A 54,653-nucleotide genomic window follows, 5' to 3' on the forward strand; every position below is an offset into this window, starting at 1 on the left:
GGTGCGGATGGTGACGCCGTTATCGCCGAAGGCTTTTTTCAGGTTGACCAGGTGGTTGGAGCCGAGCACGCCGGCGATGGTTTTGCCGCGCAGGTCGTCCAGCGTGTTGATATCGGCATTGTTTTTATTGGTAACGATCTGGCTGCCGTAATAGCTGTAAGGGGTGGAGAAGTTATATTTCGCCTGGCGCGCCGGGGTGATCGCCACCACGTTGGCCACCGTATCAAGCTTGCCGCCCTCCAGCTGGCCCATCAGGCCGCTGAAGTCTGAGGTGACCCACTCGATTTTGTAGTTCAGATCTTTGGCGATCGCTTCGGTGACTTCAACGTCGAATCCTGTCAGCTTGCCATCTTTTTTGAACGCGCCGGGAAAGCTCAGACCGGTCGCGCCGACGCGGATAGTGGATGCGTCCGAGCCGCCCTGAGCCGATTTGTCGCTGTTGTCGCAGGCGCTAAGCAGTGAGGCCGCCATTACGACGGACAGTGCGATTAACCCTTTTTTCATGGTGATCTCCCTGGTTTCTTATCTGCAGCCGCGCTTAGCGGACGTGCTGTGAATGAAGGTTTTTTTGCATGTAAACGGTGATGTGGCCTTTGCCGAGGTCTTTTTTGCTGACCTTCTCAAACCCCATCGCCTCGTAAAGCTGAATCAGCCACGGATGGCTCTCGGCGGTGCCGAGGGAATAGGCCGGCGCCCGCAGCTGATCGCGCAGCACCGCCTGCTCCAGCCAGTCGAGCATCTTCACGCCCAGCCGCTGACCGCGACAGTGCGGCGCGGTGGCGAACCAGCCGATATGCGGCAGCCCGAACGGGCCAGGCAGCGGCCCCCAGGGATAGCGCAGCGTGACCGACGCCACCAGCTCGCTGTCGCGGAACATGCCGTAGACGCCGTGAGCGGCGATATGGCGCTGCATCTGCGCCGCATCGGCCGTGGCGGCGTCGAATTTAATGCCCAGATCGCGCGCGGACGCGTAGGCGGCATGCACCAGCGCGTAATAGGCCGCGGTATCGGCCTCGGTCAGCTGGCGGAAGCTGCCGCTCATGCTCGCGTCTCCAGCAGACCCGACGCCTGCGCGGCGGCGATCACCTCATCCACCTTGCGCGGCGCCGAACCGAGATAGTTCACCGGATCGAGCCAGCGGTTCAGTTCGTCGTCGCTGATGCTGTTGTCCATCTGCGGATGGGCGCGCAGCGTCTCTTTAAAGTCGCGCTGCTGTTCGTAGGCCTGCATGGCGCACTCGTACACCACGTGGTGCGCAGTCTGCTTGCCCATCTTTTTGCCCAGTTCGAACATCACTTTTTCCGACAGCAGCAAACCGCCCTGCATATCGAGATTGCGGCGCATGCGCGCTTCATTCACCGTCATGCCGCGCAGAATGGCGATGGCGTTTTGCAGCTGCGCCGAGAGGTAAATGCAAATTTCCGGCAGCGCGATCCACTCGGCGCGCCAGCTCATGGCGTCGCGCTCGTGCTCGACATGCATCGATTCATAAATCAGCGCGGCGCTTTTCAGCACCGGCGCGGTCAGGCTGGCCAGCCCTTCCAGCGCGGCGGGATTGCGCTTGTGCGGCATGGTGGTCGAGCCGATCTTGCCGGCGGAGAACGGCTCCTCAATCTCGTTGATCTCGGTGCGCATCAGGTTGTAAAGCTCGTTGCCGATTTTGCCCAGCGTGCCGCTGATCAGCACCGCCACGGAGGCGAACTCCGAGAAGCGGTCGCGCGCCGACTGCCAGCCGATATTCGGCGTCGCCAGCCCGAGGATATCGAGCGTGCGCTTTTCTACTTCCGGGCCTGACGGGCCGAAGGAGGCGTAGGTGGAGATGGCGCCGTTGATATTGCCAGTGAGCGTGCGCGGTTTGATCTCGTTCAGGCGGGTCAGATGGCGCAGGAACTCATCCAGCCAGACGGCCACTTTGAAACCGAAGGTGGTCGGCAGCGCCTGCATGCCATGGGTGCGGCCCACCATCGGCGTATGCTGATAGCGCCTGGCGACGACGGCGAGCTCGTTCGCCAGCTGGGTCGCGTCGCGCTGGATAATGGCGAAGGCGTCGCGCAGCTGCAGCACGGTTGCGGTGTCGACAATATCCTGGGTGGTGGCGCCGTAGTGGATAAACTCGCCCGCCTCGCCGCACTGTTTTTGCAGCGCAATCAGCGTCGGCATCAGGGAGTGTTTCATCTGCGCGCCCTGCTGCGCGATTTCGTCAATATTGAGCTTCGAGGGGTCGGCGCGTTCCATAATGGTTTTTGCCGCCTGCGCCGGAATGACGTCGAGTTCGCCTTCCGCCTGCGCCAGCGCAACTTCAACCTGCACCTGCTGCCGCAGTCGGTTTTGCTCCGACCAGACGTCGCGCATTTCTGGTGTACCAAAATTGTTGCCAATTAAAAGAAAATCAATAATATGTGACGCCATAGCTTTGTCACTTATGTTGTTTTACAGAGTTTTAAAATAACACCTCTAAACGGGCCTGGCCGATAATGGAAAGGCATATGTTATAGCGGTAAGTTATAACTCTGTGGCAAAAGCCTCTCTTCTCGCAGCGCTGCGCAATAGTGGGCAAAATAGCCTTAGCCCTTGCCAGACAAGGAAAGCACGCAGTGTTAACCGCCAGAATGTAAACAATGATCGATTTTCTTATTTCGTTTTTGTTATAAGTAGAGAGCTTTACTGCGCTTTTTTCAGAAAAGTTGCATCGCTGCAAACGTCCGCAGCCGCTTATCGGTAGCAGGCGTTTTGTTTCAACCGCACGTTGCTACCAGCAACAGCGTGACTGTTCAATACAGGTTCCGTTTTATATGATTCACAAACCTGAATCTTTGCTGAACAGATGCCCTTATGGAACAGATTACGATTGAACGCCTGACGGGCCTGATTGCATTTACGCGTGCGGCATCGCTCGGCAGTTTCTCTGCCGCCTCTAAAGCGCTGGGTATTTCTCCCTCAGCCGTCAGTAAAAGCATTGCGCGGCTTGAGAAGCAGATGAGCCTGACGCTTTTTACCCGCACAACGCGCTCTTTACATCTGACGCAGGAAGGCCGGGTACTGTATGAAAAGGCGCTCCAGCTGCTACAGGAAGCTGAAAATATTCAGCAGGCTGTCATCTCTACCCGAAGCCGTCCCTCTGGCCTGCTGCGAGTCACGGCGCCCTGGCCCATTGCCGTGCATATACTGGCGCCAGCGCTACCCGCCTTTCATGAACGCTACCCTGATATTTTTGTCGATATTCGTAGCAGCGATCAGGTCAGCGATATGGCGGCGGAAGGCATCGATATCGCCCTCCGGGTAGGGAGTATTCCAGATTCGCGTCTGATTGCTCGTCGGCTAGGTCATCATCGCGTCTGCGCTTTTGCTTCGCCCTCCTATCTCAACCGCAAAGGTATGCCCTCGCATCCTGACGAATTAAAGGATCACGACTGCGTTAATTTCCGCTTCCAAAGTACCGGGCAGGTATTTCGCTGGGCATTCAGTATCGATGATGAAATTGAGGAGTACCCGGTCAACGCCTGGATGATGGCGGACGCGAGCGAAATCGTCTCTGGCGTGATCGCGGCAGGCGGCGGCATTGGATTTTTACCCACCTATATGAGCGCCCATCATGTCAGAAATGGCGTTCTGGTGCCTGTGCTGCCGGCATACGCCTTCAATCGGGCCTGGATCACGGCGCTATGGCCTGAGAGCCGCCGCAACAGCCTTAACGTACGGGCATTTATTGATATGTTAAGCGAGGTGTTTACGTCGCCAACCGGCTGGGAACAGGAACTGATGGCTGTGAAAGAACCAATCTGAATCTTTGCCTGGGTGCGAGCCTGAATCTATAACCTGATTTGTTCCATAATGGCACTTACAAGGTGAGTATTAACGCCATTAAATCAGCAAATCAAATCGCCTAGTATGTCCGGGAAGAGTTAATAACCCACAACTGAATTCCCGGAGAAAAACATGAGCATCACCCAAGATCTTCCAGTTACAGACCAGGCGCAGGGCATCGCTGGCAGCCATATCGTGATTTTTGGCGGCAGTTCGGGCATCGGCCTGTCGGCTGCGCGCCAGGCGAAGGAAGCCGGCGCCCGCGTCACTATTATCGGGTCGGATGCGGCTCGCACAGCCAGTGTCGCTCTGCAGCACGGGTTCGACTGGCGCAGTGCGGATGTTACCGATACCGAAGCCGTTAACGTTGCCTTGTCTGACATCGGCGTCGTGGATCACCTGGTTCTGCTGGCAGGGTCCTTTGTGGCAGGGAAAATTATGGATGCGAACCCCGGCTATCTGCGCCGCGCGTTCGATGAGCGTATCTGGGCTTCAGTCGATATTCTTCGCGCGCTTGGCGAGCGGCTGAGCGAAACCGCATCCGTTACCTTTATCTCAGGCATTCTGGCCGATCGCCCCAACGCCATCGGAACGGCTGTTCTGGCTGCCGCCTCCTCAGCGATGGAAGGTTTTGCCCGAGGCCTTGCGCTGGAGTTAGCGCCGCGCCGTTTTAATACGCTGTCGCCCGGCACCACCAATACGGCCCTGCTGGGACGTACGCTGGGCGACGCGCGCGATGGCTACGTTGCATCCTTAAGCGCGCAGCTTCCCTTAAAGCAGATTGTTTCCGCTGATGCGGCGGGCGCCGCCGTGCTGTTTCTTATGCAGAACCCGTTTATGAATGGCGAGGTGCTGCACATCGATGGCGGACAACGCCTCGTTTGAGACGTCCGGCTTTTGACCTGGAGAAAAAAATAATGCGTAAACTTTTTGAACCCCTTCAGCTGGGCGCTATCGCCATGCCTAATCGTTTTATTATGGCGCCTATGACGCGCGCCCGCGGCACGCAGGATAATGTGCCAACGGCGATAATGGCGGAGTACTACGCTCAGCGAGCGTCTGCAGGCTTAATCATTAGCGAAGCTATCGGCATTTCCAGACAGGGCCTGGGCTGGCCCTATGCTACCGGCATATGGAGTGCAGAGCAGATAGCGGGCTGGCAGCGCGTTACCTCGGCGGTGCATGCGGCAGGCGGCAGGATAATTGCGCAGCTGTGGCATATGGGCCGCGTGGTTCATTCCAGCATGGGCGGCGCGCAGCCTGTATCGGCATCAGCAACCACCGCGCCGGGCCATGCTCATACCTACGCGGGAAAAACAGCTTATGAACAGGCGCGTCCGCTCGACCTCAGCGAGATCCCCGAGATTATCGAGCAGTATCGGCAAGCCGCCAGAAATGCCATCAATGCCGGTTTTGACGGCATACAGCTTCATGCCTCTAACGGTTATCTTATCGATCAGTTTCTACGCGACAGCGACAACCACAGAACCGATAACTATGGCGGCTCAAGGCACAATCGCATTCGTCTGCTGGCGGAAATTACCCAGGCGGTGTCAGATGAGATTGGCGCAAATCGGGTCGGCGTGCGCCTTTCTCCTAATGGTGAAACCCAGGGCATACGTGACTCCGATCCTGTGCCGCTTTTCCGCCTGGCGCTGGAGACGTTGTCAGATATAGGGATTGCTCACCTGGAGTTAAGAGAGCCACCCATTGATGGCACGTTTGGCGTGGGTGAACAGCCTCCGCTGGCGCAGGCGCTGAGAGGCTCTTTTCGCGGTCCCTTAATCCTGAACTCAGACTTCAGCGTAGCCCGTGCTGAGCAGGCGCTGCTGGAGGGAACCGGCGATGCGGTCAGTTTTGGCCGACCTTTTATAAGCAATCCGGACTTTCCCTATCGTGTCGCTCAAGGGCGGCCGCTCACGCCTGACGATCGCCACACCTGGTTTAGCCAGGGAAGAGAGGGTTATACCGATTACGCCTGAGGCGGCACTGATTAAATGGGCCTTGCTGAGCCGATATATACCTGGCCGTGGAGTCATCCTGAGATTATCAGACCAGGGTATTTCAATAATTTAGATCGCATCAACACGCAGTAAGGCTTATTGCGTGAGGGTGAGCCAGAAGCGGCCATAATCGTTGCAAATTGATGCTCACATGATGACGTGTGTGCTTAAAGGCAGAGGCCTGCTATTCGATGCCGGTTTTTATCAAACTTATACAATCAATTATTCCAGCCTAATTTAGGTAATGGCATAATCAGGCTGGCAAAAGTGAGGGTAAAGATGGATAAAACATCAAAAAATCAGATAATAGATAGCGACATTGCACGTTTATTGCTTAAACACCGAAAGGCTCGCAACTTGACTGTAACTGAGCTTGCTCAACGTTCGGGCGTCAGTCAGGCTATGATTAGCAAGGTTGAACGAGGTACTTCTAGCCCCAGTGCTACCATACTTAGTCGTTTAGCTAACGCGATGAATATTACCTTATCAAAGCTTTTCGCAGAGCTTGAACTACAACAGAACTCACTGGTTCTCTTTGCTCATCAGCAACAGCACTGGACGGATCAGCAGTCAGGTATTACTCGCTGGTCTCTTTCCCCGGCAGGGGCCTGCCCGGAACTGATAAGAGTTGAAATTCCTGCCATGGGTGAGCTGACGATACCCGCTTCGGCGAATGAACATCTTTCCGGGCAAACACTTTGGGTGCTGAGTGGCAGTCTTGATTTTCTGGTCAATAAACAGACTCATCATTTACGAGCCGGTGACTGTCTCGCCCTTACCTTTGCAAGCGAGTACCAAATGACTAACCCTGACAGTGAGCAGAGCTGTTCCTACATCGTCGCTTTTAGCCAAAAAGAATAATGAAATTTTCTCTGTCGCAAGGGTTACATCTTATTAGCTGCTCTTAGATGCAACAGGGGGTATGGCCTCCCCTGATTGTCCCGCTCGGAACGCCCTGATACCTGAAAACCCATATGCTGATAAACCCCTACAGCCTGCTGGTTTTGTTCATTTACATCGACGCTTAGCTGCGGATGCAGCGCCAGCGCATGTGAAATCAACCCTTTGCCAACGCCTAGTCCGCGAGCAGAAGCATCGACAAAAAGTGCCTCCAGATGACCATCATGCAAAAACATAAATCCCAGGGGTTGATCATCCCGATTTGTTGCAACCCATACAGGGGTTTCTGAAAAAAAGCGGACCACTTCTTTTTCGATTTCTTGTCGGTCATGAGCTGTCAGAAAATTGTGCGTAGCATCTACGGAATTCTTCCAGATTTGTATAATTTCTGACGCTTCAGAGGGTCGCGATATTCTGATTGCTAACATTTTTCAACCTTAAGGTGATTTTACCTGGTGCTTTAACGTACAAGATGAGCCTGGTTAAATTTACTATAGTGAAATTAAATTCACAATAGTAAATTTAAAGCGCATATCGTTTGTCTCTTATGAGTAGTGCAAACACTCTGCCTGGCCTGACTCTTTTTATCATCTGCGACAAAGATTCTGCTTTTGAACAAACGTCCATTGCTCGCTCATCGCGGCCCTCTAAGCCCTACGCATGAGCAGCTAAGTGCCACGTTTTTTGAATAAGCGAATGAAGGTTATAACCCGTAAAATCTTAGCCAGCCGAGGCCGCTTTCGCGGCCCTGAGTCATGCATTAAAACCCTGGCTTATTTGTTCAACTCAGCAGAGTTGTAGGCACCATTATTGAAACGTGCAGCTGTGATTTTGTATGAGGTTCCTGCCTGATGTGCCTGCACCTGGACGACGCTCCCCCGCTGGCTGCCGTCGTTTTTGGCAATGACAAGGTCCAGTCGGATGACGCCGAGCAGCTTATTACTGGCTGGATCGGTAACGGAGACCGTATTCGAAAACTGTTCTGCGGCATACACAGGGTCATGGTGGCTGAGCGGGATCTCGGAGGCTGCAGCACCAAAGGGAAGGAATTAATTGATATAACTTCATACGCATGCGTGCCTTTATTACAAAAAAGGAAAATGCGGCGTGAGGGTAAGAACAATTAAATAGCGTGGCCACCTCATGGTTAAATGAGGTGGCTAATATAGATGAACTACAACTTAATAAATTCCAGCAAATCCTGATTAAGTCGATCCTGATGCGTTGCCGCCAGACCGTGAGACGCACCTGGATAAATTTTCAGCTCGGCATGAGGAATAATGTCAGCAGAGAGCAGGCCAGCATGGCTGATGGGGACGATCTGATCATCATCGCCATGAATGACCAGCGCCGGCACGGTGATTTTTCGCAGATCTTCGGTGTAATCCACTTCTGAGAACGCCTGGATACAGGCGTACTGACCGACAATCGAGCCTGACATGCCCTGATTCCAGAAGCTCAGGCGCAGGCCTTCGTTGATCGCTACTCCCTCGCGATTCATCCCGTAGAAAGGGATAGCGAGGTTGAGATAAAAGTCTGACCGGTTATCAAAGACACCTTTGCGAATGTTGTCGAACACGGCCATATCGGCGCCGTCAGGCCACTCAGCCGATGAAATCATGATGGGCGGAACCGCGCCAACCAGCACCACTTTTGCGACGCGAGCTTCGCCATGTCGCCCGATGTAATGCGCGACTTCACCACCCCCGGTCGAGTGTCCAACCAGTACCGCATTTTTTACATCCAGCTCATTCAGCAGCACGGCGAGATCGTCGGCGTAGGTGTCCATATCATTGCCGTAAGACGGCTGGTCGGAGCGACCATGGCCGCGACGGTCAAGCGCTATCACTCGATATCCTTGCTGCAGCAGGAAAAGCATCTGTCCATCCCAGGCATCTGAACTTAGCGGCCAGCCGTGCGAGAAAACAACCGGCTGTGCATTTTTGTCACCCCAGTCTTTATAAAAAAGACGGGTTGAATCAGGCGTGGTAATAAAGCTCATTTCTTTTACTCCATTGATGATGTGCAGGTTATTGCTGGCCTGACGTCATACCCGAGTGAATAAACATCGTCTTTTACCACGACGTTTATTCATCGCTCTGATATGCATGGCGCAAGGCTAACTACCGGCAAAATGAATAATCATGCCGTCATTGTTATTAATAATTGATGAGGTCTGTCTGGTAGTGAATTAAATCTGCGCTAAGCCGCCGTCTACATATATTTCCGCAGCATTAATAAAGCTCGCATCATCAGACGCCAGGAATGCCACGGTTTTACCGATCTCTTCCGGTTCACCCAGGCGACCTAAAGGTACGCCAGCAGCGAGCGCATCAAATAACCCCTGGCGATGCTCTTCCGGTACAAGACCTCCCAGACCTGGCGTACGGACAGGGCCCGGGCTAACGACATTGACGCGGATGCCACGTTCCTTCAGATCAAGCGCCCAGGATCGCGCCAGATTTCGCACGGCGGCCTTGCTGGCGCTGTAAACGCTGAAGCTGGCCGTCCCTTTCGCCGCAGCGGTCGAACCGGTTAGAATGACGGAGGCGCCGTTGGTCAACAGCGGAAGCGCCTTCTGTACGGTGAACAGCACGCCACGCACGTTGGTGCCAAAAATACGGTCAAAATGCTCTTCAGTGATGGCGCCGAGCGGCATCATGTCACCGCCACCAGCATTCGCGAACAGCACATCAAGTTTCCCTGATTCGCCTGCAATGGTGGAAAACACCCTATCGAGATCGCCCAGCAGTGATGCATCCGCACGGATCCCTGTGGCTGATGGCCCGATTAGGGCTACTGCCGCATCAAGCTCTTCCTGGCGGCGGCCGGTGATGTAGACTTTCGCCCCCTGCTCCGCCAGCTCCTGCGCTGAGGCCAGACCGATACCTGAGCTGCCGCCCGTGACTAACGCGATTTTGCCTGACAGTTTTTTACTCATGGTGGAACTCCTTAATCAAAGTATGAATTAGCTCTTGAAGTCAGTAGGTTACAGTGAAGGCCAGACTACTGAGTTCGGTTAGCACTGTAACGTCATTGATGAGTGCGAAAAAATGCATGAATCCAGGAAACACTTTCCACGTGACTGGATAATCAAAAAATTACTAAAGAGCAGCGTTATTTATTAAGAAAGACCCGGGCGCTCGATAACTTACCCGCGCTGACCGTAAAGACATCTTCTCCCCGAACCAGATACGGATTCTCTTTTGGACCATAGCCCCAGGTCACACGGGCAATGCCGTGATTCCACTCGACAGCTGCCGGGGTGAAGATAAAGCCCGGATGCTGTGACTGAACTTTACTGATGGCGGCATTCACGCGCTCCACCCCTGCGTTCAGTCCGGCATAATCGGCAACGAAAAAGTCTGACGAGTAAACCGCAGTAAATGCTTTCTCTCGCTCAACAACATCGGTGTTATTCCAGATAGCAAAGTGGCGATCGATCAGCTTCTGTAAACCTGCGGGTGCGATCTGTGCCGTCGTGATATTCATGGTTGTGTTCTCCGCTAATACGTTATCTGACCCGACCAGCAGTGCCGCCAGCAGCAGGGACTGGATAAATACCTTTTTCATGTCTGTGACCTCTGTCAGCTTGCTGTTTTCGCTTTGCCAACCAGCTCAATCTGCGAGCCCCATGGCGTCAGAAAATAAAACCACTGAGTGCCGTCGGCGTTGGTCACCGGTTCATTCAGGGTTTTCAGTCCGGCTTTTTGAATCGCCTTAAAACTAACGGGTACATCATGCGTTTTCAGGGCGATATGCGTTGCCGCATCATCATCCTGATGAGGACGTGTATGGCCGATTTGCGCACCGCTGTACTGGAACAGCTCGACCCCAGTGCCATCAGGCAGACGCATCATGACAAAACGCTTGAGGTCACTGGACTGATGCCAGTTAAACGCGGCTTTCCATGCATCCGGGATAGCGCCGGGGGTGATGTCCGATTCAATCCTGGCGCCAAAAGTGGTCTGGAAAAACGCCATGGCTTCAGCCAGGTCAGGCACATTGATACCCGCGTGGTCAACGCCTGAAATAGTGACCAGCGGCGTGGGGTCCGCGCTAAAAGCCGGAGCAGAGAGACTGGCTGCGCCCAGCAGCAGAGAAGAGGCCAACAGTGTTGAAGCGATACGTTGAGATTTCATGTCTTATAGTCCTGTTATCGGTGAATCAGCTCATTGACGACAGCGGTTGTTGTCGCGATGGAATAAGCATATCGACGCACGACGCCTTTCAAAATAGAATGATTTGAAACTCATCATTGCAGATTTGAAATGAACAAATTTCCCGATTTCGAAGGACTCGCGATGTTTGCGAAAGTGGCAGAGGAAGGGTCTTTTGCGGCGGCAGCCAGAGTAATGGGGGTGTCCGTACCCACCGTGTCACGCGCAGTTGCTCGCCTGGAAGAGCGGCTGGGCGGCCGGCTGTTTAACCGGACGTCGCGCCAGCTGGCGTTAACGGAGTTCGGCCAAAGCATGGCGGCAAAGGCGTCAGAGATGTATCGCCAGGCAGAAGAAGTGGAAAGCGAAGCCCATGAACTGTCGGTTCAGCCGCGGGGACAGGTACGTTTGGCGGTGCCCATGTCGTTTGGCTTGCGCTGGGTAGCTCCCCTGATGCCAGAACTTATCCGCCAGTTCCCGGAGCTGAGTGTCGACCTGCATCTGTCCGATGCCTCGGTCGATCTGATTGCCGAAGGCTTCGATGCCGCGTTACGTATTGCCGCATTACCGGACTCGTCGCTGGTAGCACGCAGGCTGTGTACCGTGACGCAATATCTGGTGGCCTCACCGGCGTATCTCGCTGAGCAGGGTGTACCGCAGCATCCGCGTGAACTCACCTCTCGTCAGTGCTTCAGTTATGCCTATCGAGCCAAAAGCCAGGTATGGCGCTTTACGCATGATTCCGGCGCGCAGGAAGATATTGTCCCGAGCGGACCGCTGCGCGTCACCAACTCTGACGCACTGCTGCCGCCCCTGCTGGCGGGCCTGGGGATTGCAGAACTGCCGGAATTTATGGCCGCGGAGTATCTGAAAGATGGCCGCCTGATACATCTGCTGGATGAGTGGTCAATGACACAAGGCGGGCTCTATTTTGTTACGCCTACTTCGCGCAGCCGCCCGTTGAAGGTCAAGGTACTGTCGGATTTCTTCGCCAGACATCTCAGTGAACCTGAATGGCGCTGGCCTCAGTAATCCTGTTATCATTTCATTTATGAAATGATAAATTTCATTCTTTGTTATTTTGATTGCTCCTGAGTTTCATTATTGTGGCTTTACGCCGCCGACAGCCGTCCGGCATTGAAAACAGGAGCACTCTTCTCATGAAAACTGCCGTTCAATTACTTCAGAACTACCTGGACAGTATCCAGGATCCTAAAGCCGCCGCGGCGCTTTTTGCCGCAGACGGCGTGCTGGAACTCCCCTATCTGCAAACGCTTGGCCTGCCGCACAGAGTGCAGGGGCCAGCTGAAATCGAACGCTTCATCGCCGGACTGCTGGTGAAAATTCCAGATTTCCGCTTCCGCAATATCCAGTTCTTTATCGATACCCCAACACAGGCCTTTGGTGAATACAGCGTAAAAGCCGAACTGGCAGGCACCGGTCGGGTATACAGGCAGACCTATGCCGGAAGGTTGGTAGCAGAAGAGGGGAAAATCAAACTGCTGCGGGAATCGCTGGATACCCTCGCCGCGTGGCGTGCATTCAGTGGCGAGCAGTCCGCCTGATGCGGTTTTGGCATGCGATATAAAGATAACTGGGGATGAAAATCGACAAAAAACAGAAAATTTGAGGGTGATCCCGCTACTGTTGGGTCATAAAAAACGCGAAAGCCCCGTTCCTTACCCTGGCATTGAAGTCGATGATGCTCTGGAAATATCTGCGTCTGTTGAAATCTAAATTACGAGGGCTGCAACAGCAGCCCTGTACCAGAAGCGGACGCTGACGTTTCATACCCTTGAATCTTATTTCAGCGATTCCGTCAGCGTGACAATCCACAACTCACTGTCCGACTCTGGTTTCTTCAGCGGCTTCAGATCGATAGTCGTTGCAACCGGCTTATCATCTATCGTCAGCGTTCCCTGCTCGGTCAATCGGTAATCCTTGCGCTTCTTACCTTCAACCGGGTTTTTCATTACCGTTTTTACGCCAAAATCATTGTCATTAGTGACCGCCAGCGTTTTATCGTCGATCAGCGCCAGTCCTTCGGCCTTCTCCTGTTGCCAGCCGAGCTGCCGTAGATCGACCACCTGCGTTTTGGCGGCAAGCTTAATGCCGCGCTGGGCCATGGCTTTCTCGTCGTCAAACTCCGGATATTCGCCAGGCTTATCAAAGGGTGAAAGCTCGGTAGCCGGGCTGAGATCCACCTTATAAACAAGGTTGCGCATGGCGTCGTTTTTGTCGCTGCCCTGTTCTATCAGCAGGATATGCTGATTGTCGATCGCCACGATATCGCCAATTTTAGCGTCGCTGTTTTTACTGTAAGCCTCGCTGTCAATAGGGTAACCATACATCGCGGTTTTTCCGGTGGCTGGATCAAAGCTCACCAGGCGGGTAAAACGCGCCTGCTTTTTACTTTTACCGTCGATATCCAGGGTGCTCTGCACCGCAACCATGATGCGCCCATCCGGCATGCGGGTGATGCCCTCAAAGCCCCGATTGGGCTGACGCCATTTGAGTATGCTCGGCAGACCGCCCGCGATCGATCTCTCTCCCTCGGCAGCCTGCGGCCCGTGAATCGCCAGGATTTTGCCGCGTTCATCAACGTTAATCAGGAATGGGCCATACTCATCGCACAGCCAGTATCCGCCCTTCCCATCCGGCGTAATGCCTTCCGTATCCAGACCACGGTTGTCGCCCTGCAGCACTTTCAGCGTATCGCTTAACGCGACCTCATTGGTTGATCCGATGACGCCATCCTGCAACGGCAATCCGTTAACATTGCCCTTATCGTCATGCAGGGGTCTGGCATTCGTGGCCTCCGCTTTGCCGTTCTGCACCCGAATATTCATCAGCAATGGTGCAAAATCCGGCGTGACGAAAATTTTTGACTCTTTCTTTCCGGAATCAGGCGAATCAGCATTAGGCCCGCGATCGGTGACGGTCGCGAAGGTCAGCGCATCCCCCTGCTTGCCGGTAAACAGCAAACCAGAGCCGATCCCCACCGGCAGCCCCTGAGGAAATGCGCTGGCGAACGCACCCTTGTAGCTCACGCGCGTCCCGTCGGGGAAACTGACGATGTAACGTTCAGCCTTCGGCTGTGCCGCTAACGTTGATAAAGAGAGCGCACAACCAATAACCAGAGAAATAGTTTTTATTTTCATATTTTTATATCCATGAAGGAAAGCCACGAGCCTAAAGAATAAAAATGACAGAAAAATGAAATTATCGGGAAACACTGGCGGCTAACAGGTTGATTATTTCCTCATGAAGAAAATGAGATGAACCGGTCTGTTCAGATACAGCGATCAGATTCCGGAGGCAGTGAACGCAGGCGCTTCCGGTCAGCGATACTCATGATAAGGATGCGGCGGAGCGCGCAGAGTTCACCAAACGCCGTTGATTAACGCTGTTCTATCCCATAAAAGGTGTTTACATTTGTTCAGCAAAATTATCGGCCGCTCAGCAGAGCGTCGCTGACTGACACAGGGATTAATCGCAGGCAAGAACAGTGGTTAACGTCATTATCAAAATCACACCGCAACCAGTGGCAGGGAAAAAATGAGCCAGATTGCACCTGATAGCATAACCGGGATGCCGTCACGGGCGGCAGCGTATCTTTGCCGTCAGATCGCTGGCCTGGTTAAAGCAGGAAGCCTGAACCCGGAGAGCTGCCAGCGCATCTTTGCCTGCTGTGGTATCAGACCTTCAGATACTCAGTGGCGTCAGTTTCTTATCCCGGTTCTTTGCTTGCTGGGATTACTCTCTCTGGTTGCCGGAGCGCTGTTTTTTATTGCCTGGAACTGGGCCTGGCTACCGAAGATGGCGAAATTCGCCCTGGCAGAGTTGCTGATCGTCGCGCTGGCGGTGGTGGTCTGGTGGCGCTGGTACGGCAGGCTGGCACGCAGCGCATTGCTGGCGGCAGGGCTCAGTTTCGGCGCCCTGTTTGCGCTTTATGGGCAGATTTACCAGACCGGTGCGGACAGCTGGGAGCTATTCCGGGCCTGGTTATGCGTTCTTCTGCCGCTGGCGTTGATCGCCCGGCAAAACAGCCTGTGGTTTTGCAGCTGGCTGATCGCTAATCTGGCGTTCCAGCTCTACACCACCACGTTGCCGACCTCGCTGCTGAATGTCACCCTGTCTGACAGCGTCACCCGGCTTCCGACGACGATGCTTTACGGCTATCTGGCGCTGCTGGCAGCCTGCCTGATTATCAGGGAGGCCCTGGCCTGGCGGGCAATAACGCATCGCCCTAAGAGCTGGCTGGCAAGCCGCTGGTTCTCGCGGGTCATGGCCGGATTTTTACTGCTGATGCTGACCGCCATCGTGGCCGAAAACATCGCTGACTGGCATAGTGCTCATCACTTTACTTCGGTTACGGCCGGCTGGGCGATCGCCCTGCTGGCAGGCTACTACCTGTACCGTTATCGCTTTGTGGATCTCTGCATGCTGACGCTGGGCATCGCAAGTCTGACCGTTGTGGGCTGCGCGCTGATCGTGCAGTTATTTCTTTTAGCCTATGATACGGGTGCCCTGTTTTTGACCGGCATCCTGATGATTTTCTGGGTGGCGGCAAATGGTACGATCCTGCTGAAGTGGCAACGCAAGCTGGCTGAAAAGGGTCCTGTCGATCAGGCTCCGGCCGAGCTGACCTTACTGACTGATACCTTGTGTCAACAGGGCTTGCTGAGCGTCTCACAGGTTGAGGAGATTCAGCAACGCGGTCATGCTTCTGACCTGCCCTGGTATCTGCGGCTGGCGCTGAGCGTCGGAGGCTGGGTCGCCGCAATTATCATTCTGTTACTGATGGTACTGCTGCTCTATAGCACTGACCTGCTTGATGACCCGAACGCTGTTACTTTTATTCTTCCTTCACTGGTGCTCGCTGTTATCGCGCGCGGCCTGATGCGCAATGAGCGCGACGGTAAATATCACCTCGGGCTGGCATGGGCCATTGCGGCGACGTGCGGGCTGCTAGTCGGCGTTGCGCTGCAAATCCAGGGCAATGACGTGCACTTTATGATGCTGAGTTCACTCTGTGCGTTGCCGATCCTTGCCGCGATGGCGGTGGCGATGCCTGACCGCACCTACCGGCTTATGGCCATCACTGCCCTGACCTTTTTTCTGGTGCTGGCAGGCTATTTACTGGCCCAGCTTTACCTGTCGCCGACGGCGGGTCGCTTTGCTGTTTCCATACTGGTGGCGGCGGTCATGTTTTGGTGGCTCTGGCTTGTCACGCATCAGCTGAGGTTACAGGCAGGGCCCTGTGCTGACGCGGTACATCCCCTGCTGTATGGCATCCCGGCAGGTCTGATGTTGCTGAGTTTCCTCGGGATAAACGCGGCGTTTCTTACGGATTTCATCTGGTCTACTGCGCCTTTTTCTCTGCTTCAGACTGCGACAGGCACAGGGATAGCGGCAGGTTTAGTGCTGAGTGCGCTTAGTCAGAAAAAGAACAGTCAGCCGCTGTTTTCGATCATCACACTGCCCGCAGCCCTTATCTGCGGGGCTGTTGCCCTCTATGCACCGGGTATTGGGCTGGGCTTGTGGTTGATTCTGATGGCGCGATATCAGGGAAGTCTGGGACTACTGGTGGTCAGTGGCGGTTTCATGGTGCTGTATCTTATTGGCTGGTATTACTTCCTGGAGGTAATACTGCTGCACAAAGCGCTGCTACTGCTGGCTGGCGGTCTGTTTTTACTGGGGCTGGCATGGGGAGTCAGGCAAGTATTACCCGCACAGACTGGAGGTGCCAGTGAGAATGCGTAAACAGAGCCGATGGCTGGCCTGCGCGGTGATAGCGCTGGCGCTGGTGGCCGTCAATGTCAGCATCTGGCAAAAAGAACAATTGCTGAAACAGGGCGCGGTCATGATTTTACCTCTTGCGCCGGTTGACCCGCGCTCCCTGATGCAGGGTGATTACATGGCGCTCAATTATGCCCTCACCCGACCTCTGGAGCAGACATTTTATCAACAGGCTGTGGCCTGCCGCGCGCGCCTGTCAGCGCCATGCCTGCCCACCAGCGGGACCCTGATTGTTGATCTCAATGCGCAGCGTCATGCGACTCAGGCTCGGTTTGATCAGGGTGAGCCTCTGCAGGCGAATCAGCTAAGGGTGAAATATCATCACAATTCTGGCTCGCTGACCGTCGGAACCAATGCTTATTTCTTTCAGGAAGGTCATGGCGAGCGTTTCGCGCAGGCACGATACGGAGCATTTCGGGTGGGGAGTGATGGCACGGCACTGTTGACGAATTTGCTTGATGAACAGGGTAAGGTGATTCAGCCTTAGCTATATGATGCTCTCTGAGCTGGACAAAAACAGACTGACAGGCGGCCTTAATATCCTTAGTGAAAGGATTTTCGTAGCAGATCATCACGCTGGCTGCGCAGCTCTTCGTCTATCGTTCTGGCTTGTGTAGCTTAACTTGTTCTCGTCTCAGCGCTGCCATACGGGTAATCCCCTTTGAAAAACCATGCTGCTGACAAAGGGTAAACTGAAGGTCCGCGTTGTGCCAGATGCGGACCTGTAAAAGAACTTTAGGTACCCATACTGTGATGTTAAATATGAGAGCTGGGCATACCCCGGAGAAAGAGGCCGACTCATGCATCAGCGAGCAAATTACTCCAAAGGGGATACGGTTTGGACGTTATGCTGGAAAACGTAAGGATCGGATAGCAGCTGAAATTGCTCGTCATCCGCATAGGTAACTGCAATCTGGTATTGTTCGCCTGCGAATGCTTTCACTGCCTCAAGATCTTTCCAGTAAGTTGCCAGAAAGAAATGCTCCCATTCATCCTGCGTCTCTCTGCGTACATATGCCCCCAGATTTCCTGGTGTCCTCTCTGAATGTTCAACTCCAGTTTTTTGCAAATGGTTTGCAAAGTCTTCTGCATGCCTGACCGGTACGCATCCGTGCCATGTTCTGACTATCATGTTTCTACCCTCATGTTATGGAAGGGTTTTAAACATAACATAGTGTATGGGAAGGTGTGATTCATGAGCGAACTCTTATGTTAATTTCATCTCACCGGCAACCTGTAACGGAGAAAGCATCGTGCAATGGTTCAGCCCGGATAAATATGGATTCGCCTTGAATGGGGCCTGTCTGCCGTAGAGCATCTTGCCAGGGAAGTCGACTGTGCTGTCACTGTTGACGTTATGTCGTTCTCAACGTGCGTCAGCCTGGCTGTCGATAATGGTGCCCGCATTTATCCGTATCCATGGAAATACGAGTCTGCCAGGAAAATCGGAGCGAAGACAGCCAGTCTGGCGTGTCAGCTGTATGGTGATTTTTATGCATCGGTTAAACGCATACATGATGGCTGGTAAGAATGTTACTGGCGTAGCGGTGAATCATTAATGCGGGTGGATCGCTTACAGGAGGAATATTTTCTGTTCCAAACCAGACTGGATTGGCCGGGCAGACGGAGCCACAGATATAAGCTGGAACGCCCGCGAACGTACCGGCTATCGGTCTGTGAACATGTCCAGCACAAATAGCCAGCAGTCTGGCCGGAGTACGTTTAATTAATTCTTCTAACTTACCCAGGCCTCTGCACATCGATTCATCCAGCGTAGGTATGCCTGATTTAAATACGTGATGATGCATAAACAGCAGTGATGGCAAGCTCTCAGCTTCCCTGAGTTGTTTATCCAGCCATTCAAGCCGATCAGTCACGCTGCCATAATCGTCAGTATCAACCGTCGAATCCAGACCTATTAATCGCAGACTGCCAACATCATGGATAAAGTGCAGGGTTTCCGCAGGAGTATCAGTCGCCCATTTATTCTCTCCCCAAACCGAACGCATCAAATGGCGATCGTCTGAATTGCCAGGAAGGACGAGCGACGAAAAACTCTGCTGGCTCAGGCGAACAGCTATCTGTTTATAACCTTCACACCAATTTCCGTCAGTCAGATCGCCCGTAAGCACCAACACGTCAGGTCGCAGATGCGTAAGCCACATTAGCACCCGGTCAAAAAGTAGTAAGTGATCGTTTTCAGGTGAAGCATGAATATCTGAAATCTGTGCTATCAACATAAAGTCCTCGACGATGAAGGTGCGGAGATCAACTCATGAGTTAACTCAAACACAAGGGTATTAATCAACATCATGACGCTGAAAATGATTCAGTTGATACTTCAACAGTACAGCAGACGACGAGCAAATTTTAATCCCAGCGAGCTGGACGGCTAAGATGTTCAGCATTAAGACTGAATCTCTGCCTTCAATTGCAACTGAGCCAGCCCAGTGCTGCCGGGGAAGTTTTTAGGAGGATGTAAGTCCGCTTTTGCTCATAGCAAACTTTGCTTTGCGCGCATGGCTGCTTTGTGCCAGTAGCTAACGTTGCTCACAGCGTGATAGGTTCAGTGGTAGAGGGAGAGCATCCTGCTATCCCCTTAACGCAAAAGGGAACGTCAGATGGATTTAGAAACTGCGCGTTTGAGGCTTGAACCCTTTCATGACTCACACTACGAGGGTTTGAGGATGATGGATAACGATCCCAGCGTGATGCGTTATATCAACAAAGGAATTGTTAAAACACCCGAAGAGACCTGGGAAAGTATAAGGCGCGTTCAGTCGCGTTGGGAGAGTTACGGGTATTCGTGGTGGGCTATTAAACAAAAGGCTTCTGAGATTGTCGTTGGCGCAGCATGCCTTCAGCATCTGGCAAACGTTGAGGGTGCACCTTTAGAGATTGGCTGGCGGCTCGTGCCGGAACATAATGGCAAAGGCTATGCAACAGAAGCGGCTAAAGCGATTATTGAATTCGCAGCAGTGCAGACAGGCGCGACGTATTTAGTGGCTGTTGCCGATCCTGAAAATATTCCCTCTCAAAAAGTGATGCAGCGGCTGGGGATGACTTACAAAGCTATAGAGCGGCATTACGACACACCCTGCGTCGTGTATGAACTTAACATTCGGCACGCTGATCAATTGCAATGAGACGCGGACATACAGTCCGCTTTTTGCCAGAAGCGGAGATTGAATACTGTTTTAGGGCAACGGCAGGTCCTGAGTATATTAGGACTATTATTTCAAGCTCTGGCTCTATGGATAGACGGGCAAACCCAAATGTCAGCAAAACTGCAGTTTTTGCGCTGAAGACAAGAGCAACAGATATTAACGACGTCGGTATCTGATTTAAGTCTGCGCCGCTTAAAACATGCTTAACAGAACCCTGGTGCTACATGTGATTCTGTTTTGCCAGCCATTGAATGGCCGTTGTCGTTGAAATTCCCTGACGGTGATTGTAAGTATTACGCTTACTCCAGGCTACGCCGTCTGGCCGTGCGAAAGCAAGTCGGTAATTTGCACCAACATCTTGCGGATTGTGCTGCACATCATCCTGAAGCTTTTGCCTGTCCAGTAATTTTCTGTTTACTTCAGTGCCCCAGTGTTCACTCATTAAATCAGCAAGCTCACTATAAGTCAGCGTATCACCTGCAATATAAACAATCTCGTTTCTGAAAGTGGGTTGATGAAAGAAAATGTCCGCAGTCAGCTGGCCGATATCTTCAGGTGTGGTTAGGGTTACCGCGTACTGCCAGTCTCCCAGAGCACAAACAGTTTTACTGTGCGCGTCAATCACACCAAAACTGGGCTCAAACAGATAGCTGGTAAAAATACCTGTAGATACAACGACCCAATCTGTCGCGCTTTGCTGGCGTAAAAGTTGGCGAACATCAAGTTGTTCATCCCAGACTTGTTGCCCACTGCCTTTGCCCACTACGTCATAGTCGACGCCAAACTGCCATGGGTAGTAGCGGGCTACAGCCGCTTTCAATACCGCCTGGGTAATTTTTATCTGTGTTCCCGGCCCGCCGACAAAACCACTGCAGTTGATGACGGCGTCAAAAGCAGCAAAGAGTTCACTCAGTTCATCAATACTGTCTTGCTGCAAATCGCCCTCTACTACAGCGATTCTAAGCTTCGTCAGTTCATCCAGGCGTGCCTTGCGCGAGCCAGAAACGGCATGAGCGGCTTCGCTTCTGAGTAACACGCTAATTTTTACATCGGTATGTTCCTGCGTTTTATTGCTCATCGCTCTCAATACCTGAATACCAAGCTCGCCAGCACCCAGTATTAGAACACTATTTTTCGGTTTTATTTCGGTATTCATTGTTGCTTCCTGTTGTATAAAAACCTCATCCTGACAGCTGAAATGGCCTGTTTCAATTAGGCACACGCATGATACCGGAGGTGGTATGGAGTCTGAGCGGAAAGCACTGTTACAATTTTCCAGAGAGTTTTGTGAGGAATTAAGCGACGATGATGAGGGGCTAAAACGTGAGATCCTGGCCCATGCAGGTAATCGCTGGTCGCTGGGCGTGCTGCATATTCTTGGTACCCATGGGCCTCTTCGCTACGGAGAGTTACGCCGCGACCTTACGAATGTCACTCAAAGAATGCTGACGCGAACACTGCGCCACCTGGAGCGGGACGGGCTTATATCCCGCTATGATTATGAGGAAAAATTGCCCCGGGTGGTTTATGCGATTACAGAAATGGGAAAAGAAATGCTTCTGCGGATGCTACCTTTATGGTCCTGGATTATCACATCCGCCAGTTATTTCCGGGAAACAAGAGCACAGTATGACGGTGAATGAATCTTCCCGTGACGACATGGCATAAATAAGCTTCAGGTATCCAGGCGTAATGAAACTCTCATCAGGCAGGATACCTGAAGCAGATATTTAATTCACTTCAGCAGCGTGTATAACCATAGAAATGGGAAAGTAATAAAGCCGCCAGCGGACGGCTTATGCGCAGAAAGATAAATTCAGTTGTATTCAATAATATCAAAACCTTCATCAGCCTTTGGTTCTGAAAAATAACGCGTTATAGTTTCAAATTGTTGATCTGAGGCCGAAAACTCATGCGCACCTTCCGCATTACGGGCGCGTAATCGGGATTTACATACTTCATCTGATACTTTCAGATAATGCAGCCTGTTACAGGCACTTGACTCTTTAATGATACTCATCATCCATTCACGATGGGTTTGGGTGTTTGCCGGAAAATCCAGAACGACGGATAAACCAGCTTTAAGTAGCGACACCAGATGAGGCTTCATAGCATTTCTGAGTCGTGAAGAATAGTGCACATAATCAGATATAGATTGCATTTCATCAGCAAAGAGGGCTGCCAGCCAGGTATCCTCACTGACAATTACAGTACCGGGTAATAAACCCAGTCTTGCTGACAATGTAGATTTTCCTGATGCAATTTTTCCACATAACAGGTGCAAAGTAGGTTTCTCTAACGCTGTTACTGTAGCAGTGTCCATTATTTACCTCACTGGATTATTACCGGTAAGGCCCGCCTTACCGGCGGGAAAATGGCGAACGCTATCCCACCTGAGTCAGACAGGTGATAATAAAAATTGAATGGAACAAGACAGAGTGTGTTTTCATTGTCCTTTAAGTTAACAAGGCTTGAATGCAAAATCAGCATTTATTTTACTTGTATACTGAATGCCCGCTTCTCGCTCATAGCGAACTCTATAAGCGCATACCCAGCGCAGGTTAAACCTCCCCTTATCAATCGCAAGGCGCACAAAAATATTTGCCTGACAATCGTTAGGTAGATGTTGACGCGCATCAAAACGCCCGCTAAGGTTTACCTAACTTACGTTAGTTAGACAACCCAGCCACCAACCTTCAGGATTAACCATGACGACTAAACTTCAGCTTTTTACCTCGCCTTCGGCCTTTCCCAATCCACAGCGTCTGCGTCTGTTCATGCACGAAAAAGGCATCGCTGAGCACTTTGCCGAGACCATCTATGACATGTCCCCTGTAGGCGAACAGCGTGGCTGGCGTCATTTGAATATGAACCCGTGGGGCGAAACCCCGACCCTTGAACTGGCTGACGGTAGTTACATTTCCGAAACGGCTGCCATCGTTCGTTATCTGGACCAGACCTATCCCGGCCGCAAGATCATGGGAGAGACTGCACTGGAACAGGGTCTGGATAACATGTGGGATAACCGGGTGTGGGTGCACATCCTGTATCGCATTGTTACAGCGTTCCACGTGTTGCACACCGGCCTCGGCTTCAAGCTTGAACTGACCAAAAATGAGGCCTGGGGCGAACACTGCCGTAAAGAAGCGCTGGCTCACGCCGCGCTGGTCAATCGTCATCTGTCAGACGGCCGTGAATGGCTGCTTGGCGGCGACGCCCCGACCTTCTCGGACATTACGCTGGCAACCGCGATCGCCTTCTCGAAATTCCCGGTCAATGCCACGCCGCTTGACGAGCGTTTTGAGTTCTTAGATGCGTACTGGCAGCGCTGGACAAAACGTCCAGCTTTCCAGGCCGCCTACGCCGATCGCAGCAGCGGCATTCCTGAGCTGGATTCGCCCGCCCAGTAACCGCTTCTTAATGGATATGCCAATAAGCAGTGCCTTGACAGAATAGCGGGAGAAAGCAAAAGCGATCCCCGCCAGACAAGCGCTAAAACGTCATGCACGCCGTCAATACATCTGAGTAAATCCTCCGCATGCAGGGCCGCGCTTTGCCCTGCGCTATCGCTCCATTACACTGTGCCCATCGCGTATCACCTTTATGGATAAAAGAAATGATAATTGAAAAAGCGGATGAGCCGTTTCTGCACACTTTTTTCGGCGAGCCGGTAGAGACGATCGAGCCTGGCTCCGCACAGGCGGAATCAATACGCCAGGCGCTGCAAAGCGCGCGGGCGCAGCGAACAGTTGAAGTAGAGAGCGACTGGAAGCGCAACGCGCTGTTCCTGGCGCTGTTCGTCTTTCTCTATGCGGCGCTGGGCGCTTCGCTGACGCTGGATCTCTCACGCACCACCGGTCATAAGAGCCTCGACTATGCGCTGCAGGCGGTGCCGGTGCTGCTCGCCTTCTCCGGCTTTTTTGTCTCGCTGCTGTTTCTGTTCGTAACCCGTAGCAGCGCCCGTCGGCAGCAAAACTGGGAGCGTTCCATCGTGCTGCTGGAGAAGTATGCCGGCGGCAATCTCTATAAGCAGATAATGGATCTCGGCGCGCGCACCACGCACTACTCGTTTTCCGCGATTAACGTCGCGCTGGCGCTGTTTATCTGCGTGACCTGGGTGGTGATGTACAACTTCTTTACCTTCACCACCAGCGGCGTTATCGGCAGCGTGATATCGCTGTTTATTACCACCATGACCTATGTGATTCTGGATATTCAATTGCTGAAGCCGCACAGGCTGGATCATGAAGTGCCGCTTGGGCTGGAGAAAGAGGAAGAGCGGGACGATAAATAAGCGAAAGCAGCACGTCGACACTGCGACGTGCTGCTTTTAGTAACAGAGGGCTGGCGTTTAAACGCGATCAGCGGCTCGGATGATTCACCTCGATCGGACGCAGATCGAACAGCAGTACTTCGGCATTATTGCCCTCGCTAAAGGTCAGGCTTGCCTCGTTACGCACGCGCGCGCCGTCGCCTGCATTGAAACGCATACCGTTCACCGTCACGCTGCCGCGCGCCACGTGGATATAGGCGTAGCGCGTCTCGTCCAGCGGGAAGGTCTGCTGCTCATCGCCATCAAACAGACCGGCGTAAAGGCGCATATCCTGACGCACCGACAAAGCATTATCCTCACCTTCAGGCGAAACGATCAGGCGCAGCTGACCGCGCTTTTCGCTTTCCGGCACCGAAATCTGCTGATAACCGGGCGGCGTTCCTTTTTCAGCCGGCACAATCCAGATCTGCAAAAAGTGCACGCCTTCGCTTTTCGAATGGTTGAACTCGCTGTGGGTCACGCCGCTGCCCGCGCTCATCAGCTGCACGTCGCCGGGAACGATAACCGAACCGGTGCCCATGGAATCTTTATGCTCCAGCGCCCCTTCCAGCACGTAAGAGAGGATCTCCATATTAGAGTGGGGATGCGCGCCGAAACCGCGCGAAGCCGCCACCCGGTCGTCGTTAATCACCAGCAGGTCGGAAAAGCCGCTCTGTTTTGGATCCCAGTAGTTCGCAAACGAAAAGGTGTGGCGTGAGTTCAGCCAGCCGTGGTCGCCATGGCCGCGTTGCTCTGACAGTCGTTGCTCAATCATGGTCTGCTCCTGTGTTGTTAAGGGGGAAGCGCCTGTGCCCTTCCGATGGAACAGACAATACCGTAAACTAAAATCCTTAAAAACGGGCTTAAATGGCAATCACTGTCACAGATAAGTGGACAATATGCAGACTGAAGATCTTCGTATTTACGTTGCCGTGATCCATGCGGGCAATTTTACCGCCGCGGCGGAACAGCTCATGCTCTCCAAGCAGTACGTCAGCCGCCGCATGGCCGCGCTGGAGGCGTCGCTCGGTTCGCAGCTGCTGATCCGCAATACGCGCAAGCTTTCGGTGACCGAAGCGGGCATGCTGTTTCTGACCCATGCGCAGCGCATTCTCGACGATATCCACGAAGCGGAGCAGGCGATGTCGACCCGACGCCAGGCGCTGCACGGCACGTTTCGCATCAGCATGCCGATGTCGTTCGGCATGAGCCATCTTTCGCCGCTTATCGCCCAGTTTCTGGCGCAGCATCCCGCCCTGCAGTTTCACATCGAGCTGGCGGATCGCTACGTAGATATGATCGGCGAAGGATTCGACATGGCGATTCGCATCGGCGCGCTGGCGGATTCGACCCTGATTGCGCGCCGCCTCGGCGAGCAGCGGCGCCTGATCTGCGCCAGCCCCGCTTACCTCGCGCGCGCGGGCACGCCCGCTACGCCGGACGACCTCGCTCAGCACGCCTGCCTGCGCTACGGCCGAGAAGCCCTGAGCGGCTGGGAGCTTCAGCAGGCGGGCAAAAGCAAGAGCGTGACGGTGCAGGGCCCGATGCTGAGCAATAACGGCGAGGTGCTGCGCGATGCGGCGATCGCCGGGCTGGGGCTGGTGCTGCTGCCGGGATTTATCGTCGAGCCGGCGCTAAAGCGCGGCGAACTGGTGAGCGTGCTTGAGGCGTATCAGCCCGCGCCGCTCTGCCTGAATGCGGTCTATCCGCAGCATCGCCAGCGCAGCGAGGTGAACCGCGTGCTGCTGAACTTTTTGCAGGAGCAGCTGGGAAATAAGGCGGGCTGAACAGCCCGCCTGAGATTACAGCGATACGTAAAGATGCAGCACGCGCACCAGCTGGGTCACGAAGCCATATTCGTTATCGTACCAGGAGACGGTTTTCACCAGCTGCAGGTCGCCTGCTTCGCTGATCTCCGTCTGGGTCGCGTCAAAGATCGAGCCGTAAGGCACGCCGATCACGTCGGTAGAGACGATCTGATCTTCCGTATATTTAAAAGATTCATTGTTTTCGCAGGCGCGCTTCAGCGCCGCGTTGATCTCGTCGACCGTGACCTTTTTCTCCAGAATCGACACCAGCTCGGTGACCGAACCGGTTTTGGTCGGCACACGCTGCGCATGGCCTTTTAGCTTGCCGGTCAACGCTGGGATCACCAGTCCGATCGCCTTCGCCGCGCCGGTGCTGTGCGGGATAATATTTTCCGCTGCGGCGCGCGAGGAGCGGAAATCTTTGCCGCGCGGTCCATCCACCAGCGCCTGCGTGCCGGTGTAGGCGTGGATAGTGGTCATGGTGCCGACCTTAATGCCGAAATTGTCGTGCAGGGCTTTCGCCATCGGCGCCAGGCAGTTCGTGGTGCAGGAGGCGACGGAGATGATCTTATCTTCGGCGCTGATGGTGTCGTGGTTAACGTTATAGACGATGGTCTTCATCTCGCCGGCCGGCGCGGAGATCAGCACCTTGCCCGCGCCCGCATCCAGGTGCGCCTGCGCTTTTTCCGCCGAGGTGTAGAAGCCGGTGCATTCGATAACCACGTCAACGCCCAGCGATCCCCACGGAATGTTTTTCGCCTCTTTCTCGGCGAAGACGGTAATTTTCTTGCCGTTAACCAGCAGCGCGTTGCCGTCCACGCTGACCTCGCCGTGGAATGCGCCGTAGTTGGAGTCATACTTCAGCAGGTAGGCGAGCATCTCAGGGGAGGTGAGATCGTTGATCGCCACCACCTCGACCGCTTCCTGCTGTTCCAGAATACGTCTTAATACCAGACGGCCAATGCGTCCAAAACCGTTGATGCCAATCTTCTTCATGGTGATCTCCCAGTGCCGGTAACACGGCGTGTTGAGGGTAAATTACGGGTGAATCTGCGCATCAAATCATTACTGCATAACACCATTGCACTGCGGTGAAGCAGAAAAGTATAGCCTGAGCGGGAGAGCGGAATTTGTCAGCAAGAGGCGCGAAGAAGAGGACGACAGGCAGAAAAAAACCGCCGCTGGCGGTTTAATCCTTGAAGCGTTTACGTCTGAACATAGCGTTCTGTTTACTGCGGTTCACCTTTCGTTTGGCGTAGGCCATGATAGTGGTCCAGTCGGGATCGGCGGTGTTTTTCATATAGTAGCTCAAGGCATCCGCCAGCTCGCTCCAGGCTTGCACCTGCTGCTGCGCGTCGCTGGTCAGCGCGGTTTTAAGCGTATCGATAAGCCCGTCGACCTTCTTTTTTACATCCGGCAATTTTTCGCCTGTCTGGTACCCTGCTGCGATGCGTCTTAATTCAAGCGCATAATGATCGACATCGACCTCTGTTATATACAAACCTACCTCTGCTCTTTTTGGCCTGATCCACAAGCATAGCGGTTCCAGCGGTATAGGCTACGCAAAACGGCAGAAAACTTTCTGCCGTTGTCGCTGAGGCTCTGTTGCAGGGTCAGAGCGTACGGAATACCGCGACCATATGGCGCAGTTGCCCGGCGCGTTCAGCCAGATCGTCCGCCGAAACCGCTGACTGCTCTACCAGCACCGCATTCTGCTGGGTCACCTGATCCATCTGATTAACCGCGATATTGACCTGCGAAACGCCGCTGCTCTGCTCTGCCGACGAAGAGGAGATATCGCGGATCAGCTGCGAGGTCTGCTCAATAGCGCTCAGGCTCTGCTTCACTTTATCCCCCGCGCTTTGCGCCATGTTCATTCCTTCCTGCGCCTGGCCAACCGACTCCTCAATCAGGCTTTTAATCTCTTTCGCCGCGCTGGCCGAACGCTGCGCCAGCGCGCGCACCTCCGTGGCGACCACCGCGAAGCCCTTGCCCGACTCGCCGGCGCGGGCGGCTTCTACTGCGGCGTTAAGCGCCAGGATATTGGTCTGGAAGGCGATGCTGTCGATAACTGAGGTAATCTCCTCGATCTTGCCTGAGCTGCCGCGGATCTTGCGCATCGACTCCATCACCGAATCCATCGCCTCGCCGCTCATCAGGGCCGCCTGGGTGGCGGAAACCGCTTTATCCGACGCATAGCGGGTATTGTCGGCGTTCTGCTGAATGATTGAAGCCAGCTGCTCCATGCTGGCGGCCGTTTGCGCCAGCGAGGCGGCCTGCTCTTCGGTGCGGGAAGAGAGATCGCCGTTGCCCTGAGCGATCTCTTCGGAAGAGGTCGCGATAGTGGCGGCGTGGCTTTTGATATCGGAAACCAGGCGGGCAAGATGCTGCTGCATCTTCATCAGCGCGTGCAGCAGCTCAGCCATTTCATTGCTGCCGCCGACATGCAGCGTCGAGGTCAAATCGCCTGCCGCAACCTGGCTGGCGAGGCGAACGGCGTCCTGCAGCGGGCGCGTCACCGAACGGCTGATCATCAGCGCCATGAAAATCGCCACCAGCGCGACCGCCAGCAGACCGGCCAGCAGCATATATTGCGCATAACGACGCGTATCGATCTGCTTTTGCAGCATCTGCGTCAGGCGGTCGCTGTTCTGCTCGCCGAGCGCGCTAAACTGGTTGATGGCCTGGGTAAAGGTCTGGACATATTCGACCGGCGCGACGCTGGCGCTTCTGCGGGCAAAAATACGCTCGGCCAGCTGCAGCGCGCCGAGCGCCTGGCGCTCCGCTTCCTGCGCGGCGGCGCTGAAATCCGCAGCCAGCGCCGGTTCGATAGCGTACACCTTCTCCAGATTGCCGTTAAACTGATCCAGCGCCGTTTTTCCCGCCTCTACCTGATAAGACATGCGGCTGTAATCGCTATCTGAGATGGCGCCGGAAGCGATCAGCGAAGCGCCGCCAGCGCGGATCTTCCCCAGCGTCTCGGTGAGCAGCGGCAGCCGGTTAAATATGCTGGTAATCAGCTGGTAGGTATTCAAATCGCTATCGAGCGACATGCCGTAATAGTCCAGCACGTCAAGGTTGGCGCTCAGCATGATCTGGATAAGCTGCGCATGTGCGGTCAGGCTGCTGGCGAATGAGAGCGCGCCGCCGTTGATATCGCTTTGTAGCTGTATCCACGCCTGTTCCATCTTCTCAAGACGCTGCAACGGCTGCGCGCTGGCGTCCTGCTGTCGCAGCTCCGACTGAATAACCTCGGAGAGCCGGTTGATCTCGGCCACCAGCGTCATACGCGGCGGGTTGTCTGGCTTCTTCAGCGCGATAGCGATAGCCGTTTCCGCGCGATGACGCTGCAGCAGATTCAGCAGCTTCAGCATCTGTTTTTCCACCGGAACGCCGCTCAGTTCGCGCTGCTTAGCATCGATAAGCTGGTTTCCGCTCTGGATAAAGAGCGTTGTCGGTAAAACAAATAAAATCAGGCCGAATAAGCCAAGGATAAGAAATTTAACGGGCAGGTTAATTTTATCAAGCAGGTTCTTCATCATTTTCCATCCTGGTAAGCTGACTGGTGGCATTGGCAATAAGTGTAAAAAATAAGCCGGGCTAATTTTTCAATAAATAATCAGGGCTGCGTCGCTAATGCTCGGCGACACCTTTTTTTAAAAACACACGGCAAAAATACTCAACGGAAATGGAGTATAGGTTGCTAACGGTGATTTACCACTGAGTGTACAGACGATATTTACTGCATAATGCAACTAAACCAAACTGATAAAAACTCTTTAAATACATCAAGTTAAAAAATTCACGCTCTTTACCATTTTCGACTCGGTAAGCCAGGCTGGAGGATAATGTTTTATTAGTATTTAAAGTTAAAGTTTAACGCATCCATGCCGATACCCCGCCGCCAGCGTTTATTTTCAGCGGAGCCTGATAAAAAAATAAGCGTCAAGGAGGCGAGAGCCGCTGCGCTGAATTAATACAGATTCCGCTTCGCCATCCCTATTGATTAATTTTCCTGCGAGCTGGGGTTTATGTTTCAGAGAGGATGATCGGTAGAGTGAGGTTTTTACTTTCACAAGTAGCAACAGAAAAAAGACGCCGACGCTGTTGTCTGGAGAGATCCTTGTTAACAAGCCTGCGCCGCATCAGGACAAAGATCACGGGCTGAGTTTGCTGCGCGCGAGCCACGCCTTCCAGCGATTTTCCACCAGATGGTAGCGATAGCCTCTGAAGCTGTCTCGTCTGAGCCAGCGCTCCTCAAAAAACTCATCGCTGCGGATCCAGCGCTCAAACAGCTGGCGTTCAGTCTCTTCGTCCATTGTCACCTCATCTTGCTGGCTGCTTCTCGCTTCGGTTACATCAAGTATAGACGACTGAAATCTCCCGCTGCGCTGCTGGCGCGCCAGCCGCCGCAAAAGCGGGCGCGCGATGCCTTCTCTGCCCACTGACCGGCAGCCGTAGCAGAGAGTAGTGCTGACTTCAGCGCAACCCGCTGGAAAGAGTCGCGATGGCGCTGTGATTCCCTTCACGAATTAGCCTTTACGGGAAACTTGTACAGCTGAGCTATAACCGTACAAAAGTGAAATTTAATTGATTTACTATGAATAAATTAGATGGCCACTATTTTTCATAACGATTAATCCTCCCTGTGAATTAAATATTTTCAACGCAATGCATTATTGAAATATTGCGACTCAGATTTCATAGTTAATTCGTCTCTGAACATTTTCCCCTGAGCGAGGTGACGATATGTTTCAACGACGCGGAGGACCGGGTATCGTGGCGGTAAGCCCGGAAAGGGCGCACGGGGCGGGACTCAAAGGCGGTCAGCTAAGCGGCGAGAAGGGTACAAACTGTCGCGAACGTGCGGTTGAAGCGGGTAGAACGGGCGGCAAAGTTAGCCGTCGACCGCAATCAGAAAAGACCGCGCAATAACTAAATCGCGCTCCCTAATATAATGGATAGTCTTTCTGGCTTTAATTGATCTCTTTTATTAACCGCTGAACCTGATGCCGTTACAGGAAGTGTCATTGCTACAACTTAAAACCAGCGTTGTTTACCGCCAGGCGGCGAAGCGCGTCTCCGGCGGTTAATCCGCCCACGTCGCGCAGCCCGATACCGGCCTGCGCGCGCTGCTCTTTTACTCCTGCGGATCGTTGCTGAAACGCCCCACCAGCGAGGCGGCGCCCAGCGCGTGCCCTTTCAGCTGCTTCACCAGCTCTTCATGCGTCAGACCCGCTTCGAGCTGTTCAGGCGGTAAATCAGTAGCGATGACGACAAAGTTATAGTGATGCATGCCGCTGCCGACCGGCGGGCATGGCCCATACCAGGCGTTGGTGCCAGGGGAATTTTTGCCGCCGGTATAGCCCTTGCCTTTGGTGAGATCGCCCTGGGCGAAAGCGGAAGTGGCGGCGGGAATGTTGTAGGCCACCATATGGGTAACGCCGAGGCCTTTGGCACCGACAGGATCGGTAACCAGCAGCGCGAAGCTTTTCGTGCCCTGCGGCGCGTTCGACCAGCTCAGCGCAGGCGAGACGTTGTCGCCGGTACAGGCGGGGCTGTTTTTGTTATTTCCGGCAAAGGATTTCGATAACAGGGCGTTGTCGCTAAAATCCTGCGATTGCAGCGTAAAAAGCGGCGCGGCGGCGAAACTCGCCGCCGGCAGTGCCGCCAGCAAAAGGGCGCTTGCTAATCTCATGAATGCTGTCTCCGTTTGGGTGGCTGAAACCTAAGTATGGAAGGCGCAGCGGGAACAGGCATGAAAATGCGAACACAACATAAAGGAAAACCTGAGGCCTCTTTTCACCGCGCAGCGCTTAGCGCCAGGGTCTACGCTTAGGCATTCCCTGCTAACACGGTGATTTCAATCTTATATGTCCGCTAAGGCTGCTGCGCTTTCACGCTTTTCTCCCGCGACTCAAGGCTGGTTCCAGCTCTCCTTCGCCGCGCCCACGCCAGTGCAGTCAGCGGCCTGGGACGCCATCGCCAGCGGCAAACATGCGCTGGTGATCGCGCCGACCGGCTCGGGAAAAACCCTCGCGGCGTTTTTACACGCCATCGACGCGCTGTTTCGCGAGCGCGAAGCGCAGGAGACGCCAGAGAAAGCCACGCGCACGCGCATTCTCTATATTTCGCCGGTTAAAGCGCTGGCGGCGGACGTGCAGCGCAATCTGCAGCTGCCGCTGGAGGGCGTTTACCAGCAGCGCCAGGCGGGCGGCGAAAAGGCGATTACGTTGACGGTGGGCATGCGTTCAGGCGATACCCCAGCTAATGAACGGGCAAAGCTTCAGCGCACGCCGCCCGATATCCTGATCACCACGCCGGAATCGCTGTTTTTGATGCTGACGTCGCGCGCCCGTGAAGCGCTGCGCGGCGTTACGACGCTGATTCTGGATGAGGTGCACGCGGTGGCGGGCGGCAAACGCGGCGCGCAGCTGGCGCTGAGCCTGGAGCGGCTGGATGCGCTGCTGCCTCAGCCGGCGCAGCGCATCGGTCTCTCGGCCACGGTGCGGCCTGTCGAGCGCATCGCGCAGTTTCTCGGCGGCGCGCAGGAGCCCCTGATCGTCAACCCGCCCGCTTCGCGCGCGCTGGAGATGCGCATCGCCGTGCCGGTCGAAGATATGACCGATATACCAGCACGCCCGGATAGCAGCGGCGCGCCCGACGCCAGCAGCGCGTCGGGCTCCATCTGGCCGCACATCGAACAGCGCATCCTTGAGCTGGTGCTGGCGCGCCGCGCCACTATCGTCTTCGCCAACTCTCGCGGCCTGGCGGAGAAGCTGACGGCGCGGCTTAACGAACGCTACGCCGCCAGCCTCAGCGACGAAGAGGCGCTGGCGAAACCCGCCCACGCCTACGGATCATTTAGCGGCGGCACCGAGAAACGCAGCGACGGCGCGTCAGCCGCCATCGCCCGCTCGCATCACGGCTCGGTTTCCAAAGAGCAGCGACGTGAAATCGAAGACGCCCTCAAAGCTGGCGAGCTGCGCTGCGTGGTTGCCACCTCTAGCCTGGAACTGGGTATTGATATGGGAAGCGTCGATCTGGTGATTCAGGTTGGCGCGCCGCCGTCGGTCGCCAGCGCGCTGCAGCGCGTCGGCCGCGCCAGCCATCAGGTCGGCGGCGTCTCCAGCGGCATCGTTTTTCCGCGCACGCGGCGCGATCTGCTCGACGCCACCGTGATTGTGCAGTGCATGCTGAGCGGCGAACTGGAGCCGGTCGCGCCGCCGCAGAATCCGCTCGACGTGCTGGCGCAGCAGACGGTCGCCGCCGTGGCGATGGACACCCTTTCGGTGGATGCGTGGTTCGCCGTCGTGCGGCGCGCCGATCCTTTTCGCAACCTGCCGCGCAGCCTGTTTGACGCCACGCTGGATATGCTGGCGGGCAAATATCCCGCCGATGAGTTCGCCCAGTTTCGTCCGCGCCTGATATGGGACCGCGCAGCGAATCTGCTGACGCCGCGTCCCGGCGCGCAACACCTCGCCGTCACCAGCGGCGGCACCATTCCCGATCGCGGCGCTTTCAGCGTGATGCTGCCGGAAGGCGAAGAGCAGGCGGGATCGCGCCGGGTCGGCGAGCTGGATGAAGAGATGGTCTACGAATCGCGGGTAAACGACATTATCACGCTCGGCGCCACCTCCTGGCGTATTCAGCAGATCACCCACGATCAGGTGGTGGTGGTGCCCGCGCCCGGCCGCTCGGCGCGTCTTCCCTTCTGGCGCGGCGACGGACTGGGGCGATCGGCGCTGCTGGGCGAAAGCATCGGCCGCTTTTTACGCACGCTCGACAGAGAGCAACAGGGCGGCGAGGTCAGCCAGATAGCGGGCCTCGACGCCAGCGCGCAGCATAATCTTCAGGCGCTGATAGCGGAGCAGCGCGAGGCGACAGGTCTGCTGCCGACCGACACCACGCTGCTGATCGAGCGCTGCCGCGATGAGACCGGCGACTGGCGCGTTATTCTTCATTCGCCCTGGGGCCAGCGCGTGCATGCGCCCTGGGCGCTGGCGGTCGCAGCGCGCATACGCCGCAGGATGGGGCTCGATCCCTCTGTGGTGGCGAGCGACGACGGCATTGTCGCGCGCTTTCCCGATATGGAGGGACGCGTGCCGGGCGCCGAGCTGTTTCAGTTCGACGCCGATGCCCTGCCGCGCGAGGTCACCGAAGCCATCGGTCATTCCGCGCTGTTTGCCGCGCGTTTCCGCGAATGCGCGGCGCGCGCCCTGCTGCTGCCGCGCCGCAATCCAGGCAAGCGCTCGCCGCTCTGGCAGCAGCGTCTGCGCGCCGGCGAGCTGCTGGCGGTTGCGCGCGACTACGCCGACTTCCCCATTCTGATCGAGACGGCGCGCGAGTGTCTGCAGGATGTGTACGATCTGCCTGCGCTGCATGAGCTGATGGCGCGTATTCAGAACGGCAGCGTGCAGTTTGCCGAGGTGACGACCGAGGCGCCGTCCCCTTTCGCCGCGCCCTTGCTGTTCGGTTACGTGGCTGAATTTATCTACGCCACCGATGCGCCGCTGGCGGAACGGCGCGCCTCGCTGCTGGCGCTCGACAGCGGCCTGCTGAACGAGCTGCTTGGCCAGGCCGATATGCGCGAACTGCTGGACGCCGGGGTGACGGCCCAGGTGGCGAAAGAGTTACAGCGCCTCGCCGCGCGCTACAGGGCCAGCGACAAAGAGGGCGTTGCCGATCTGCTGCGCGAGCTGGGCCCGCTGAGCGCAGCGGCGCTGGCAGCCCGCTTCGACGGTGACGCGCCCGAGCGCGCCATCGCTGAGCTGGTGGAGGCGCATCGCGCCTTCGTCGTCACCCTTGCCGGCGAACAGCGCTGGGCGGCGATTGAAGACGCCGCGCGCCTGCGCGACGCGCTGGGCGTCACACTGCCGCCAGATATTCCCGCCGCCTTTTTACAGCCGGCAACCGATCCGCTGCGCGATCTGTTCGGCCGCTACGCGCGCACCCATACGCCCTTTACCACTGGCGAGCTGGCGCGTCATTTCGGGCTGGGCCCGGCGGTAGTCAGCGAAACGCTGGAGCGCATGCGCGGGCAGGGCAAACTGCTTAAGGGCGATTTTGGCCACCCCGAGGAAGAGGCGGCGACCGGCTGGCGCGATCGGTGGGTGGCCGAAGAGGTTTTCAGGCGCCTGCGCATTCGCTCCTTGCAGGCCGCGCGCGAGGCGACGCGTCCGGTGCCGCCGGAAGCCTGGGTATCGCTGCTGCTGGAGCGGCAGGGATTAACCGGCGAGGCGCCGCATTCACCGGTGGCGCAGGGAAGTTACGAAGGGATAAACGGCGTGGCGCGCGTGGTGGAGCAGCTTGCCGGGCTGGCGCTGCCTGCGTCGATCTGGCAGTCGCAAATCCTGCCGTCGCGCGTGCACGACTATCAGCCCGCCATGCTGGACGAGCTGCTGTCGGCGGGCGAGGTTATCTGGGCAGGCGAGCGCTCGCTGGGCCATAACGACGGTCTGGTTTCGCTGCACCTGCGCGAGTTCGCGGCGGAAACGCTGCTGCCGCTGCCGCAGAGCAATGACGCGCTGCGTCTGACGCCGCTGCACGACGCTATTCTGGCGCGGCTGGATGACGGCGGCGCATGGTTCGCGCACCAGATCGCCGCCGCGGTCGCCGCCGAGCAGCCCGTCGATGAGGGGCAGATCCAGAACGCGCTGTGGGAGCTGGCGTGGGCCGGCTATGTCACCTCCGATACCTGGGCGGCGCTGCGCCAGCTGACCGGCATGGCGAACAGCGCGCGAGCGAAACCGACCCGTTCGCTGCGCACGCGACGCGGCCGCATTAGCCTGCCGCTGGGACGTCCGGTCACGCCCGCCCTGCCCGGACGCTGGTCGCGCCTGTATCGCTCGGTCGCGCCGCCGGCCCAGCTGGCGCTGGCGATTGCCGAAAATATGCTGGACCGCTGGGGCGTGGTGACGCGCGGCGCGGCGATCGCGGAGCAGGTGCCGGGCGGATTCCCGGCGCTGCAGCCGGTGATGCGTGGGCTGGAGGATGCCGGACGCGTGCTGCGCGGCCGCTTCGTCGCCGGGCTGGGCGGCGCGCAGTTCGCGGAGAACGCCACTATCGAGCGCCTGCGCATTATCGCGGAACGCGCCGCGCGCGATCCGCTGGCGGTGGCGCTTTCCGCCGCCGATCCCGCCTCTCCCTTTGGCGTAACGCTGCGCTGGCCCGCGCATAGCGCCGCTTCGCGTCCGGTTCGCCGCAGCGGCGCGCTGGTGGTGATCTGTCACGGTCAGCTGGCGCTCTATCTGGCGCAGGGCGGTAAAGAGCTGCTGAGCTATGGCGAAGAGAGCTGGCACGCCGCCGCGGTCGCGGCGCTGGCCGTCGCGCTGCGGCGAGAGAGAGCCTCTGGCTTTACGCTGGAAACGATTGACGGCAAACCCGCAGGCGAGTCGCCGCTGATCGACGCGCTGCGCCGTGCCGGCTTTTCACGCGAGCCGAAAGGGTATGGCTGGTATGGGTAAGAGAAAACGGATGAGGCGAGCCAGGCGACTGGCCGTCTCTTTTTACGCACTTCGTGCTGGGAAATGATCCAAAATAGTGATTAACTCTATTAAGCTTTGCGCTAGCCTCTGATTTTGGACGCTACATTCAGTCTTATTTTCAGATGAATGTTAAATTCAGCAGCTCATATTTATTTATGCAGAAAAGAAGCGTTAGATGATGCTGTAGCAATAAATCAAAGCGTCTGTTCTGCCTGAGAGATTGCCGATCGATCAGAAGCATCAAAATAACGGTTTTTTGAGATTTATAGTATGTCAGCCAGCGAACCAAATTAATTCGACTGGCTGACGCTTTCCCTGTGCTGCATTTTTAGCCAACCGATTACATGGTCAGGTTTATCGTTGTTTCCAGACTCACTATAGGCGCTACTTTTTCATTTCAAAACTGTACCAGGGCCCCCTTCCTGGCTGTACTTTGGTACAGGGCTTTGCAAAATATGGACATGATAAGCAAGGAGAAAAGATGTTCTCTTTTTTAGCGAATAATCCTTCGGCGCTGCAGACTCTGCGGGATTATATAGACAGAAAAATGGTTTCGCCCGAAGTGCATCAATACGCTTATTTGGTAATCAGCAAAAGCAATCCTTTCGAAAGCCTGCTTATTTCTACCTATCCTGATGAATGGATAAAAATTTATCAGGATAATCACTTCCAGTTTATCGACCCCGTCGTCCTGAAAGCGTTTAAACAATCCTCGCCTTTTGCATGGGACGAAAACATCACTTTTCTTACCGACAGAATATTCTCTCTGTCGCGCCGCTATAATATCCTTAATGGGTTCACCTTTGTGCTGCACGATCACCATAACAATCTTGCGCTGCTTTCGATTATTCCAAAAAGCGGCGATCCTGATGCGGCCGAATCGCCTTTCTGGCGTGATAAACAGCTTATGCAGATGCGGCTCATTGAATTCAATGCGCAAATGTACAGGCTGATCGAGCTGGCGGCGGGGGAGAGGCAGGCTTTGCGCCCTGACGCAACCAAAGCGATATTTACCCAGCGCGAACATGAGGTGCTCTACTGGGCCAGCCTGGGAAAGACCTATCCGGAGATAGCCGCTATTCTGGCTATTTCCGTCAGTACGGTAAAGTTCCACATGGGCAATATCGTCAATAAGCTTCAGGTAGCTAACGCGCGCCAGGCCATCAGGCGCTGCGCTGCGCTGAATCTGATTAGCTCGCCAGCCTCGGCTGAAAGTTAGCTCGGAATGCTGGCGCGACCTGCCCTGTTTCTCCTTCACGCTAAGCTTAACCGCCGATCACGGTCTACACTCCCCTATTGTCTTGTTGTAAGAGCTAAGGGAGAAAAGCATGTCAAAGAAAGCACTTATCGCCGGGATCAGCGGCGTGATCGGCACCGCATCGGCGGAGCGCCTGCTGGCGGACGGCTGGGAAGTCTACGGGCTGTCGCGCGGACGCACGCCGGTGCCGCAGGGCTGCCATGCTCTGACCGCCGATCTGACCTCGCCGGATTCGGTAAAAGAAGCGCTGAAAGATCTCCAGCCTGACGCGCTTTTCTTCAGCGTCTGGGCGCGCCAGGAAACGGAAAAAGAGAACATTCGCGTTAACGGCGGAATGGTGCGTAACGTCATAGAGGCGCTGGGCGACCGTCTTAACGGCAGCCATGTCGCGCTGGTAACCGGTCTTAAGCACTATCTCGGCCCGTTTGACGCTTACGGCAAAGGCGCGGTGCCGATGACGCCGTTTCGTGAAGAGCAGGGACGCCAGCCGGTTGATAACTTCTATTACGCGCAGGAAGACGAGCTGTTTGCCGGCGCGGAGAAATTTGGCTATCGCTGGAGCGTGCATCGCCCGCACACGGTGATCGGTTTTGCGCTGGGCAACGCGATGAATATGGGACAGACGCTGGCGGTCTACGCCTCGCTGTGCAAATTCCATAACCTGCCGTTTATCTTCCCCGGCTCGGCGGCGCAGTGGCATGGCGTCACCGACATGAGCAGCGCGACGCTGGTGGCGGAGCAGCTGGAATGGGCGACCAGCGCGCCAGGCGCGCAAAACGAAGATTTCAACACCGTAAACGGCGACGTGTTCCGCTGGAAATGGATGTGGGGCGAGATTGCCAGTTACTTCGGCATTGAGGCGCAGCCGATGCCGGATGAACCCCAGCCGCTGGAACAGCGTATGACCGACGCCGAGGCGCAGTGGAAAGCCGTCGCGCAGCACTATCAGCTACGCGAGGCGGATATCAATCGTCTGGTTTCCTGGTGGCACACCGATGCCGATCTGGGCCGCCCGATGGAGGTCTTCACCGATATGAGCAAGAGCCGCAAAGCGGGCTTTACCGGCTATCACAGCACGCGCGACGATCTTTTCGCGCTGTTTGATCGCCTGAAGCAGGAAAAGCTGATCCCGGCATAAAAAAAGGTCCCGCCTGCGGGCGGGACCGCTGTTTTACTCTTCGTCCTGCGCGACGCGCACCACGGTTTTGCCGAAGTTTTTCCCCTCCAGCATGTCAAAAAACGCCGCAGGCGCATTTTGTAATCCGTCGATCATGTGCTCGCGATAGCGAATCTCGCCCTGCTCAACCCAGGGCTCCATCGCCTCAAGGAACTCGCCGTAGCGATGGCCATAGTCGTCGAAAATGATAAAGCCCTGCACCCGCAAACGTTTCTTGAGAATATCGCCCATCAGCAGCGACAGGCGATCCGGGCCGTCCGGCAACTCGGTTGCGCTGTAGCCGGAGACCAGCCCGCACACCGGAATACGCGCTTTGGTATTCAGCAGCGGCAGCACCGCGTCGAATACCTTGCCGCCCACGTTTTCATAATAGATGTCGATGCCGTCCGGGCAGGCCTGTTCCAGCTGCGCCGCCAAATCATCCTGATGGTGATCCAGACAGAGATCGAACCCCAGCACCTCGACCGCATGGCGGCACTTCTCTTCCCCGCCGGCGATGCCCACGACGCGACAGCCTTTCTTCTTGCCGATCTGCCCTACCGTTGCGCCCACCGGTCCGGTCGCCGCTGCCACCACCAGCGTTTCGCCAGGCTGCGGTTCGCCGATATCCAGCAGGCCCATATAGGCGGTAAAGCCCGGCATACCCAGCACGCCCAGCGCCCAGGAAGGATTAGCGAGGTCGTTGCCCAGCTTTTTCACCGCAGAGGCGGGAGCGACCGAATAGGCCTGCCAGCCGCCGCTCGACAACACCCAGTCGCCTGGCTGGAAATCGCCATAGCGCGATTCCACGACGCGGCTCACCGTGCCGCCGACCATAACGTCGCCCAGCTTCACCGGTTCGGCATAGGATTTTGCGTCGCTCATCCGGCCGCGCATATAGGGATCGAGCGACAGATAGAGGGTGCGCAGCAGCAGATCGCCCTCTTCCAGCGCGGGCAGCGGGATTTCGCCGAATTCGAAGTTCTCCTGAACCGGTTTACCGTGCGGGCGCGAGGCCAGTCTCCAGCCGTAATTTTGCGGTTTCGCCATCATTTCCTCCGTTGGTTAAAGCTTTAATGCTCCCATTGAGGCTAACAGAGGATGAGAAACTTGCCTGGCCGTAATGGCTATACCTGCCGCGGAAAAAAACAGACCAGCGGCAAGTAACCGCTAATTTATTGATTTTCATCAACTGTACCCCGCAAGGAATGTGACGAAGCCAGCAGAAACGCAGCGCAGTTAAGCGGGAAGGTAGTGGGAATTTTGTTAAGCAAGGATGTGAAAATGACACAGCGTATGATTTTGAATGAGACCGCTTTTTTTGGCGCAGGCGCCATCCGCAATCTGCCGGATGAGGTCCGGCGGCGCGGCCTGGCGAAGGCGCTCATCGTCACCGATAAGGCGCTGGTCGCCGCTGGCGCCGTGAAGCGCGTCACCGACCTGATGGATGCCCATCAGCTTCTCTGGGCGCTCTACGACGAGGTGGTGCCGAACCCCACCATCGCCGTGGTGCAGCGCGGCGTCGAGATTTTTAAGCAGGTTGAGGCGGACTATCTGATCGCCATCGGCGGCGGCTCGCCGCAGGATACCAGCAAAGCGATCGGCATTATTATCAACAACCCCGAGTTCGCGGACGTGCGCAGCCTGGAAGGCTTCGCGCCGACGCGTAATCCCTGCGTTACCCTGATCGCCATCCCCACCACCGCGGGCACCGCGGCGGAAGTCACCATCAACTATGTGATTACCGACGAAGAAAAACGCCGTAAATTCGTCTGCATCGATCCGCACGATATTCCAAAGGTGGCGATCATCGACGCAGAGATGATGGCCAGCATGCCGCCGGCGCTGAAAGCCGCAACCGGCATCGACGCGCTGACGCACGCCATTGAAGGCTATATTACGCGCGGCGCCTGGAAGCTGACCGATATGCTGCATCTCAACGCCATTGAAATCATTAGCCAGTCGCTGCGCGACTCGGTGAAAGGCGATATGCAGGCGGTAGAGCAGATGGCGCTGGGCCAGTATGTCGCCGGTATGGGCTTCTCCAACGTCGGGCTCGGCCTGGTGCACGGTATGGCGCACCCGCTGGGCGCTTTTTATAACGTGCCGCACGGCGTCGCCAATGCGATCCTGCTGCCGAGGGTGATGGCATGGAATGCGGACTACACCGGCGAGAAATATCGCGATATCGCGCGCGCGATGGGGGTAAAAAGCGTCGATACGCTGTCGCTGGCGCAGGCGCGTCAGGCGGCTGTCGAGGCGGTAAAACAGCTCTGCCGCGACGTGGGCATTCCGGCTTCGCTGCGCGATGTCGGCCTCAACCCCGATGACGTGCCGGCGCTGGCCCAGGCCGCGCTGGATGATGTCTGCACCGGCGGCAATCCGCGCGAAGCCACACTGGAAGATATCAAAGCGCTCTATCTGCAAAGTTAAGCCTCTGTGCCGCCTTTCGGGGCGGCACTGTCCTCTCTTTTTCTTGCTTCCGGCACACCTCACAGTATTGAGTGATGGAACAGGCTTCAATTGCTTATTTAATAACCTGTTTGGCCGGCGTTTATCCAGAGACTACAAGCGGAGCCGCGCGACTGCTATTCTAGCCGCCTTGGCATGATGATTGACGAGGGGAAACCATGAAACGTATCGCCATTGAGATGGATGAAGTCATTATCGACTTGAACCACAAATTTAGCCCTGACGCCGCCTCTCACGAGGTTCAGACAGGTTCACTGGACTCAGCAAAACCACAACAGTCGCGCCCGGCGCTGTTTCAGGAGATTGAAGAACTGATCGGCGAAGAGAGTTTTTACGCCGGACTGCCAGCATTGCCAGACGCGCAGCGCGTGATTGAACGCCTGGCGCAGGAGTATGAAATTTTTATTACCACAGCAGCAGTGGAATTTCCGCGCTCGCTTACGGCGAAACTTGAATGGCTGAAAGCGAATTTTCCGTTTATCAGCCCGATGAATATCATTTGCTGCAGCAGCAAGGGCATTCTCAATGCGGACTATTTGATTGACGCTAATCCGCAGAATTTCGCTCAGTTCACCGGCGAAGGCGTGTTGTTCAGCACGGCGCAAAACCAGCAGGAAACCGGTTACGATCGCGTCGATAGCTGGCGTGACATTGAACAGCGCTTTCTCTGATTACCACCGGCTTCGCCACGCGCTTCTGCGCGTGCAGCCCCCGCGCCAGAAGGATTCGGCGCGTTTTCCCTGCCCAATTTCAGCCTGAAATCGCTGGCAGCCGTCGCTTCCTCGGCTCCAAATCAATTTCTTTAATTTCCGCTGTAGCTTTTTACTTGATCTGGATCACGATTTTCCGCATAGTGCGCAGCAAAACCACTATAACGATGCGGAGTTTTGATGAGCCTCTATCAACATATGCTGGTGTTCTATGCGGTTATGGCTTCGATCGCCACGCTAATCACCTTTTTTATCGCAAAGGATAAGCTGACGATTCGCGCGCTAAGCGCCTTTCTGGTCGGCGCCACCTGGCCGATGAGCTTTCCCGTCGCCCTGATGTTTGCTCTGTTCTGATCCTGAATGCCCTGCAAGCCGCCTTGCGGCTTCATCCTGATTTTTCGAACTTTTTCCTGCCGCCAGCTACACTTAGCAGTACGCCTCTGGTCACGCTGCTGACCAACGATGTTTGTTTGCTTACTTCATCTCATCACAAGGAGCGGATATGCGTTTTGTTGCCTTTGCCCTGTTTATTACTCTGCTGAGCGCCTGTCGGTCAGGCCCTATGGCGCCGGAAAAGCCCGTGCCTTCCGCTGAAACGCGACAGCAAACCTGCCAGCCAGGCACTACCGCCAGTCAGAACGACTGCGGCCATTTTCCTGAACCGGAATTTCATTAAGCGGACGTTGCGGTGAGCCTGTGCAGGCGCATCATTCAGAAAGGGGAATATCGCGTCAGTCAGCGCTGTGACTGACGCGTGAGGGACTCAGGAACGAGGTTTATCAGATTTGATCTGATTCGCTTCGCCCAGCGTCGAACCAAGCTCTGCACCCGTGGTCGGGTTCAGGCTGGGATCGGACGCGGTGCGGCTGGCCATATTGGCGAGATCGGTCGCCTGATCGGACGGCAGGGAGACCGACGCGCTACCGTCGCCGCCGTCAACGGCAGGCGCCGGATCGGCTACGAACTCAAAGTTCTCATCAGAGTTCCAGCTACCACGCATATCGCCCTCGCCCGCCGACATGTTGTAGTAGACGTTGGCGTACTGCTCAATCGGCGGTAATTTACCCGGTGGGAAATTGTTGCGAATCGAGTAGAGCGCTTTTTCAAACGAGATCTGGTGCGCAACTTCACGCGTCATCAAAAAGCCCAGCGCATCTTTTACGCCAACATCGTCGGTCATGTTGATCAGACGCTCATACAGGATTTTTGCCCGCGCTTCGGCAGCGATGTTTGAACGCAGGTCGGCGGTCACTTCGCCGATGGTATCAACATAGGCCGCAGTCCATGGCACGCCAGCCGAGTTAGTCAGCGGCGGCCCACCGCCATAAAGCAGCGAGGTCAAATGGCTGTCGTTACCGGCACCGGTGATATTGCGATAAATCTCGCCCTCTTCTTCTGTGCCTTCAGCCAGCTGACCTTTCGCGCCTTTGTTCAGCATACCCACCAGCGAGCCGATGATTTCCAGGTGGCTTAACTCTTCCGTCGCGATATCCATCAGCATATCTTTACGTCCTGGATCGTCATCGCCCAGCCCCTGGGTGAAGTAGCGACATGCCGCAGCGAGTTCGCCCTGAGGACCGCCAAACTGCTCAAGCAGCAGGTTAGCCAGTCCTGGATTGGGCTTTTCAACACGGACGGTATACTGCAGTTTCTTAACGTGTCTGAACATTGCTCATTCCTTTCCAGTTAGATTGTCGGCCCTGTGAAAAAAGGGCCTGGCTGTAGCGTTGTTATTTTTTCGCTTCAACGCCTTCAGCCGCATCACGCGTCATGAACTGCTGAGTCACATCCGGCAGGTGCGTCAGGCACCATTCCGCCATGGCGATCTCCTGCTCACGAATTTGTTCGAAAATACGCACGCCTTCATGGTCGCCCACCAGCTCCGCCGCAGCGATTAGCGAGGTGTAGTTAGCGATTTCGAACTGCTCAAAGACGTAACCGCTGATCGCCCCTTTCACCACTTCGTCGTCGGCCAGCATGCCGCCCATTGCCTGGCCCATCGCGGAGAGTTTGCCCAGCGCGTCTTTAAAGGCGGAATGCGAAGTGTCGTTACGGTCGATCACCGACTGTAATAAAGTCTGCTGCTGGCGCGTTTCTTCAATATGCTGCTGAATGCGCGCTTTTAAATCGGGATAGTGTTCGAGTCGAGACGCCATTTTTTCCAGCATGCTTTCCGCCTGCTTTTCCATAGCGTGCGCGTCTTTCAACCAGGCCAAATAATTCTCTTCATGTGACATAATTCACCTCTTTAAAATGTGAGTTCTGCAAATACAAATTTCATCACGTCAGATAATTAGCTGGTTTTCTCGGCAATCACATTGAGCTTTTCATCTGTGGCTTTTTCTTCCTGCAGCGTTTCCGCCAGTAATTTTGCCGCTTCGTCAAAACCCAAACGTTTCGCCATCGCAGTCAGCGTGCCGTAGGTGGCAATTTCATAATGTTCGACTTTCTGGGCGGCGCCAATTAAGCCAGCGTCCCGCACCGGGCCCGCCTCAACGGAGTCGATAATCTCCTGGGCCTCTTCCACTAAGCCTTCCAGCGCATGGCATTTCATACGGCGGATACGCAGTTCTTCTGTCTTTTCAACTATTTGGTCCAGACGCTCAATTTGTCCGCGTGTCTCTTCAAGGTGCGCTTCAAACGCCGCTTTCAACGATGCGTCTGTTGCGGCGCGCGCCATTTTCGGCAGTGCGCGAGTGATCTGCTTTTCTGCGCTGTAGACATCAGAAAGGTCATGAATAAAGAGATCCACCAGTGTTTTAATCGCCATTACAGGTTCCTCTTATCAAATCAGGTGATTGCTTTCCTGGCCAGGACGCTACAGAAATTAATATTAGTTGCTAAGTACAATTGCGCAAATTTAATAAAAGCGAAGCGCGGAATAAAAATAGGTTGATTATTAAGGAATAATCTTATTCTGGCTGGCACTGCCGCTTCAGTTAAATTGCGCGCGACTGGGTTTCGCTATTTAAAAAACACGTTTAGATTATCGGTTCGCTTATTTAGCGCGCACGTTATTTTTCTGGCGTAAATAAGGCGGTGCGTTTATTGCCGTCAGTATGTTATCGCGCGGCGTTATAAAACTTGCCCGCTGCGGGCAGGCTTTACAGCGGCGGCGTCAGCCTTTAAAGTAGCGCCCAGACACCGGATGCTCTTCTTCCTGGTGCGTAAGCGTTAACGTCAACCAACGCACCACAGCGGCTTTGCCGCACTTTGTGATGCGGATCTTATGACCCTTCGACCGGCTTCTGCGCAACGCGCTTCTCGCTTTACCCACTCTGGTTTTTTCCTGCTGGTATTGCTGCTGACCGCCGCAAACCTGCGCGCGCCCATCACCGCCGTCGGCCCGGTGCTGGAAAATATGCGCCACGCCTTCGGCCTGAGCGCCGCCGCCGCGGGCGTGTTTAATTTCATTCCGCTAATGCTGTTCGCCGCGCTGGCGCCGATCGCCGCCATGCTGGGCAATCGCTTTGGGCTGGAGCGCAGCCTCTGGGCGGCGCTGCTGCTGATAACGCTGGGATCGATGGTTCGCTGGCTGCCGCTCGAGGCGGCGCTCTGGAGCGGTACGGTGCTGCTTAGCGCCGGCATCGCCGCCGCCAACGTGCTGCTGCCGCCGCTGATCAAACGCGACTTTACACAGCACACCGCAAAATATATCGGGCTTTATGCCGCCACCATGTCGCTGACCGCCAGCCTGGCGTCCGGGATCGCCGTGCCGCTCGCCGCTCTCTCCGACGCGGACTGGCGCCTGTCGCTTGGCGTCTGGGCAGTGCCGGGCCTTGTGGCGCTACTCGCCTGGCTGCCGCTGCTGAAGTCGCGCGCAGCAGGCCCGTCAGGCGCCGCGCCCTCTCTCGCCGCCGACGGCGCTACGCCCTGGCGGTCAACAATCGGCTGGCAGGTTTCGCTGTTTATGGCGCTGCAGTCGCTGGCTTTTTACACCCTGATCGACTGGTTCACGCCCTACGCGCAGAGCAAAGGCTACAGCCAGGCGGAAGCGGGCTGGCTGCTGTTTCTCTACCAGGCGATCGCGATTGTCGCCAACCTCGGCTGTATGGTGGCGCTAAAGCGGCTGCGCGACGCACGTCTTACGGCCTTTATCGCCTCTGCCGCCATTTTCTGCGGCGTGTTGGGTCTGCTGCTGCTGCCGCGTCTGGCTGCGCTGTGGTTGATTATCGCCGGCCTGGGTGCGGGCGCCTCGCTGGTGCTCTGCCTGTCGCTGTTTAATCTGCGCGCTCGCGATCACCGTCAGGCGTCGCAGCTTTCCGGCATGGCGCAGTGCGTAGGCTATGCGCTGGCGGCGCTCGGCCCGCTGTTTTTCGGCATTTTGCACCAGCGGAGCGGCGACTGGACGCTGCCGCTGACCCTGCTGGCGCTGCTGAGCTTTGCGCAAATGCTGCTCGCGCCGCTGGCCGGCAGCGCCAGGCAGATGGAGTGAGACGTTAGCTTTGCTCGTCTGGCGGCAGCTCGTAATGAACCGCCAGCCAGAGGGTCGGCTCGTCGCTGCTGGTCCAGTTCACGCGGTGGCGCGTCCGCGCAGGCAGATTGATGAAATCGCCTGCGCGCAGCACCCGCTCCTGCGCTTCATCTTCCAGCTGCAACCCCGCCGCGCCCTGCACCACCAGCACCCACTCTCCCTGCGGCTGGCTATACCAAAAGCCCGGCGGGCTCGCCTGGCCGGTAGAGACAATGCGCTCGATGCGCAGATCGGGTCGGCGCAGCAACGCCTCAAAAGTCTCTTGCTCGCCGCGCTCGGCGGCTGGCGGTAAAGCGTCAAACAGGCTGGTTATCATAGCGGCCTCGGGGTTGCGGTGAAGCGTTCAAAGATTTTGCACGCGCTGCATTGATTCAGCGGCGACTCGCGTTCATTATCCGGCGCCAGACGCCTCAGAAAAGGAGATTCCCTCGTGACCGAACTCAGCAATGCGCTACTGGAAGAGATTCTGGAGCAGGTGCGCCCGCTTACCTCGCGCGGCAGCGTCGCCAGCTATATTCCCGCGCTGGCCGAAGCGCCTGCGCACGCGCTCGGCATCGCCGTGGCTACGCCTGACGGTCAGAGCTGGCAGGCGGGCGACGCGCAGCAGCGCTTCTCGATCCAGTCCATCTCTAAAGTATTGTCGTTAAGCGTCGCGCTCACCCGCTATTCCGACGATGAAATCTGGCAGCGCGTCGGCAAAGAGCCCTCCGGCCAGCCGTTTAACTCGCTGGTGCAGCTGGAGCTGGAGCACGGCAAGCCGCGCAATCCTTTTATCAACGCCGGGGCGCTGGTGATTTGCGATATGCTGGAAACGCGCCTGACCGCGCCGCGCCAGCGCATGCTGGAGATTGTGCGCCAGCTAAGTGGCCAGCCCGATATCAACTATGACCGCCACGTTGCCCGCTCGGAATATGAGCACTCGGCGCGCAACGCCGCCATTGCCTGGCTGATGAAGTCATTCGGCAATTTTCATAACGACGTCAGCAAGGTTATGCAGACCTATTTCCACTACTGCTCGCTCTCGATGAACTGCGTCGAGCTGGCGCGCAGCTTCGTCTATCTGGCCAACCAGGGCAAAACGGCGGATGGCGCGCAGATAATTACTCCGCGCCAGGCGAGACAGATTAATGCGCTGATGATCACCAGCGGCATGTATGACGGCGCGGGCGAGTTCGCGTGGCGCGTCGGCATGCCGGGGAAGTCGGGCGTCGGCGGCGGCATTATCGCGGTTATTCCCCATAAAATGAGCATTGCGGTCTGGTCGCCAGGCCTGGACGCCATCGGCAACTCGCTGGCGGGCACCGCGGCGCTGGAGCTGCTCAGCGATCGCCTCGGCAGCTCAGTGTTCTAACGCACGCGCAGTGGACGTCAGGCTATACGCGTATAGCCTAAGAATTTTTACAGAATTAGCCCCGTTCAGAACCGTAACGCGGTAAAATAGCGCCTGACGTTTACCAGCCAGTGATGTTTTCATGACCTTTTTCACCCCGTTGCAACAGCGACTCAGCGCCTGCCTGGCTATCCTGGCAGTATTGCTGCTGTTCGTCGCGCCCGTGGTGTCGAAGGATCTGATGGCGCGCCACAGCAGCGCGATGCCCGCCCCGATGATGATGTCGCACAGCGCCGACGCCATGTCGACGATGCACCATATGGACGACGCCATGATGCCTTCCCGCCATATGATGTCGGGCGAAGAGGGCGTCGCCTGCGGCTACTGCGAGCTGCTGGTGCATGTGCCGCTGATGATCTGGGCTGCGCTGCCCCTTCTCTGGCTGATGATGCTGATTGCGCGCGCCCCGCCGCCGACGCCGCGCGCGGACCCGCCGCTGTGCCGACGCGAACGCCGCGTCTACCGGCCTCGCGCCCCACCTTCCCGCTGCGCTTTTTAATCAGAATGCCTGCCTTTCCGCCGTGTAAAGCGACGGAAACGGGTTCGTCTTTAACTGAATAAAAATGGATGTGCTATGTCATCACTTCGGGAAACGGCGCCGCCGCGCGGCTCGTTATTCAATTTGCTGCGCCGCCTGCACTTTTACATCGGGCTGTTTATCGCGCCTTTTATTTTTATTGCGGCGCTGACCGGCACGCTATACGTGCTGACGCCGCAGATTGAGAATGTTCTTTACGCTTCCGCGCTGACCACCGAGCCGCAGGGAACGGCGCAGCCGCTGTCGGCGCAGGTCGCCGCGGCGCGACGCTATATCGGCGAGGCGGCGCCTGTTTATGCGGTGCGACCGGCGCCTGGCGCGCAGGAAACCACGCGCGTGCAGTTCAGCCAGGGCGATCTTGGGCCGTCAGAATCGCGATCGGTGTTTATCGATCCCTATACCTTGCAGGTCAAGGGCGATATGACGGTTTACGGCACCAGCGGCGTGCTGCCGCTGCGCATGTGGCTGGATCAGCTGCATCGCGGCCTGCTGCTGGGCGACGTTGGCCGAATTTACAGCGAACTGGCCGCCTCCTGGCTCTGGGTCGCCGCGCTCGGCGGCCTGGTGCTGTGGCTCGGCACGCGACCGCGCAGAAAGATGAAAAAGCCTGCGTCAGGCTTCGCCTTCGCCCGCCACTGGCATATAACCCTTGGCCTGGCGCTGTCGCTGGGCCTGCTCTTCTTCTCGGTTACTGGCCTCACCTGGTCGCAGTGGGCGGGCGGCAATATTGATAAAATGCGCAGCGAACTGGGCTGGATGACGCCGCAGGTGCGCACCGCGCTCGACGCCAGCGCGCCTGCCGCCAGCACCGATCCCCATGCCGACCATCAGGCTATGCCGCAGATGGACGGCATGGATATGAGCGGCATGGCGATGCCAGCGAAACCGGCCAGAGCGGTAAACGCGCCGGACGCCGACTGGGACAGCGTGCTTAACGCCGCGCGCCGCAGCGGCATCCGCGCCGCAAAACTGGAGCTGCGCCAGCCGAAAGCAGAGGGCCAGGCCTGGACGGTAAGCGAGATCGACCGCCGCTGGCCGAGTCAGGTTGACGCCGTTTCGGTGGACCCCGCCACGTTCGCCATTGTTGACCGCGTGGAGTTCGCGCATTTTCCACTGGTGGCGAAGCTGACGCGCTGGGGCGTCGACGCCCATATGGGCGTGCTGTTCGGCTGGCCGAATCAGCTGCTGCTGGCCCTGTTCGGCTTTGGCCTGTGCGCCGCCATCGCGCTCGGCTACCGCATGTGGTGGATCCGTCGCCCGGCGCTGCCCGTGCATAATCCGGCGCAAACGCTTCTTGTCGCCTGGCTGGCGATGCCGCGCTATGCGCAGGCCGCCTCGCTGATCGTGGCGCTGACGCTGGGCTGGGCGCTGCCGGTTATGGGGGGCAGCCTGCTGGCGTTTATAGCCCTCGATCTGCTGCGCTGGCGCAAAGCGCAGCGCGCCGCCATGCCGCAGCCGGAAACGCCGCTGGAGCAGCAGTCTCCGCTGGGTATCGTGCGCGGGCGCTTCGCCGCAAAGCAGAAAGAGATGCGTTATTTCCTGCGCAGCGTGGTGATTTTATGGCTGATTGTCGGCACGGTGATGGGCAAAGCCATTATCAGCGGCGTTATCGAGCAGTATCAGATCGCCTTTAGCGACTGGTCGCTGATGATGTACGTCACCCAGGCGTTAATGGTGCTGCTCTATACCTCGGTCTTTACCGGCCTGATGTCGATTCCGCTGTGGTATTTCTTCCTCGGTGAGAGCGACGAACAGGGCAAATAAAGAGGCCTGCTGCCCGTCCACGGCGACGGGCAGCTTATTCAAAAAAGTTGAACTCTCTCAGCAAATCCCCCTCCTTCTCATCTTTCCCGATCGGTTTATCATCGTTTTATAAGCTCATCACGGGAGAAGATAATGAACGTTGTGCGTGCCCATCGCGGCCAGCTGTTTGAATATGGCCCCTTTACCATTCGCCGTCTGCGCCCGGGCGAACGCTTCGGGCCGCTGGCGATTGTCGATATGACGACGCTGAAGCTCGGCGCGCGCATTCCGATGCACGAGCATGTAAACGACGACATCCTCAGCTACGTCTGGCGCGGCTCGGTGCAGCATACCGACCTGCAAGGCGAACGCACGCCGCTGTCGGCGAAACGCGTGATGGTGGTGAATGCGGGCGAAGGGCTGCGGCACGAAGAGTCCGCGCCGCTGATTGAAGCCGAAGTGCTGCAGGCCTTTATCCGTCCGGCGCGCGCCGGCGGCGAAGCGAAAACCCAGCTGCTGGAGCGCGCTGACGGCGTCGCCCACAACGCCTGGACGTGGCTGGCGGGGCCGGAAGGCAGCGAAGCGCCGTTGACGCTGCGTCAGGCGGTGCATATTTACGACGTGCGGCTGGAGCGCGGCAACAGGCTGGAGGTGCCCGCGATTCCCGGCTTCGCGCCCTGGCTGGCGGTGCTGGACGGCGTAGTGAATCTGGAGGGGCAGCGCCTGCATAAAGGCGATGTGGCCGGCGATACCGAAGCGCTGCCGGCCGTCACCGCCGAGCGCGACGCCACGCTGATCTGCTTTCTGGTGGATGCGGAAGCGACCGGCGTGATGAGCGGAACCGTCAGCGGCAGTTAGAGCAAGGGAAGGTGAAAACCTTCCCTTTTCTTTACCCGTGGTGACGCATGCGCTGTAGCCTATGCCGGAACTGGCGCACCTGCTGGCGCGACCAGCAGCGTTCTCTGAATGTCGCGTTTTTCACCGGCTCGGGCAGCGGCACCCCGTCCAGCGATCCGCGATTGCAGTAGGCGCGCACCAGCCTCAGCGGAGAGACGCCCAGGTAGCATGCGAATTCAGACAGGGTCATTAACTCACTTTTCATATACGCCTCCTTTTGCGAATGGTTATCTGCATCTTCGAATCCTTTCACCGCTCGTTGTTTGATCTTACACATTGAATAAGTGATTAAGTTTTGAGCTAAGCGTAAAATTCACCTTTTACTGACTGGCGAAGCGGCAGATCTTCACCCAGGCTTGAGGCTCTCTCTTCTGCGTGTGAGGCTGCGTGAAACCCTACTCTCTGCTGCTTATCTGCCTGCTCTTTCCCGGCCTGGCCGCCGCGCACCGCGTGGAAACGGGCAAGTCCCTTCCGCCAGTCTTTATCGCCAACGAGGGCGAACTTGTGATGCAGCATGAGATGCTGGGCTATCAGCGCTGGAGCAGCCAGTCGCTGACCGGCAAAGTGCGGATGGTGCTCCACGTTGCCGGACGGCTTTCGGCCAAAGAGCAAAACGCGCCGCTTATCGCCGCCATTCAGCAGGCGAACTTTCCGCGCAGCCGCTTTCAGACCACCACCATCGTCAATACCGACGACGCGATCCCCGGCAGCGCGATTTTCGTCGAGCGCAGCATCAAATCGAGCAAGCGCGACGCCCCGTGGCAGCATTTTGTTATCGACAGCAGCGGCGTGGCGCGAAACAGCTGGCAGCTGACGCCGCACGGCTCTACGGTCATTCTGCTGGACGCGCAGGGCGTGGTTCGCTTCGCGAAAGATGGCGCGCTGACGGCACAGGAGGTTAAAGAGGCCGTCGCTTTGCTCAACCAGCTGCTTTCCGGGCAGCCCGCGTCATCTGACACCGCACTTAGTTCGTGAATAAAATTATTATTTTATTGCCACTTATCTCCGTTTCACCCGTCAGAGCGGCAATTCTCGTCTACGCTTTATTGCACCGCCGCGTCAAAACAAAACAATAACGCTCAGTTTACGGCGGTGCTAAAAATAACAGGCTGCACTTTTTTAGATGGCCCCTTCTGCGCCACTTTGTTCATTTGCAATTACGACAGGCCGACGCTCACCTGCAAGTAAGGACTGCCATCATGACCATTTTTGCTGAAAGAGATCCTACCCTCATTTACAGCGATCCCCTGATGTTACTCGCGAGTATCGAACAGCGCCTCGATCGACTGCTGCCGGTAGAAAGCGAACGCGACTGCGTGGGGCTCGCGATGCGCGAAGGGGCGCTGGCCCCGGGCAAACGCATCCGGCCGGTGCTGCTGATGCTGGCCGCGCACGACCTGGGCTACCGCGACGAACCCAGCGGCCTGCTCGATTTCGCCTGCGCCGTAGAGATGGTGCATGCCGCCTCGCTGATACTCGATGATATTCCCTGCATGGACGACGCCGAGCTGCGGCGCGGCCGCCCGACCATCCATCGCCAGTTCGGCGAGCCGGTGGCGATTCTGGCCGCCGTCGCCTTGCTGAGCCGCGCCTTCGGCGTTATCGCAATGGCGGACGGCATCAGCAGCCAGGCGAAAACCCAGGCGGTGGCAGAGCTTTCCCACTCCGTCGGCATTCAGGGGCTGGTGCAGGGGCAGTTTCTCGATTTGACCGAAGGCGGCCAGCCGCGCAGCGCCGACGCTATTCAGCTCACTAATCATTTCAAAACCAGCGCGCTGTTCAGCGCGGCAATGCAGATGGCCTCGGTGGCCGCCGGCGCGCCGCTGGCGTCGCGTGAAAAACTGCACCGCTTTGCGCGGGATCTTGGCCAGGCATTCCAGCTGCTGGACGACCTGACCGACGGTCAGAGCGACACCGGAAAAGACGCTCATCAGGACGTGGGGAAATCGACGCTGGTCAATATGCTGGGCAGCAAAGCGGTGGAAAAGCGGCTGCGCGACCATCTGCGCCGCGCCGATCGCCATCTGGCTTCCGCCTGCGACAGCGGCTACGCCACCCGGCATTTCGTTCAGGCCTGGTTCGACAAAAAACTCGCTATGGTCGGCTGACCGCGCGTTTCCCGTCTGAGTATATGGAGCAGCAATGAAGGACACGGACCTGACGAAACGCAAAAACGATCATCTGGACATTGTTCTGCGTAACACCACGCCTGCGTCGGGCAGCTTCGCCCGCTGGCAATTCACGCACTGCGCGCTGCCGGAGCTGCACCTGGATCAGATCGATCTGCGCACCCGGCTGTTCAATCGCCCCCTGCAGGCGCCTTTTCTGATTAGCTCAATGACCGGCGGCGCGGCGCGCGCCCTCTCTATTAATCACCATCTCGCTGAAGCGGCGCAGGCGCTTGGCCTGGCGCTGGGCGTGGGTTCACAGCGCGTGGCGCTGGAAAGCGACAACAATTTCGGCCTGACGCGCGACCTGCGCCGTATCGCCCCGGATATTCCGCTGCTGGCCAACCTGGGCGCCGCGCAGATCCTTGGCGAGCAGGGCCGCAGGCTGGCGCAGAACGCAATAAGCATGATTGAAGCGGATGCGCTGATCGTCCATCTTAATCCGCTGCAGGAAGCGCTGCAGCGCGGCGGCGATCGCGACTGGCGCGGCGTGCTGCAGGCGATTGCGCAGCTGGTAAAAACGCTGGACGTGCCGGTCATCGTGAAAGAGGTCGGCGCGGGCATCTCGCCCGATGTCGCGCAGCGGCTTGCCGAGGCGGGCGTCGGCATGATCGACATCGCCGGCGCGGGCGGCACCAGCTGGGCGGCGGTAGAAGGCGAACGCGCCAGCACGCCGCAGCAGCGCGCGGTGGCGATGGCCTTCGCCGACTGGGGCATTCCCACTGCTGAAGCGCTGCGCGCCGTGCGCCACAGGCTGCCCGCCATGCCGCTTATCGCCTCCGGCGGCATTCGCGACGGCATCGATGCGGCGAAAGCGCTGCGGCTGGGCGCGGACGTGGTCGGTCAGGCGGCGGCGGTGCTTAGCAGCGCCCTGCACTCTGCCGACGCGGTGGTGGCGCACTTTGAGACGCTGATCGAACAGCTGCGCGTCGCCTGTTTCTGCACCGGCAGCGCCAACCTGTGCCAGCTGCGCCTCGCGCCGCTGCAGCGCGTGGGAGAGCCAGAATGAGCCATTTCGCGGTGATCGCCCCGCCCTTTTACAGCCACGTACGCGCGCTTCAGGCGCTGGCGCAGAGGTTAATCGCGCGCGGCCATCGCATTACCTTTATTCAGCAGGCGGAGGTCGCCGCGCTGCTCAGCGATGCGGCCGTCGGCTTCCACGCCATCGGCCTGGGGTCGCATCCTGTCGGCACGCTCGATCGTACGCTGCGGCTGGCGGCCCATCCTGGCGGACCCGGCATCCTGCGCCTGATCCGCGATATGGCCAGCAGCACCGATATGCTGTGCCGGGAGCTGCCGGATGCGCTGCGGGCGCTGGCGGTAGACGGCGTTATTGTCGATCAGATGGCGCCGGCAGGCGGACTGGTGGCAGAGGCGTTGCGGCTGCCTTTCGTATCGGTCGCCTGC

56 protein-coding genes (2 of these 56 cut by a window edge) are annotated in these 54,653 nt (G+C 56.7%); 31 read left to right on the plus strand and 25 right to left on the minus strand.

The genetic code is table 11. The features are described 5' to 3' along the window. The 3 genes in view from AC6I7Z_RS21480 to purB are tightly spaced (at most 34 nt apart) and all read right to left on the minus strand, a layout consistent with a single transcriptional unit that may run on beyond the window. On the minus strand, positions 1 to 504 hold the 5' portion of the coding sequence (locus AC6I7Z_RS21480) for an amino acid ABC transporter substrate-binding protein (RefSeq protein ID WP_497815816.1). It extends 294 nt beyond the left edge of the window; only the first 504 of its 798 coding nucleotides appear in the window; it begins with the start codon at positions 502 to 504; its stop codon lies beyond the left edge, outside the window. Positions 505 to 538: 34 nt separating this feature from the next. Continuing rightward, positions 539 to 1,042, minus strand: a complete 504-nt coding sequence (locus tag AC6I7Z_RS21485; protein WP_497815817.1) for a GNAT family N-acetyltransferase — start codon at positions 1,040 to 1,042, stop codon at positions 539 to 541. Then, complete coding sequence (purB, locus tag AC6I7Z_RS21490; RefSeq protein ID WP_497815818.1) at positions 1,039 to 2,409, minus strand: adenylosuccinate lyase; 1,371 nt, start codon at positions 2,407 to 2,409, stop codon at positions 1,039 to 1,041. The genes AC6I7Z_RS21485 and purB overlap by 4 nt, the downstream gene beginning before the upstream one ends. A 423-nt stretch (positions 2,410 to 2,832) precedes the next feature. On the opposite strand from purB, the gene AC6I7Z_RS21495 reads away from it, so the two are divergent. From AC6I7Z_RS21495 to AC6I7Z_RS21510, 4 genes are all read left to right on the plus strand, one after another. Next, positions 2,833 to 3,783 (plus strand): LysR family transcriptional regulator, encoded by a 951-nt coding sequence (locus tag AC6I7Z_RS21495; protein ID WP_497815819.1) that lies wholly within the window; start codon positions 2,833 to 2,835, stop codon positions 3,781 to 3,783. Positions 3,784 to 3,936: 153 nt separating this feature from the next. Continuing rightward, positions 3,937 to 4,689, plus strand: coding sequence for an SDR family oxidoreductase (locus tag AC6I7Z_RS21500; protein WP_497815820.1), 753 nt, complete (start codon positions 3,937 to 3,939; stop codon positions 4,687 to 4,689). A 32-nt stretch (positions 4,690 to 4,721) separates the two neighbouring features. Next, positions 4,722 to 5,786, plus strand: a complete 1,065-nt coding sequence (locus AC6I7Z_RS21505; protein ID WP_497815821.1) for an alkene reductase — start codon at positions 4,722 to 4,724, stop codon at positions 5,784 to 5,786. 300 nt (positions 5,787 to 6,086) lie between these two features. Next, positions 6,087 to 6,668 (plus strand): helix-turn-helix domain-containing protein, encoded by a 582-nt coding sequence (locus AC6I7Z_RS21510; RefSeq protein ID WP_497815822.1) that lies wholly within the window; start codon positions 6,087 to 6,089, stop codon positions 6,666 to 6,668. Positions 6,669 to 6,691: 23 nt separating this feature from the next. Here the strand turns inward: AC6I7Z_RS21510 and AC6I7Z_RS21515 are convergent, their stop codons facing one another. Continuing rightward, positions 6,692 to 7,135 carry an acetyltransferase gene (locus AC6I7Z_RS21515; protein ID WP_497815823.1) on the minus strand — a complete coding sequence of 148 codons (444 nt, stop codon included), beginning with the start codon at positions 7,133 to 7,135 and terminating at the stop codon, positions 6,692 to 6,694. 423 nt (positions 7,136 to 7,558) lie between these two features. Here AC6I7Z_RS21515 and AC6I7Z_RS21520 point away from each other — a divergent pair, with 423 nt between their 5' ends. After that, positions 7,559 to 7,834, plus strand: a complete 276-nt coding sequence (locus AC6I7Z_RS21520) for a hypothetical protein (RefSeq protein WP_497815824.1) — start codon at positions 7,559 to 7,561, stop codon at positions 7,832 to 7,834. 47 nt (positions 7,835 to 7,881) lie between these two features. Here AC6I7Z_RS21520 and AC6I7Z_RS21525 read toward each other — a convergent pair whose 3' ends face one another. The 4 genes from AC6I7Z_RS21525 to AC6I7Z_RS21540 all read right to left on the minus strand — a co-directional run bounded on the left by AC6I7Z_RS21525 (position 7,882) and on the right by AC6I7Z_RS21540 (position 10,849). Continuing rightward, the gene (locus AC6I7Z_RS21525) at positions 7,882 to 8,709 is read right to left on the minus strand and encodes an alpha/beta fold hydrolase (protein WP_497815825.1); all 828 of its coding nucleotides are present in this window, start codon (positions 8,707 to 8,709) and stop codon (positions 7,882 to 7,884) included. 189 nt (positions 8,710 to 8,898) lie between these two features. Beyond that, a complete protein-coding gene (locus AC6I7Z_RS21530; RefSeq protein WP_497815826.1) occupies positions 8,899 to 9,648 on the minus strand; it encodes an SDR family NAD(P)-dependent oxidoreductase in 750 nt (249 codons plus the stop codon). Positions 9,649 to 9,824: 176 nt separating this feature from the next. Then, complete coding sequence (locus AC6I7Z_RS21535) at positions 9,825 to 10,280, minus strand: nuclear transport factor 2-like protein (RefSeq protein WP_497815827.1); 456 nt, start codon at positions 10,278 to 10,280, stop codon at positions 9,825 to 9,827. A 14-nt stretch (positions 10,281 to 10,294) separates the two neighbouring features. Further along, positions 10,295 to 10,849, minus strand: a complete 555-nt coding sequence (locus AC6I7Z_RS21540) for a VOC family protein (RefSeq protein ID WP_497815828.1) — start codon at positions 10,847 to 10,849, stop codon at positions 10,295 to 10,297. A 129-nt stretch (positions 10,850 to 10,978) separates the two neighbouring features. On the opposite strand from AC6I7Z_RS21540, the gene AC6I7Z_RS21545 reads away from it, so the two are divergent. Both AC6I7Z_RS21545 and AC6I7Z_RS21550 read left to right on the plus strand, forming a co-directional pair. Continuing rightward, complete coding sequence (locus AC6I7Z_RS21545) at positions 10,979 to 11,896, plus strand: LysR family transcriptional regulator (RefSeq protein ID WP_497815829.1); 918 nt, start codon at positions 10,979 to 10,981, stop codon at positions 11,894 to 11,896. 128 nt (positions 11,897 to 12,024) lie between these two features. Beyond that, the gene (locus tag AC6I7Z_RS21550) at positions 12,025 to 12,429 is read left to right on the plus strand and encodes a nuclear transport factor 2 family protein (protein ID WP_497815830.1); all 405 of its coding nucleotides are present in this window, start codon (positions 12,025 to 12,027) and stop codon (positions 12,427 to 12,429) included. Between the two features lie 237 nt (positions 12,430 to 12,666). On the opposite strand, the gene AC6I7Z_RS21555 is transcribed toward AC6I7Z_RS21550, so the two are convergent. Further along, positions 12,667 to 14,025, minus strand: coding sequence for an esterase-like activity of phytase family protein (locus AC6I7Z_RS21555; protein WP_497815917.1), 1,359 nt, complete (start codon positions 14,023 to 14,025; stop codon positions 12,667 to 12,669). A 397-nt stretch (positions 14,026 to 14,422) separates the two neighbouring features. Here AC6I7Z_RS21555 and AC6I7Z_RS21560 point away from each other — a divergent pair, with 397 nt between their 5' ends. Next, complete coding sequence (locus AC6I7Z_RS21560; protein WP_497815831.1) at positions 14,423 to 16,630, plus strand: DUF2157 domain-containing protein; 2,208 nt, start codon at positions 14,423 to 14,425, stop codon at positions 16,628 to 16,630. Further along, positions 16,623 to 17,153, plus strand: a complete 531-nt coding sequence (locus AC6I7Z_RS21565; protein WP_497815832.1) for a GDYXXLXY domain-containing protein — start codon at positions 16,623 to 16,625, stop codon at positions 17,151 to 17,153. The genes AC6I7Z_RS21560 and AC6I7Z_RS21565 overlap by 8 nt, the downstream gene beginning before the upstream one ends. Before the next feature lie 330 nt (positions 17,154 to 17,483). Here AC6I7Z_RS21565 and AC6I7Z_RS21570 read toward each other — a convergent pair whose 3' ends face one another. Beyond that, the gene (locus AC6I7Z_RS21570) at positions 17,484 to 17,798 is read right to left on the minus strand and encodes an antibiotic biosynthesis monooxygenase (RefSeq protein ID WP_497815833.1); all 315 of its coding nucleotides are present in this window, start codon (positions 17,796 to 17,798) and stop codon (positions 17,484 to 17,486) included. Positions 17,799 to 18,168: 370 nt separating this feature from the next. After that, positions 18,169 to 18,906: a metallophosphoesterase gene (locus AC6I7Z_RS21575; protein ID WP_497815834.1), complete on the minus strand. Its 738-nt coding sequence runs from the start codon at positions 18,904 to 18,906 to the stop codon at positions 18,169 to 18,171. 381 nt (positions 18,907 to 19,287) lie between these two features. On the opposite strand from AC6I7Z_RS21575, the gene AC6I7Z_RS21580 reads away from it, so the two are divergent. Beyond that, a complete protein-coding gene (locus AC6I7Z_RS21580; protein WP_497815835.1) occupies positions 19,288 to 19,812 on the plus strand; it encodes a GNAT family N-acetyltransferase in 525 nt (174 codons plus the stop codon). A gap of 241 nt (positions 19,813 to 20,053) precedes the next feature. On the opposite strand, the gene AC6I7Z_RS21585 is transcribed toward AC6I7Z_RS21580, so the two are convergent. After that, positions 20,054 to 20,989, minus strand: coding sequence for an aromatic alcohol reductase (locus AC6I7Z_RS21585; protein ID WP_497815836.1), 936 nt, complete (start codon positions 20,987 to 20,989; stop codon positions 20,054 to 20,056). An 85-nt stretch (positions 20,990 to 21,074) separates the two neighbouring features. Between AC6I7Z_RS21585 and AC6I7Z_RS21590 the strand changes: the two genes are divergently transcribed. Then, positions 21,075 to 21,476, plus strand: a complete 402-nt coding sequence (locus AC6I7Z_RS21590; protein ID WP_497815837.1) for a winged helix-turn-helix transcriptional regulator — start codon at positions 21,075 to 21,077, stop codon at positions 21,474 to 21,476. A 173-nt stretch (positions 21,477 to 21,649) separates the two neighbouring features. Here the strand turns inward: AC6I7Z_RS21590 and AC6I7Z_RS21595 are convergent, their stop codons facing one another. Beyond that, on the minus strand, positions 21,650 to 22,156 hold the full coding sequence (locus tag AC6I7Z_RS21595) for a P-loop nucleotide/nucleoside kinase family protein (protein ID WP_497815838.1): 507 nt from the start codon (positions 22,154 to 22,156) through the stop codon (positions 21,650 to 21,652). A 385-nt stretch (positions 22,157 to 22,541) separates the two neighbouring features. On the opposite strand from AC6I7Z_RS21595, the gene AC6I7Z_RS21600 reads away from it, so the two are divergent. After that, entirely contained in the window at positions 22,542 to 23,243 is a 702-nt protein-coding gene (locus tag AC6I7Z_RS21600; RefSeq protein ID WP_497815839.1) for a glutathione S-transferase family protein, read from the plus strand. 206 nt (positions 23,244 to 23,449) lie between these two features. Continuing rightward, positions 23,450 to 24,127 (plus strand): RipA family octameric membrane protein, encoded by a 678-nt coding sequence (locus AC6I7Z_RS21605; RefSeq protein WP_048781165.1) that lies wholly within the window; start codon positions 23,450 to 23,452, stop codon positions 24,125 to 24,127. Positions 24,128 to 24,194: 67 nt separating this feature from the next. Here the strand turns inward: AC6I7Z_RS21605 and AC6I7Z_RS21610 are convergent, their stop codons facing one another. Continuing rightward, the gene (locus tag AC6I7Z_RS21610; protein ID WP_497815840.1) at positions 24,195 to 24,920 is read right to left on the minus strand and encodes a pirin family protein; all 726 of its coding nucleotides are present in this window, start codon (positions 24,918 to 24,920) and stop codon (positions 24,195 to 24,197) included. A 124-nt stretch (positions 24,921 to 25,044) separates the two neighbouring features. On the opposite strand from AC6I7Z_RS21610, the gene AC6I7Z_RS21615 reads away from it, so the two are divergent. Continuing rightward, a complete protein-coding gene (locus AC6I7Z_RS21615; RefSeq protein WP_497815841.1) occupies positions 25,045 to 25,932 on the plus strand; it encodes a LysR family transcriptional regulator in 888 nt (295 codons plus the stop codon). Positions 25,933 to 25,947: 15 nt separating this feature from the next. Here the strand turns inward: AC6I7Z_RS21615 and gap are convergent, their stop codons facing one another. The 4 genes from gap to AC6I7Z_RS21635 all read right to left on the minus strand — a co-directional run bounded on the left by gap (position 25,948) and on the right by AC6I7Z_RS21635 (position 30,272). Further along, positions 25,948 to 26,949 carry a type I glyceraldehyde-3-phosphate dehydrogenase gene (gap, locus tag AC6I7Z_RS21620; RefSeq protein WP_497815842.1) on the minus strand — a complete coding sequence of 334 codons (1,002 nt, stop codon included), beginning with the start codon at positions 26,947 to 26,949 and terminating at the stop codon, positions 25,948 to 25,950. A gap of 193 nt (positions 26,950 to 27,142) precedes the next feature. Further along, entirely contained in the window at positions 27,143 to 27,373 is a 231-nt protein-coding gene (locus tag AC6I7Z_RS21625) for a hypothetical protein (protein WP_497815843.1), read from the minus strand. A gap of 193 nt (positions 27,374 to 27,566) precedes the next feature. Continuing rightward, positions 27,567 to 29,492: a methyl-accepting chemotaxis protein gene (locus AC6I7Z_RS21630; protein ID WP_497815918.1), complete on the minus strand. Its 1,926-nt coding sequence runs from the start codon at positions 29,490 to 29,492 to the stop codon at positions 27,567 to 27,569. 618 nt (positions 29,493 to 30,110) lie between these two features. Then, on the minus strand, positions 30,111 to 30,272 hold the full coding sequence (locus AC6I7Z_RS21635) for a hypothetical protein (protein ID WP_497815844.1): 162 nt from the start codon (positions 30,270 to 30,272) through the stop codon (positions 30,111 to 30,113). A gap of 430 nt (positions 30,273 to 30,702) precedes the next feature. Between AC6I7Z_RS21635 and AC6I7Z_RS21640 the strand changes: the two genes are divergently transcribed. Then, the gene (locus AC6I7Z_RS21640; protein ID WP_497815845.1) at positions 30,703 to 30,888 is read left to right on the plus strand and encodes a con-10 family general stress protein; all 186 of its coding nucleotides are present in this window, start codon (positions 30,703 to 30,705) and stop codon (positions 30,886 to 30,888) included. 205 nt (positions 30,889 to 31,093) lie between these two features. On the opposite strand, the gene AC6I7Z_RS21645 is transcribed toward AC6I7Z_RS21640, so the two are convergent. Continuing rightward, positions 31,094 to 31,651: a YbhB/YbcL family Raf kinase inhibitor-like protein gene (locus tag AC6I7Z_RS21645; protein WP_497815846.1), complete on the minus strand. Its 558-nt coding sequence runs from the start codon at positions 31,649 to 31,651 to the stop codon at positions 31,094 to 31,096. A 175-nt stretch (positions 31,652 to 31,826) separates the two neighbouring features. On the opposite strand from AC6I7Z_RS21645, the gene AC6I7Z_RS21650 reads away from it, so the two are divergent. The 3 genes from AC6I7Z_RS21650 to AC6I7Z_RS21660 all read left to right on the plus strand — a co-directional run bounded on the left by AC6I7Z_RS21650 (position 31,827) and on the right by AC6I7Z_RS21660 (position 38,836). After that, positions 31,827 to 36,419 carry an ATP-dependent helicase gene (locus AC6I7Z_RS21650; RefSeq protein ID WP_497815847.1) on the plus strand — a complete coding sequence of 1,531 codons (4,593 nt, stop codon included), beginning with the start codon at positions 31,827 to 31,829 and terminating at the stop codon, positions 36,417 to 36,419. Between the two features lie 502 nt (positions 36,420 to 36,921). Beyond that, positions 36,922 to 37,659 carry a helix-turn-helix transcriptional regulator gene (locus AC6I7Z_RS21655; RefSeq protein WP_497815848.1) on the plus strand — a complete coding sequence of 246 codons (738 nt, stop codon included), beginning with the start codon at positions 36,922 to 36,924 and terminating at the stop codon, positions 37,657 to 37,659. A 109-nt stretch (positions 37,660 to 37,768) separates the two neighbouring features. Further along, a complete protein-coding gene (locus tag AC6I7Z_RS21660) occupies positions 37,769 to 38,836 on the plus strand; it encodes an SDR family oxidoreductase (RefSeq protein WP_497815849.1) in 1,068 nt (355 codons plus the stop codon). 33 nt (positions 38,837 to 38,869) lie between these two features. Here the strand turns inward: AC6I7Z_RS21660 and curA are convergent, their stop codons facing one another. Then, complete coding sequence (gene curA / locus AC6I7Z_RS21665) at positions 38,870 to 39,904, minus strand: NADPH-dependent curcumin/dihydrocurcumin reductase (protein WP_497815850.1); 1,035 nt, start codon at positions 39,902 to 39,904, stop codon at positions 38,870 to 38,872. Between the two features lie 234 nt (positions 39,905 to 40,138). On the opposite strand from curA, the gene fucO reads away from it, so the two are divergent. The 4 genes from fucO to AC6I7Z_RS21685 all read left to right on the plus strand — a co-directional run bounded on the left by fucO (position 40,139) and on the right by AC6I7Z_RS21685 (position 42,712). Next, positions 40,139 to 41,287 carry a lactaldehyde reductase gene (gene fucO / locus AC6I7Z_RS21670; protein ID WP_497815851.1) on the plus strand — a complete coding sequence of 383 codons (1,149 nt, stop codon included), beginning with the start codon at positions 40,139 to 40,141 and terminating at the stop codon, positions 41,285 to 41,287. A 197-nt stretch (positions 41,288 to 41,484) separates the two neighbouring features. Continuing rightward, positions 41,485 to 41,997 (plus strand): 5' nucleotidase, NT5C type, encoded by a 513-nt coding sequence (locus AC6I7Z_RS21675; RefSeq protein WP_497815852.1) that lies wholly within the window; start codon positions 41,485 to 41,487, stop codon positions 41,995 to 41,997. Between the two features lie 219 nt (positions 41,998 to 42,216). Next, positions 42,217 to 42,390 carry a GhoT/OrtT family toxin gene (locus tag AC6I7Z_RS21680; RefSeq protein ID WP_065426280.1) on the plus strand — a complete coding sequence of 58 codons (174 nt, stop codon included), beginning with the start codon at positions 42,217 to 42,219 and terminating at the stop codon, positions 42,388 to 42,390. A gap of 148 nt (positions 42,391 to 42,538) precedes the next feature. Further along, positions 42,539 to 42,712: a hypothetical protein gene (locus tag AC6I7Z_RS21685; protein WP_193390062.1), complete on the plus strand. Its 174-nt coding sequence runs from the start codon at positions 42,539 to 42,541 to the stop codon at positions 42,710 to 42,712. A gap of 87 nt (positions 42,713 to 42,799) precedes the next feature. On the opposite strand, the gene AC6I7Z_RS21690 is transcribed toward AC6I7Z_RS21685, so the two are convergent. The 3 genes from AC6I7Z_RS21690 to AC6I7Z_RS21700 all read right to left on the minus strand — a co-directional run bounded on the left by AC6I7Z_RS21690 (position 42,800) and on the right by AC6I7Z_RS21700 (position 44,806). Next, positions 42,800 to 43,705, minus strand: a complete 906-nt coding sequence (locus AC6I7Z_RS21690; protein WP_497815853.1) for a manganese catalase family protein — start codon at positions 43,703 to 43,705, stop codon at positions 42,800 to 42,802. A gap of 61 nt (positions 43,706 to 43,766) precedes the next feature. Next, complete coding sequence (locus tag AC6I7Z_RS21695) at positions 43,767 to 44,273, minus strand: ferritin-like domain-containing protein (RefSeq protein ID WP_033749028.1); 507 nt, start codon at positions 44,271 to 44,273, stop codon at positions 43,767 to 43,769. Between the two features lie 56 nt (positions 44,274 to 44,329). Further along, positions 44,330 to 44,806, minus strand: a complete 477-nt coding sequence (locus AC6I7Z_RS21700; protein WP_033749031.1) for a YciE/YciF ferroxidase family protein — start codon at positions 44,804 to 44,806, stop codon at positions 44,330 to 44,332. A gap of 459 nt (positions 44,807 to 45,265) precedes the next feature. Here AC6I7Z_RS21700 and AC6I7Z_RS21705 point away from each other — a divergent pair, with 459 nt between their 5' ends. After that, positions 45,266 to 46,471, plus strand: a complete 1,206-nt coding sequence (locus AC6I7Z_RS21705) for a CynX/NimT family MFS transporter (protein WP_497815854.1) — start codon at positions 45,266 to 45,268, stop codon at positions 46,469 to 46,471. Positions 46,472 to 46,475: 4 nt separating this feature from the next. Here the strand turns inward: AC6I7Z_RS21705 and AC6I7Z_RS21710 are convergent, their stop codons facing one another. Continuing rightward, positions 46,476 to 46,826, minus strand: a complete 351-nt coding sequence (locus AC6I7Z_RS21710) for a cupin domain-containing protein (protein WP_497815855.1) — start codon at positions 46,824 to 46,826, stop codon at positions 46,476 to 46,478. 114 nt (positions 46,827 to 46,940) lie between these two features. Between AC6I7Z_RS21710 and glsB the strand changes: the two genes are divergently transcribed. From glsB to AC6I7Z_RS21730, 4 genes are all read left to right on the plus strand, one after another. Continuing rightward, positions 46,941 to 47,861 (plus strand): glutaminase B, encoded by a 921-nt coding sequence (gene glsB / locus AC6I7Z_RS21715; RefSeq protein ID WP_497815856.1) that lies wholly within the window; start codon positions 46,941 to 46,943, stop codon positions 47,859 to 47,861. Between the two features lie 121 nt (positions 47,862 to 47,982). Beyond that, a complete protein-coding gene (locus tag AC6I7Z_RS21720; RefSeq protein WP_497815857.1) occupies positions 47,983 to 48,399 on the plus strand; it encodes a DUF2946 domain-containing protein in 417 nt (138 codons plus the stop codon). Positions 48,400 to 48,474: 75 nt separating this feature from the next. Continuing rightward, positions 48,475 to 50,202, plus strand: a complete 1,728-nt coding sequence (locus tag AC6I7Z_RS21725) for a DUF2534 family protein (protein WP_497815858.1) — start codon at positions 48,475 to 48,477, stop codon at positions 50,200 to 50,202. A gap of 132 nt (positions 50,203 to 50,334) precedes the next feature. Then, positions 50,335 to 51,039 carry a pirin family protein gene (locus AC6I7Z_RS21730; protein WP_497815859.1) on the plus strand — a complete coding sequence of 235 codons (705 nt, stop codon included), beginning with the start codon at positions 50,335 to 50,337 and terminating at the stop codon, positions 51,037 to 51,039. 31 nt (positions 51,040 to 51,070) lie between these two features. On the opposite strand, the gene AC6I7Z_RS21735 is transcribed toward AC6I7Z_RS21730, so the two are convergent. Beyond that, a complete protein-coding gene (locus tag AC6I7Z_RS21735; RefSeq protein WP_497815860.1) occupies positions 51,071 to 51,283 on the minus strand; it encodes a hypothetical protein in 213 nt (70 codons plus the stop codon). A gap of 182 nt (positions 51,284 to 51,465) precedes the next feature. Here AC6I7Z_RS21735 and AC6I7Z_RS21740 point away from each other — a divergent pair, with 182 nt between their 5' ends. The 4 genes from AC6I7Z_RS21740 to AC6I7Z_RS21755 all read left to right on the plus strand — a co-directional run. Then, positions 51,466 to 52,053, plus strand: a complete 588-nt coding sequence (locus AC6I7Z_RS21740; protein WP_497815861.1) for a YtfJ family protein — start codon at positions 51,466 to 51,468, stop codon at positions 52,051 to 52,053. Between the two features lie 275 nt (positions 52,054 to 52,328). Continuing rightward, positions 52,329 to 53,186 (plus strand): polyprenyl synthetase family protein, encoded by an 858-nt coding sequence (locus tag AC6I7Z_RS21745; protein WP_497815862.1) that lies wholly within the window; start codon positions 52,329 to 52,331, stop codon positions 53,184 to 53,186. A 34-nt stretch (positions 53,187 to 53,220) separates the two neighbouring features. Further along, complete coding sequence (gene fni, locus AC6I7Z_RS21750; RefSeq protein ID WP_497815863.1) at positions 53,221 to 54,255, plus strand: type 2 isopentenyl-diphosphate Delta-isomerase; 1,035 nt, start codon at positions 53,221 to 53,223, stop codon at positions 54,253 to 54,255. Next, positions 54,252 to 54,653, plus strand: the 5' end (the start) of a protein-coding gene (locus AC6I7Z_RS21755; RefSeq protein ID WP_497815864.1) for a glycosyltransferase. 888 nt of this gene lie beyond the right edge of the window; only the first 402 of its 1,290 coding nucleotides appear in the window; the start codon lies at positions 54,252 to 54,254; its stop codon lies beyond the right edge, outside the window. The genes fni and AC6I7Z_RS21755 overlap by 4 nt, the downstream gene beginning before the upstream one ends.

It is taken from the genome of Pantoea sp. X-Soil-MYKO-1289 (assembly GCF_059730625.1).

What these genes read in the sequence shown, in the direction of transcription:
- purB (WP_497815818.1), bottom strand. Translation starts at nt 2,409, where the DNA reads ATGGCGTCACATATTATTGATTTTCTTTTAATTGGCAACAATTTTGGT.
- AC6I7Z_RS21510 (WP_497815822.1), top strand. Translation starts at nt 6,087, where the DNA reads ATGGATAAAACATCAAAAAATCAGATAATAGATAGCGACATTGCACGT.
- AC6I7Z_RS21610 (WP_497815840.1), bottom strand. Translation starts at nt 24,920, where the DNA reads ATGATTGAGCAACGACTGTCAGAGCAACGCGGCCATGGCGACCACGGC.
- AC6I7Z_RS21515 (WP_497815823.1), bottom strand. Translation starts at nt 7,135, where the DNA reads ATGTTAGCAATCAGAATATCGCGACCCTCTGAAGCGTCAGAAATTATA.
- AC6I7Z_RS21590 (WP_497815837.1), top strand. Translation starts at nt 21,075, where the DNA reads ATGGAGTCTGAGCGGAAAGCACTGTTACAATTTTCCAGAGAGTTTTGT.
- AC6I7Z_RS21505 (WP_497815821.1), top strand. Translation starts at nt 4,722, where the DNA reads ATGCGTAAACTTTTTGAACCCCTTCAGCTGGGCGCTATCGCCATGCCT.
- AC6I7Z_RS21655 (WP_497815848.1), top strand. Translation starts at nt 36,922, where the DNA reads ATGTTCTCTTTTTTAGCGAATAATCCTTCGGCGCTGCAGACTCTGCGG.
- AC6I7Z_RS21685 (WP_193390062.1), top strand. Translation starts at nt 42,539, where the DNA reads ATGCGTTTTGTTGCCTTTGCCCTGTTTATTACTCTGCTGAGCGCCTGT.
- curA (WP_497815850.1), bottom strand. Translation starts at nt 39,904, where the DNA reads ATGGCGAAACCGCAAAATTACGGCTGGAGACTGGCCTCGCGCCCGCAC.
- fni (WP_497815863.1), top strand. Translation starts at nt 53,221, where the DNA reads ATGAAGGACACGGACCTGACGAAACGCAAAAACGATCATCTGGACATT.
- AC6I7Z_RS21575 (WP_497815834.1), bottom strand. Translation starts at nt 18,906, where the DNA reads ATGTTGATAGCACAGATTTCAGATATTCATGCTTCACCTGAAAACGAT.
- AC6I7Z_RS21695 (WP_033749028.1), bottom strand. Translation starts at nt 44,273, where the DNA reads ATGTCACATGAAGAGAATTATTTGGCCTGGTTGAAAGACGCGCACGCT.
- AC6I7Z_RS21735 (WP_497815860.1), bottom strand. Translation starts at nt 51,283, where the DNA reads ATGAAAAGTGAGTTAATGACCCTGTCTGAATTCGCATGCTACCTGGGC.
- AC6I7Z_RS21650 (WP_497815847.1), top strand. Translation starts at nt 31,827, where the DNA reads ATGTCCGCTAAGGCTGCTGCGCTTTCACGCTTTTCTCCCGCGACTCAA.
- AC6I7Z_RS21600 (WP_497815839.1), top strand. Translation starts at nt 22,542, where the DNA reads ATGACGACTAAACTTCAGCTTTTTACCTCGCCTTCGGCCTTTCCCAAT.
- fucO (WP_497815851.1), top strand. Translation starts at nt 40,139, where the DNA reads ATGACACAGCGTATGATTTTGAATGAGACCGCTTTTTTTGGCGCAGGC.
- AC6I7Z_RS21660 (WP_497815849.1), top strand. Translation starts at nt 37,769, where the DNA reads ATGTCAAAGAAAGCACTTATCGCCGGGATCAGCGGCGTGATCGGCACC.
- AC6I7Z_RS21635 (WP_497815844.1), bottom strand. Translation starts at nt 30,272, where the DNA reads ATGGACGAAGAGACTGAACGCCAGCTGTTTGAGCGCTGGATCCGCAGC.
- AC6I7Z_RS21555 (WP_497815917.1), bottom strand. Translation starts at nt 14,025, where the DNA reads ATGAAAATAAAAACTATTTCTCTGGTTATTGGTTGTGCGCTCTCTTTA.
- AC6I7Z_RS21565 (WP_497815832.1), top strand. Translation starts at nt 16,623, where the DNA reads ATGCGTAAACAGAGCCGATGGCTGGCCTGCGCGGTGATAGCGCTGGCG.
- AC6I7Z_RS21580 (WP_497815835.1), top strand. Translation starts at nt 19,288, where the DNA reads ATGGATTTAGAAACTGCGCGTTTGAGGCTTGAACCCTTTCATGACTCA.
- gap (WP_497815842.1), bottom strand. Translation starts at nt 26,949, where the DNA reads ATGAAGAAGATTGGCATCAACGGTTTTGGACGCATTGGCCGTCTGGTA.
- AC6I7Z_RS21570 (WP_497815833.1), bottom strand. Translation starts at nt 17,798, where the DNA reads ATGATAGTCAGAACATGGCACGGATGCGTACCGGTCAGGCATGCAGAA.
- AC6I7Z_RS21720 (WP_497815857.1), top strand. Translation starts at nt 47,983, where the DNA reads ATGACCTTTTTCACCCCGTTGCAACAGCGACTCAGCGCCTGCCTGGCT.
- AC6I7Z_RS21585 (WP_497815836.1), bottom strand. Translation starts at nt 20,989, where the DNA reads ATGAATACCGAAATAAAACCGAAAAATAGTGTTCTAATACTGGGTGCT.
- AC6I7Z_RS21705 (WP_497815854.1), top strand. Translation starts at nt 45,266, where the DNA reads ATGACCCTTCGACCGGCTTCTGCGCAACGCGCTTCTCGCTTTACCCAC.
- AC6I7Z_RS21675 (WP_497815852.1), top strand. Translation starts at nt 41,485, where the DNA reads ATGAAACGTATCGCCATTGAGATGGATGAAGTCATTATCGACTTGAAC.
- AC6I7Z_RS21520 (WP_497815824.1), top strand. Translation starts at nt 7,559, where the DNA reads ATGTGCCTGCACCTGGACGACGCTCCCCCGCTGGCTGCCGTCGTTTTT.
- AC6I7Z_RS21485 (WP_497815817.1), bottom strand. Translation starts at nt 1,042, where the DNA reads ATGAGCGGCAGCTTCCGCCAGCTGACCGAGGCCGATACCGCGGCCTAT.
- AC6I7Z_RS21595 (WP_497815838.1), bottom strand. Translation starts at nt 22,156, where the DNA reads ATGGACACTGCTACAGTAACAGCGTTAGAGAAACCTACTTTGCACCTG.
- AC6I7Z_RS21605 (WP_048781165.1), top strand. Translation starts at nt 23,450, where the DNA reads ATGATAATTGAAAAAGCGGATGAGCCGTTTCTGCACACTTTTTTCGGC.
- AC6I7Z_RS21680 (WP_065426280.1), top strand. Translation starts at nt 42,217, where the DNA reads ATGAGCCTCTATCAACATATGCTGGTGTTCTATGCGGTTATGGCTTCG.
- AC6I7Z_RS21535 (WP_497815827.1), bottom strand. Translation starts at nt 10,280, where the DNA reads ATGAAAAAGGTATTTATCCAGTCCCTGCTGCTGGCGGCACTGCTGGTC.
- AC6I7Z_RS21630 (WP_497815918.1), bottom strand. Translation starts at nt 29,492, where the DNA reads ATGAAGAACCTGCTTGATAAAATTAACCTGCCCGTTAAATTTCTTATC.
- AC6I7Z_RS21615 (WP_497815841.1), top strand. Translation starts at nt 25,045, where the DNA reads ATGCAGACTGAAGATCTTCGTATTTACGTTGCCGTGATCCATGCGGGC.
- AC6I7Z_RS21700 (WP_033749031.1), bottom strand. Translation starts at nt 44,806, where the DNA reads ATGGCGATTAAAACACTGGTGGATCTCTTTATTCATGACCTTTCTGAT.
- AC6I7Z_RS21645 (WP_497815846.1), bottom strand. Translation starts at nt 31,651, where the DNA reads ATGAGATTAGCAAGCGCCCTTTTGCTGGCGGCACTGCCGGCGGCGAGT.
- AC6I7Z_RS21525 (WP_497815825.1), bottom strand. Translation starts at nt 8,709, where the DNA reads ATGAGCTTTATTACCACGCCTGATTCAACCCGTCTTTTTTATAAAGAC.
- AC6I7Z_RS21530 (WP_497815826.1), bottom strand. Translation starts at nt 9,648, where the DNA reads ATGAGTAAAAAACTGTCAGGCAAAATCGCGTTAGTCACGGGCGGCAGC.
- AC6I7Z_RS21540 (WP_497815828.1), bottom strand. Translation starts at nt 10,849, where the DNA reads ATGAAATCTCAACGTATCGCTTCAACACTGTTGGCCTCTTCTCTGCTG.
- AC6I7Z_RS21545 (WP_497815829.1), top strand. Translation starts at nt 10,979, where the DNA reads ATGAACAAATTTCCCGATTTCGAAGGACTCGCGATGTTTGCGAAAGTG.
- AC6I7Z_RS21495 (WP_497815819.1), top strand. Translation starts at nt 2,833, where the DNA reads ATGGAACAGATTACGATTGAACGCCTGACGGGCCTGATTGCATTTACG.
- AC6I7Z_RS21745 (WP_497815862.1), top strand. Translation starts at nt 52,329, where the DNA reads ATGTTACTCGCGAGTATCGAACAGCGCCTCGATCGACTGCTGCCGGTA.
- AC6I7Z_RS21710 (WP_497815855.1), bottom strand. Translation starts at nt 46,826, where the DNA reads ATGATAACCAGCCTGTTTGACGCTTTACCGCCAGCCGCCGAGCGCGGC.
- AC6I7Z_RS21690 (WP_497815853.1), bottom strand. Translation starts at nt 43,705, where the DNA reads ATGTTCAGACACGTTAAGAAACTGCAGTATACCGTCCGTGTTGAAAAG.
- AC6I7Z_RS21640 (WP_497815845.1), top strand. Translation starts at nt 30,703, where the DNA reads ATGTTTCAACGACGCGGAGGACCGGGTATCGTGGCGGTAAGCCCGGAA.
- AC6I7Z_RS21725 (WP_497815858.1), top strand. Translation starts at nt 48,475, where the DNA reads ATGTCATCACTTCGGGAAACGGCGCCGCCGCGCGGCTCGTTATTCAAT.
- AC6I7Z_RS21550 (WP_497815830.1), top strand. Translation starts at nt 12,025, where the DNA reads ATGAAAACTGCCGTTCAATTACTTCAGAACTACCTGGACAGTATCCAG.
- AC6I7Z_RS21560 (WP_497815831.1), top strand. Translation starts at nt 14,423, where the DNA reads ATGAGCCAGATTGCACCTGATAGCATAACCGGGATGCCGTCACGGGCG.
- AC6I7Z_RS21500 (WP_497815820.1), top strand. Translation starts at nt 3,937, where the DNA reads ATGAGCATCACCCAAGATCTTCCAGTTACAGACCAGGCGCAGGGCATC.
- AC6I7Z_RS21730 (WP_497815859.1), top strand. Translation starts at nt 50,335, where the DNA reads ATGAACGTTGTGCGTGCCCATCGCGGCCAGCTGTTTGAATATGGCCCC.